Origin of the sequence: Candidatus Nitrosopumilus sp. (assembly GCF_965262695.1) — an archaeon.
Taxonomy (GTDB): Archaea; Thermoproteota; Nitrososphaeria; order Nitrososphaerales; family Nitrosopumilaceae; genus Nitrosopumilus.
This window is the reverse complement of the sequence record NZ_OZ253550.1, coordinates 1,061,574-1,116,837: the sequence shown is the minus strand read 5'-3', so window position 1 is coordinate 1,116,837 and position 55,264 is coordinate 1,061,574. Positions and strand designations below refer to the sequence as shown.

71 protein-coding genes and 1 tRNA gene (2 of these 72 only partly in view) are annotated in these 55,264 nt (G+C 33.0%); 48 read left to right on the top strand and 24 right to left on the bottom strand.

Features of this window, described 5'->3' with window-relative positions:
• Positions 1-684: the 3' portion of a zinc-binding dehydrogenase gene (locus ACQY2P_RS06840; protein WP_428325270.1), read on the top strand. It extends 393 nt beyond the left edge of the window; only the last 684 of its 1,077 coding nucleotides appear in the window; its start codon lies off the left edge, out of view; it ends in the stop codon at positions 682-684.
• A 7-nt stretch (positions 685-691) separates the two neighbouring features.
• Positions 692-1,546, top strand: coding sequence for an HpcH/HpaI aldolase/citrate lyase family protein (locus ACQY2P_RS06835; protein WP_428325915.1), 855 nt, complete (start codon positions 692-694; stop codon positions 1,544-1,546).
• A 1-nt stretch (position 1,547) separates the two neighbouring features.
• On the opposite strand, the gene ACQY2P_RS06830 is transcribed toward ACQY2P_RS06835, so the two are convergent.
• Entirely contained in the window at positions 1,548-2,159 is a 612-nt protein-coding gene (locus ACQY2P_RS06830; protein WP_428325914.1) for a transcriptional regulator, read from the bottom strand.
• 52 nt (positions 2,160-2,211) lie between these two features.
• Between ACQY2P_RS06830 and ACQY2P_RS06825 the strand changes: the two genes are divergently transcribed.
• From ACQY2P_RS06825 to ACQY2P_RS06770, 12 genes are all read left to right on the top strand, one after another.
• Positions 2,212-2,562 (top strand): response regulator, encoded by a 351-nt coding sequence (locus ACQY2P_RS06825; protein ID WP_428325913.1) that lies wholly within the window; start codon positions 2,212-2,214, stop codon positions 2,560-2,562.
• Positions 2,563-2,619: 57 nt separating this feature from the next.
• Positions 2,620-2,763 carry a hypothetical protein gene (locus ACQY2P_RS06820; RefSeq protein ID WP_428325912.1) on the top strand — a complete coding sequence of 48 codons (144 nt, stop codon included), beginning with the start codon at positions 2,620-2,622 and terminating at the stop codon, positions 2,761-2,763.
• A gap of 61 nt (positions 2,764-2,824) precedes the next feature.
• Entirely contained in the window at positions 2,825-3,529 is a 705-nt protein-coding gene (locus ACQY2P_RS06815) for a tetratricopeptide repeat protein (protein ID WP_428325911.1), read from the top strand.
• Between the two features lie 52 nt (positions 3,530-3,581).
• On the top strand, positions 3,582-4,166 hold the full coding sequence (locus ACQY2P_RS06810) for a riboflavin synthase (RefSeq protein WP_428325910.1): 585 nt from the start codon (positions 3,582-3,584) through the stop codon (positions 4,164-4,166).
• 78 nt (positions 4,167-4,244) lie between these two features.
• Positions 4,245-4,910, top strand: coding sequence for a 3,4-dihydroxy-2-butanone-4-phosphate synthase (gene ribB / locus ACQY2P_RS06805; RefSeq protein WP_428325909.1), 666 nt, complete (start codon positions 4,245-4,247; stop codon positions 4,908-4,910).
• 2 nt (positions 4,911-4,912) lie between these two features.
• The gene (gene ribH, locus ACQY2P_RS06800; RefSeq protein ID WP_428325908.1) at positions 4,913-5,329 is read left to right on the top strand and encodes a 6,7-dimethyl-8-ribityllumazine synthase; all 417 of its coding nucleotides are present in this window, start codon (positions 4,913-4,915) and stop codon (positions 5,327-5,329) included.
• Positions 5,326-6,078 (top strand): GTP cyclohydrolase IIa, encoded by a 753-nt coding sequence (locus tag ACQY2P_RS06795; RefSeq protein WP_428325907.1) that lies wholly within the window; start codon positions 5,326-5,328, stop codon positions 6,076-6,078. The genes ribH and ACQY2P_RS06795 overlap by 4 nt, the downstream gene beginning before the upstream one ends.
• Entirely contained in the window at positions 6,072-7,262 is a 1,191-nt protein-coding gene (locus ACQY2P_RS06790) for an amidohydrolase family protein (protein WP_428325906.1), read from the top strand. Before ACQY2P_RS06795 ends, ACQY2P_RS06790 begins: the two co-directional genes overlap by 7 nt.
• Positions 7,249-7,905, top strand: a complete 657-nt coding sequence (locus tag ACQY2P_RS06785) for a 2,5-diamino-6-(ribosylamino)-4(3H)-pyrimidinone 5'-phosphate reductase (RefSeq protein WP_428325905.1) — start codon at positions 7,249-7,251, stop codon at positions 7,903-7,905. Before ACQY2P_RS06790 ends, ACQY2P_RS06785 begins: the two co-directional genes overlap by 14 nt.
• Before the next feature lie 36 nt (positions 7,906-7,941).
• Complete coding sequence (locus ACQY2P_RS06780) at positions 7,942-8,196, top strand: hypothetical protein (RefSeq protein WP_428325904.1); 255 nt, start codon at positions 7,942-7,944, stop codon at positions 8,194-8,196.
• 92 nt (positions 8,197-8,288) lie between these two features.
• On the top strand, positions 8,289-8,846 hold the full coding sequence (locus tag ACQY2P_RS06775; protein ID WP_428325903.1) for a hemerythrin domain-containing protein: 558 nt from the start codon (positions 8,289-8,291) through the stop codon (positions 8,844-8,846).
• Between the two features lie 2 nt (positions 8,847-8,848).
• Positions 8,849-9,151, top strand: coding sequence for a hypothetical protein (locus ACQY2P_RS06770; RefSeq protein ID WP_428325902.1), 303 nt, complete (start codon positions 8,849-8,851; stop codon positions 9,149-9,151).
• Between the two features lie 143 nt (positions 9,152-9,294).
• Here the strand turns inward: ACQY2P_RS06770 and ACQY2P_RS06765 are convergent, their stop codons facing one another.
• From ACQY2P_RS06765 to ACQY2P_RS06745, 5 genes are read right to left on the bottom strand one after another with little or no spacing between them, the layout of a single operon-like run.
• Positions 9,295-10,686 carry an NAD-dependent succinate-semialdehyde dehydrogenase gene (locus ACQY2P_RS06765; RefSeq protein ID WP_428325901.1) on the bottom strand — a complete coding sequence of 464 codons (1,392 nt, stop codon included), beginning with the start codon at positions 10,684-10,686 and terminating at the stop codon, positions 9,295-9,297.
• Positions 10,687-10,742: 56 nt separating this feature from the next.
• Positions 10,743-11,258: a transcription factor gene (locus ACQY2P_RS06760; RefSeq protein ID WP_016939412.1), complete on the bottom strand. Its 516-nt coding sequence runs from the start codon at positions 11,256-11,258 to the stop codon at positions 10,743-10,745.
• Between the two features lie 26 nt (positions 11,259-11,284).
• A complete protein-coding gene (locus ACQY2P_RS06755) occupies positions 11,285-11,818 on the bottom strand; it encodes a tRNA (cytidine(56)-2'-O)-methyltransferase (RefSeq protein ID WP_428325900.1) in 534 nt (177 codons plus the stop codon).
• Positions 11,808-12,923: a GTPase HflX gene (hflX, locus tag ACQY2P_RS06750; protein ID WP_428325899.1), complete on the bottom strand. Its 1,116-nt coding sequence runs from the start codon at positions 12,921-12,923 to the stop codon at positions 11,808-11,810. The genes ACQY2P_RS06755 and hflX overlap by 11 nt, the downstream gene beginning before the upstream one ends.
• A 55-nt stretch (positions 12,924-12,978) precedes the next feature.
• Positions 12,979-14,025 carry a PhoU domain-containing protein gene (locus ACQY2P_RS06745; RefSeq protein ID WP_428325898.1) on the bottom strand — a complete coding sequence of 349 codons (1,047 nt, stop codon included), beginning with the start codon at positions 14,023-14,025 and terminating at the stop codon, positions 12,979-12,981.
• Between the two features lie 91 nt (positions 14,026-14,116).
• Between ACQY2P_RS06745 and ACQY2P_RS06740 the strand changes: the two genes are divergently transcribed.
• The 10 genes from ACQY2P_RS06740 (at position 14,117) to ACQY2P_RS06695 (ending at position 20,162) form a co-directional block, all read left to right on the top strand.
• The gene (locus ACQY2P_RS06740) at positions 14,117-14,590 is read left to right on the top strand and encodes a PUA domain-containing protein (RefSeq protein WP_428325897.1); all 474 of its coding nucleotides are present in this window, start codon (positions 14,117-14,119) and stop codon (positions 14,588-14,590) included.
• Positions 14,587-14,928 (top strand): nascent polypeptide-associated complex protein, encoded by a 342-nt coding sequence (locus ACQY2P_RS06735; protein WP_014963974.1) that lies wholly within the window; start codon positions 14,587-14,589, stop codon positions 14,926-14,928. Before ACQY2P_RS06740 ends, ACQY2P_RS06735 begins: the two co-directional genes overlap by 4 nt.
• Positions 14,929-15,006: 78 nt before the next feature.
• Positions 15,007-15,333, top strand: a complete 327-nt coding sequence (locus ACQY2P_RS06730; RefSeq protein ID WP_428325896.1) for a hypothetical protein — start codon at positions 15,007-15,009, stop codon at positions 15,331-15,333.
• Positions 15,334-15,438: 105 nt separating this feature from the next.
• Positions 15,439-16,017, top strand: a complete 579-nt coding sequence (locus tag ACQY2P_RS06725) for a hypothetical protein (protein WP_428327277.1) — start codon at positions 15,439-15,441, stop codon at positions 16,015-16,017.
• Positions 16,018-16,327: 310 nt separating this feature from the next.
• Complete coding sequence (locus ACQY2P_RS06720) at positions 16,328-16,768, top strand: hypothetical protein (RefSeq protein ID WP_428325895.1); 441 nt, start codon at positions 16,328-16,330, stop codon at positions 16,766-16,768.
• A gap of 17 nt (positions 16,769-16,785) precedes the next feature.
• Entirely contained in the window at positions 16,786-17,127 is a 342-nt protein-coding gene (locus ACQY2P_RS06715; protein ID WP_428325894.1) for a proteasome assembly chaperone 4, read from the top strand.
• Positions 17,120-18,451 (top strand): UbiD family decarboxylase, encoded by a 1,332-nt coding sequence (locus ACQY2P_RS06710; RefSeq protein ID WP_428325893.1) that lies wholly within the window; start codon positions 17,120-17,122, stop codon positions 18,449-18,451. Before ACQY2P_RS06715 ends, ACQY2P_RS06710 begins: the two co-directional genes overlap by 8 nt.
• Positions 18,452-18,505: 54 nt before the next feature.
• Positions 18,506-18,991 carry an acyl-CoA thioesterase gene (locus tag ACQY2P_RS06705; protein WP_428325892.1) on the top strand — a complete coding sequence of 162 codons (486 nt, stop codon included), beginning with the start codon at positions 18,506-18,508 and terminating at the stop codon, positions 18,989-18,991.
• Between the two features lie 51 nt (positions 18,992-19,042).
• Positions 19,043-19,456 carry a hypothetical protein gene (locus tag ACQY2P_RS06700; protein WP_428325891.1) on the top strand — a complete coding sequence of 138 codons (414 nt, stop codon included), beginning with the start codon at positions 19,043-19,045 and terminating at the stop codon, positions 19,454-19,456.
• A gap of 40 nt (positions 19,457-19,496) precedes the next feature.
• Positions 19,497-20,162 carry a hypothetical protein gene (locus ACQY2P_RS06695; protein WP_428325890.1) on the top strand — a complete coding sequence of 222 codons (666 nt, stop codon included), beginning with the start codon at positions 19,497-19,499 and terminating at the stop codon, positions 20,160-20,162.
• A gap of 1 nt (position 20,163) precedes the next feature.
• Here ACQY2P_RS06695 and ACQY2P_RS06690 read toward each other — a convergent pair whose 3' ends face one another.
• Together ACQY2P_RS06690 and ACQY2P_RS06685 are read right to left on the bottom strand one after the other, a co-directional pair.
• Complete coding sequence (locus ACQY2P_RS06690) at positions 20,164-20,847, bottom strand: hypothetical protein (protein WP_428325889.1); 684 nt, start codon at positions 20,845-20,847, stop codon at positions 20,164-20,166.
• Positions 20,844-21,227, bottom strand: coding sequence for a hypothetical protein (locus ACQY2P_RS06685; RefSeq protein WP_428325888.1), 384 nt, complete (start codon positions 21,225-21,227; stop codon positions 20,844-20,846). Before ACQY2P_RS06685 ends, ACQY2P_RS06690 begins: the two co-directional genes overlap by 4 nt.
• A 1,484-nt stretch (positions 21,228-22,711) precedes the next feature.
• Here ACQY2P_RS06685 and ACQY2P_RS06680 point away from each other — a divergent pair.
• On the top strand, positions 22,712-22,858 hold the full coding sequence (locus ACQY2P_RS06680; protein WP_428327276.1) for a DUF5679 domain-containing protein: 147 nt from the start codon (positions 22,712-22,714) through the stop codon (positions 22,856-22,858).
• 12 nt (positions 22,859-22,870) lie between these two features.
• Here the strand turns inward: ACQY2P_RS06680 and ACQY2P_RS06675 are convergent, their stop codons facing one another.
• On the bottom strand, positions 22,871-23,374 hold the full coding sequence (locus ACQY2P_RS06675; RefSeq protein WP_428325887.1) for a hypothetical protein: 504 nt from the start codon (positions 23,372-23,374) through the stop codon (positions 22,871-22,873).
• Positions 23,375-23,444: 70 nt separating this feature from the next.
• Positions 23,445-23,603: a hypothetical protein gene (locus ACQY2P_RS06670; RefSeq protein WP_428325886.1), complete on the bottom strand. Its 159-nt coding sequence runs from the start codon at positions 23,601-23,603 to the stop codon at positions 23,445-23,447.
• A gap of 91 nt (positions 23,604-23,694) precedes the next feature.
• Here ACQY2P_RS06670 and ACQY2P_RS06665 point away from each other — a divergent pair, with 91 nt between their 5' ends.
• The gene (locus tag ACQY2P_RS06665) at positions 23,695-23,904 is read left to right on the top strand and encodes a hypothetical protein (RefSeq protein ID WP_428325885.1); all 210 of its coding nucleotides are present in this window, start codon (positions 23,695-23,697) and stop codon (positions 23,902-23,904) included.
• On the opposite strand, the gene cyoE is transcribed toward ACQY2P_RS06665, so the two are convergent.
• From cyoE to asd, 3 genes are all read right to left on the bottom strand, one after another.
• On the bottom strand, positions 23,899-24,828 hold the full coding sequence (gene cyoE, locus ACQY2P_RS06660; protein ID WP_428325884.1) for a heme o synthase: 930 nt from the start codon (positions 24,826-24,828) through the stop codon (positions 23,899-23,901). The two genes, ACQY2P_RS06665 and cyoE, sit on opposite strands and share 6 nt — an antisense overlap.
• A 2-nt stretch (positions 24,829-24,830) precedes the next feature.
• The gene (locus ACQY2P_RS06655; RefSeq protein ID WP_428325883.1) at positions 24,831-25,190 is read right to left on the bottom strand and encodes an Lrp/AsnC family transcriptional regulator; all 360 of its coding nucleotides are present in this window, start codon (positions 25,188-25,190) and stop codon (positions 24,831-24,833) included.
• Between the two features lie 178 nt (positions 25,191-25,368).
• Positions 25,369-26,445: an aspartate-semialdehyde dehydrogenase gene (gene asd, locus ACQY2P_RS06650; protein ID WP_428325882.1), complete on the bottom strand. Its 1,077-nt coding sequence runs from the start codon at positions 26,443-26,445 to the stop codon at positions 25,369-25,371.
• Positions 26,446-26,528: 83 nt separating this feature from the next.
• Between asd and cobD the strand changes: the two genes are divergently transcribed.
• The 5 genes from cobD to ACQY2P_RS06625 are packed head-to-tail and all read left to right on the top strand — an operon-like array spanning position 26,529 to position 30,711.
• Complete coding sequence (gene cobD / locus ACQY2P_RS06645; protein WP_428325881.1) at positions 26,529-27,608, top strand: threonine-phosphate decarboxylase CobD; 1,080 nt, start codon at positions 26,529-26,531, stop codon at positions 27,606-27,608.
• Complete coding sequence (locus ACQY2P_RS06640) at positions 27,605-28,444, top strand: cobyric acid synthase (RefSeq protein ID WP_428325880.1); 840 nt, start codon at positions 27,605-27,607, stop codon at positions 28,442-28,444. The genes cobD and ACQY2P_RS06640 overlap by 4 nt, the downstream gene beginning before the upstream one ends.
• Positions 28,441-29,412: a cobalamin biosynthesis protein gene (locus ACQY2P_RS06635; protein ID WP_428325879.1), complete on the top strand. Its 972-nt coding sequence runs from the start codon at positions 28,441-28,443 to the stop codon at positions 29,410-29,412. Before ACQY2P_RS06640 ends, ACQY2P_RS06635 begins: the two co-directional genes overlap by 4 nt.
• Positions 29,405-30,130, top strand: coding sequence for an adenosylcobinamide-GDP ribazoletransferase (gene cobS, locus ACQY2P_RS06630; RefSeq protein WP_428325878.1), 726 nt, complete (start codon positions 29,405-29,407; stop codon positions 30,128-30,130). Before ACQY2P_RS06635 ends, cobS begins: the two co-directional genes overlap by 8 nt.
• Positions 30,127-30,711 (top strand): NTP transferase domain-containing protein, encoded by a 585-nt coding sequence (locus tag ACQY2P_RS06625; RefSeq protein ID WP_428325877.1) that lies wholly within the window; start codon positions 30,127-30,129, stop codon positions 30,709-30,711. The genes cobS and ACQY2P_RS06625 overlap by 4 nt, the downstream gene beginning before the upstream one ends.
• On the opposite strand, the gene ACQY2P_RS06620 is transcribed toward ACQY2P_RS06625, so the two are convergent.
• Positions 30,694-30,891 carry a 30S ribosomal protein S27e gene (locus ACQY2P_RS06620; RefSeq protein WP_012215963.1) on the bottom strand — a complete coding sequence of 66 codons (198 nt, stop codon included), beginning with the start codon at positions 30,889-30,891 and terminating at the stop codon, positions 30,694-30,696. The two genes, ACQY2P_RS06625 and ACQY2P_RS06620, sit on opposite strands and share 18 nt — an antisense overlap.
• Positions 30,888-31,169, bottom strand: coding sequence for a 50S ribosomal protein L44e (locus ACQY2P_RS06615; RefSeq protein ID WP_012215962.1), 282 nt, complete (start codon positions 31,167-31,169; stop codon positions 30,888-30,890). Before ACQY2P_RS06615 ends, ACQY2P_RS06620 begins: the two co-directional genes overlap by 4 nt.
• 118 nt (positions 31,170-31,287) lie before the next feature.
• Here ACQY2P_RS06615 and ACQY2P_RS06610 point away from each other — a divergent pair, with 118 nt between their 5' ends.
• Genes ACQY2P_RS06610 through ACQY2P_RS06600 form a run of 3 tightly spaced genes read left to right on the top strand, consistent with a single transcriptional unit; the run spans position 31,288 to position 35,577 of the window.
• Positions 31,288-33,003: an adenine deaminase gene (locus ACQY2P_RS06610; RefSeq protein ID WP_428325876.1), complete on the top strand. Its 1,716-nt coding sequence runs from the start codon at positions 31,288-31,290 to the stop codon at positions 33,001-33,003.
• A 44-nt stretch (positions 33,004-33,047) separates the two neighbouring features.
• A complete protein-coding gene (gene thsB / locus ACQY2P_RS06605; RefSeq protein ID WP_428325875.1) occupies positions 33,048-34,670 on the top strand; it encodes a thermosome subunit beta in 1,623 nt (540 codons plus the stop codon).
• A gap of 37 nt (positions 34,671-34,707) precedes the next feature.
• Positions 34,708-35,577, top strand: coding sequence for an ROK family protein (locus ACQY2P_RS06600; protein WP_428325874.1), 870 nt, complete (start codon positions 34,708-34,710; stop codon positions 35,575-35,577).
• Here ACQY2P_RS06600 and ACQY2P_RS06595 read toward each other — a convergent pair whose 3' ends face one another.
• From ACQY2P_RS06595 to ACQY2P_RS06575, 5 genes are read right to left on the bottom strand one after another with little or no spacing between them, the layout of a single operon-like run.
• Entirely contained in the window at positions 35,578-35,838 is a 261-nt protein-coding gene (locus tag ACQY2P_RS06595; protein ID WP_428325873.1) for a DUF2024 family protein, read from the bottom strand.
• A gap of 12 nt (positions 35,839-35,850) precedes the next feature.
• Positions 35,851-36,216, bottom strand: coding sequence for a hypothetical protein (locus ACQY2P_RS06590; RefSeq protein WP_428325872.1), 366 nt, complete (start codon positions 36,214-36,216; stop codon positions 35,851-35,853).
• Positions 36,217-37,740 (bottom strand): glutamine-hydrolyzing GMP synthase, encoded by a 1,524-nt coding sequence (gene guaA, locus ACQY2P_RS06585; protein ID WP_428325871.1) that lies wholly within the window; start codon positions 37,738-37,740, stop codon positions 36,217-36,219. It abuts the gene before it with no gap.
• A 4-nt stretch (positions 37,741-37,744) separates the two neighbouring features.
• Positions 37,745-38,317, bottom strand: a complete 573-nt coding sequence (locus ACQY2P_RS06580) for a hypothetical protein (RefSeq protein WP_428325870.1) — start codon at positions 38,315-38,317, stop codon at positions 37,745-37,747.
• Positions 38,318-38,352: 35 nt separating this feature from the next.
• Positions 38,353-39,087, bottom strand: coding sequence for a 6-hydroxymethylpterin diphosphokinase MptE-like protein (locus tag ACQY2P_RS06575; RefSeq protein WP_428325869.1), 735 nt, complete (start codon positions 39,085-39,087; stop codon positions 38,353-38,355).
• Between the two features lie 34 nt (positions 39,088-39,121).
• Between ACQY2P_RS06575 and folP the strand changes: the two genes are divergently transcribed.
• From folP to ACQY2P_RS06560, 3 genes are read left to right on the top strand one after another with little or no spacing between them, the layout of a single operon-like run.
• A complete protein-coding gene (gene folP, locus ACQY2P_RS06570) occupies positions 39,122-39,970 on the top strand; it encodes a dihydropteroate synthase (protein ID WP_428325868.1) in 849 nt (282 codons plus the stop codon).
• A gap of 45 nt (positions 39,971-40,015) precedes the next feature.
• Positions 40,016-41,446 carry an IMP dehydrogenase gene (gene guaB, locus ACQY2P_RS06565; protein WP_428325867.1) on the top strand — a complete coding sequence of 477 codons (1,431 nt, stop codon included), beginning with the start codon at positions 40,016-40,018 and terminating at the stop codon, positions 41,444-41,446.
• A gap of 35 nt (positions 41,447-41,481) precedes the next feature.
• Positions 41,482-41,949, top strand: coding sequence for a hypothetical protein (locus ACQY2P_RS06560; RefSeq protein ID WP_428325866.1), 468 nt, complete (start codon positions 41,482-41,484; stop codon positions 41,947-41,949).
• Here ACQY2P_RS06560 and pheA read toward each other — a convergent pair.
• Both pheA and ACQY2P_RS06550 read right to left on the bottom strand, forming a co-directional pair.
• Complete coding sequence (pheA, locus tag ACQY2P_RS06555; RefSeq protein WP_428325865.1) at positions 41,946-42,761, bottom strand: prephenate dehydratase; 816 nt, start codon at positions 42,759-42,761, stop codon at positions 41,946-41,948. The two genes, ACQY2P_RS06560 and pheA, sit on opposite strands and share 4 nt — an antisense overlap.
• Positions 42,762-42,765: 4 nt before the next feature.
• On the bottom strand, positions 42,766-43,317 hold the full coding sequence (locus ACQY2P_RS06550; protein WP_428325864.1) for an exosome complex RNA-binding protein Csl4: 552 nt from the start codon (positions 43,315-43,317) through the stop codon (positions 42,766-42,768).
• Between the two features lie 87 nt (positions 43,318-43,404).
• On the opposite strand from ACQY2P_RS06550, the gene ACQY2P_RS06545 reads away from it, so the two are divergent.
• Together ACQY2P_RS06545 and ACQY2P_RS06540 are read left to right on the top strand one after the other, a co-directional pair.
• Entirely contained in the window at positions 43,405-44,478 is a 1,074-nt protein-coding gene (locus tag ACQY2P_RS06545; protein WP_428327275.1) for a zinc-binding dehydrogenase, read from the top strand.
• Positions 44,479-44,484: 6 nt separating this feature from the next.
• Positions 44,485-45,084: a tetratricopeptide repeat protein gene (locus ACQY2P_RS06540; protein WP_428325863.1), complete on the top strand. Its 600-nt coding sequence runs from the start codon at positions 44,485-44,487 to the stop codon at positions 45,082-45,084.
• On the opposite strand, the gene dph2 is transcribed toward ACQY2P_RS06540, so the two are convergent.
• Positions 45,079-46,074 (bottom strand): diphthamide biosynthesis enzyme Dph2, encoded by a 996-nt coding sequence (gene dph2, locus ACQY2P_RS06535; protein WP_428325862.1) that lies wholly within the window; start codon positions 46,072-46,074, stop codon positions 45,079-45,081. The two genes, ACQY2P_RS06540 and dph2, sit on opposite strands and share 6 nt — an antisense overlap.
• Positions 46,075-46,132: 58 nt before the next feature.
• Between dph2 and ACQY2P_RS06530 the strand changes: the two genes are divergently transcribed.
• Positions 46,133-47,488: a TiaS agmantine-binding domain-containing protein gene (locus ACQY2P_RS06530; RefSeq protein ID WP_428325861.1), complete on the top strand. Its 1,356-nt coding sequence runs from the start codon at positions 46,133-46,135 to the stop codon at positions 47,486-47,488.
• Here ACQY2P_RS06530 and ACQY2P_RS06525 read toward each other — a convergent pair.
• Positions 47,486-47,560 (bottom strand) — tRNA-Met (locus tag ACQY2P_RS06525). The genes ACQY2P_RS06530 and ACQY2P_RS06525 overlap by 3 nt on opposite strands.
• An 83-nt stretch (positions 47,561-47,643) precedes the next feature.
• Between ACQY2P_RS06525 and ACQY2P_RS06520 the strand changes: the two genes are divergently transcribed.
• The 8 genes in view from ACQY2P_RS06520 to hisH are tightly spaced (at most 36 nt apart) and all read left to right on the top strand, a layout consistent with a single transcriptional unit that may run on beyond the window.
• Positions 47,644-48,735 (top strand): PQQ-dependent sugar dehydrogenase, encoded by a 1,092-nt coding sequence (locus tag ACQY2P_RS06520; protein ID WP_428325860.1) that lies wholly within the window; start codon positions 47,644-47,646, stop codon positions 48,733-48,735.
• A gap of 1 nt (position 48,736) precedes the next feature.
• A complete protein-coding gene (locus ACQY2P_RS06515; RefSeq protein ID WP_428325859.1) occupies positions 48,737-49,993 on the top strand; it encodes a hydroxymethylglutaryl-CoA reductase, degradative in 1,257 nt (418 codons plus the stop codon).
• 36 nt (positions 49,994-50,029) lie between these two features.
• On the top strand, positions 50,030-51,007 hold the full coding sequence (hisG, locus tag ACQY2P_RS06510) for an ATP phosphoribosyltransferase (RefSeq protein WP_428325858.1): 978 nt from the start codon (positions 50,030-50,032) through the stop codon (positions 51,005-51,007).
• Positions 51,007-52,269 (top strand): histidinol dehydrogenase, encoded by a 1,263-nt coding sequence (gene hisD, locus ACQY2P_RS06505; protein WP_428325857.1) that lies wholly within the window; start codon positions 51,007-51,009, stop codon positions 52,267-52,269. The genes hisG and hisD overlap by 1 nt, the downstream gene beginning before the upstream one ends.
• On the top strand, positions 52,266-53,336 hold the full coding sequence (gene hisC / locus ACQY2P_RS06500) for a histidinol-phosphate transaminase (protein ID WP_428325856.1): 1,071 nt from the start codon (positions 52,266-52,268) through the stop codon (positions 53,334-53,336). Before hisD ends, hisC begins: the two co-directional genes overlap by 4 nt.
• 4 nt (positions 53,337-53,340) lie before the next feature.
• A complete protein-coding gene (locus ACQY2P_RS06495) occupies positions 53,341-54,264 on the top strand; it encodes an HAD family hydrolase (RefSeq protein ID WP_428325855.1) in 924 nt (307 codons plus the stop codon).
• 25 nt (positions 54,265-54,289) lie between these two features.
• Positions 54,290-54,877 carry an imidazoleglycerol-phosphate dehydratase gene (locus ACQY2P_RS06490; RefSeq protein ID WP_428325854.1) on the top strand — a complete coding sequence of 196 codons (588 nt, stop codon included), beginning with the start codon at positions 54,290-54,292 and terminating at the stop codon, positions 54,875-54,877.
• A protein-coding gene (hisH, locus tag ACQY2P_RS06485; RefSeq protein ID WP_428325853.1) for an imidazole glycerol phosphate synthase subunit HisH crosses the window boundary here: on the top strand, positions 54,877-55,264 show its 5' portion. 215 nt of this gene lie beyond the right edge of the window; 388 of the gene's 603 nt are visible here — the first part of the coding sequence; its start codon is at positions 54,877-54,879; its stop codon lies beyond the right edge, outside the window. Before ACQY2P_RS06490 ends, hisH begins: the two co-directional genes overlap by 1 nt.

Below are 55,264 nucleotides of genomic sequence, written 5' to 3'. Positions count from 1 at the left end.
CATTTACCAGAAGTAAATGTTTCAAAAATTCCTGATAGTGTTTCATATGAAGATGCAGCAGCAGCTTCAATGACTCTTCTAACTTCATGGCACATGTTAGTTGGTAGAGCTAACATCACTCCCGGACAAACAGTACTCGTAATGGGTGGTGGTTCTGGCGTTGGAAGCTTTGCAATTCAAATTGCAAAATTATACAACTGTGATGTAATTGCAACTGCAAGTCCAGACAAATTAGATAAATGTCTAGAACTTGGAGCAGATCATGCAGTAGACCACAGAAAAGACGATTGGCAAAAAGAAGTCTTTAAAATTTCAAAAGAAATAGCAAAAACAAAAGGTGAAGCACCTGGAATTGATATTGCATTTGATCATATTGGTCAAACTCACTTCAACAAGCAACTAACCTTACTCAAGTATGGTGCATCTCTTGTTTCATGTGGTGCAACAACAGGTTATGATGCACAAATAGATCTTAGACACATATTCTTCAAAGGAATTAACGTCTTAGGTTCAACACAAGGAACAAAAGCTGAACTTGATCAAGGTCTTTACTGGATGGGTCAAGGAAAACTAAAGTCCATTGTTGACTCTGTCTATACATTTGAACAAGCCGCAGAGGCTCACACAAAAATGTTAGATGGTAAATTCTTTGGCAAAATCTTAATGAAGCCTGAAGGCGCTTAGTCATTTAATGACTCAGCTCTTCAGAAATCTCATTTTTGTTCCTGGGAATAATCCTAGATTTCTAGAAAAAGCAAAAAGACTAGAGGCTGACATTGTATGTTTTGATTTAGAGGATTCTGTTCCAGATAATGAAAAAACAAATGCAAGAAAACTAATCAAATCTGCTCTTAAATCTAGAAAATCATACAAATCTTCAATTTTTGTTCGCACAAATTCTCCTGTATCTGGAAAAATCCCATCTGATCTTAAAGAAATCGTTCAAAAGGGAATTGATGGAATTGTTATTCCTAAAGTTAACAATACCCAAGAACTAAAAAAAATTGAAAAAATTATTTCAGGATTAGAGAAAACACGAAAACTAAAACCAATCCAACTAATTCCTTCAATAGAGTCTGCAGAAGGTGTTGTTAATACATATCAAATTGCTTCTAGCAGTAAAAGAGTAGTTGCAGTAGTATTTGGCGTATTTGATCTTCTAAATGATATTGGTGTAGAATATACCAAAGATGCTGAAGGCTCAAAATATTCTAGAAGAAAAATTCCTATAGATGCACGCGCCGCTGGTGTATCTGCCATAGATGCTATTTGGCAAGATCTAAAAGATTCAAAGGGATTGGAAAAAGATTGCAAAATTGGAAAAAGTTTGGGTTATTCAGGAAAAAGCATCATCCACCCAGATCATATTTCTATAACTCACAAATTATTTCATCCAAACAAAGGTGAAATTGAATGGGCTGAAAAAGTCTGTAAAACTTACCTTGAATCAACAAAGAAAGGAAAAGGTGCTACTACTGTTGATGGAAAAATGATTGATGAAGTTCACTATAAACAGGCAAAAGCACTACTTGAGCTTGTAAAATAGTTCATTCTAAATTTTTAATTATATTTTTCATTGTTGTGCTTTTTTCAAATATCTGTTTAGGCACAATTCCACTGACTATGAGCTTTTCTTTTTTGGCATCTATCAAAATTTCTTGAAAAACACATTGAATTTTTGATATTTTTTTACTTTCACTTAGAACTTTTCCTGTCTCTATAAAAAATCCATTGATTAGAAGATTTTCTATTTTTCTATATCCTGTGGTTTTAGGTATTCCTGATTCTCTTAGAATTTCTGGTATGGTGTGTTCACTTTTTAGAATTGATATGATCATCTCCCTAGTCTCATCATCCCCAAACATGTCTAAAATAATGTGAACTAGTTTTGAATCAAGTATAGTTAGATTATAATTTTCTTTCACTTTTTTTACTTGAATAATTTCTTTTAGACATTCATTTTCAAATTCATTAATGTCTAATTCAGAATTTTTTTTAATAATTTTTAATAATGTTTGAAAATGTTCAGTTGCAAGTTTGATTGACATTCCATGTTCTAAAAATAATTCACGTTCAATTTTTTTTAGTGTATCTGCATCAATTTTTTTCTTGATTTTGGTGGGTAATGATATTGAAATTAATTTGTCTAATCCTGGCATATATGGTGTCTGGAGATCTAAAATATAAAGAACACATTTGTTTTATTAATTCATGAGCAAATCTGTTATTATTATTGATGATGATGAGGATACTGTTCGACTATTTTCTGAATTTCTTGAGGAAAAGGGAATCAATATTGTAGGAAATGGATTTGATGGTGTTACTGCAGTGAAACTGTATAAAAAATTGAAACCTGATGTTACTCTTATTGATATTAACATGCCTAATGGTTCAGGGTTTTATGCAATCAAGAAAATACAAGAAATCCAACCCAAAGCACGTATAATTGCAGTTACAGCTGATACTACAACGGCAACTGAAGAAAAATTACAAAAACTGAATGTAATTGTAGTTCAAAAACCCTTCAATATTGAGCACGTTATTTCAAGCATAAACACCTAATTCCCAGTTTTGGGACTCCTCACATAATGTTATATTATAATTCTCATACTTTTTCACATGGCAAAACGAGTAACAATAATGATCGATGATGACATTGATAAAAAACTTAGACTTCGTCAAGCAAAATTAATTCAACAAGAACAAGCCTCCTATAGTTATTCTAAAGTACTAAACGAAACCATTCGTAAAGTCCTAAAATAACTGAAGGATTACCTCTTTTCAGAATAGATTAAAGATAATGAAATTATTCTAATTATTAGAAATGGTTAATCTTCTAGATCCTAACAATGTCATAACTAGAATGTTTAATGCAGGAAAATATGAAGAGATGTATAATTACTGCAAGGGACTACTCGAAAAAATTCCTAATGATATGGTTGCACTTCAAAATATTTGCCTGTCTCTGATTTATCTGAAAAAATATCAAGAAGCTATATCTTACTGTGATAAGGTTCTTGAAATAAAGAAATCAGATACTTATGCATTAAAAAATAAAATCTATGCACTAGAAAGTTTGGGTGATTATCACCTAGTTTTAAAATTATGCAAAGAAATCCTTTCTTCTAATCCTAATGACTCTTGGGCATTAAACAGTATGGGTTTGTCATTAAATGAATTAAATCAACACAAGGAGGCACTTGAATACTATGAAAAATCACTTGCAATAGATCAAAATGATGTTACGGCTTTGATGAACAAGGCTATATCTCATAGTCACTTGGGAAATTATGAAATTGCAATAGAATTTTACGACAAGGCCCAATCAGTTGATTCTAGCCTCAAAGAGATACCTCTTGCAAAATCCAAACTATTTGAAAAATTAGGTGATAGTGATAACGCATTTCTGGCAGCTCAGGGAATTCTTAACAAAGATATGGAAAAAATCAAACTGGCAGCAAAAGAAAACAAATGTTCTCTCTTTCATCAAGTTTGTGAAAATGAATTTGAACAATTAGATTCAAAGTAATCTTATGAAAATTAACTAAATCATTTTATACGTGAATTTGTAGATGATTTTGATGTTTACAGGAATTGTTGAAGGAATAGGAAAAGTAGAAAAAATTTCTAAAAATACAAAAAATCGTAGTGCAGTACAAATGACTGTAAACTTGGGAAAGCATGCAAAAGGATTGAAAATCGGACAAAGTGTAGCACTAAATGGTGTTTGTCTTACTGCAACAAAACTCACAAAATCTAATTGTCTATTTGAAATGATTGAAGAAACAACAAAGAAAACAGATCTTGGAAATCTTGAAGTTGGTGGAATTGTAAACATTGAACGAAGCCTAAAGGCTGGAGATCGACTAGAAGGCCATTTTGTTTTAGGACATGTAGATGGTGTAGGAATAATCAAAAAAATTCTAAAAAAGCCCAAAGAAGTTCAAGTTTGGTTTGAAGTACCTAAAAAACTAGCAAAATATGTGGTCAAAAAAGGTTCTATTGCAGTTGATGGAATCAGTCTAACTGTCACTGATATTAAAAAAAATCTTGCGTCTGTTTCATTAATTCCTCATACAATTGAAGTTACAAATTTTCAAACAAAAAAAGTAGGCGACAAAGTTAATATTGAAACTGACATTCTTGGAAAATACATTCTAAAATAAACCTAATAACCTACCACTTTATTGGTAATTACCAATTTTTAAGTAAACTTTATAATCAGTTTGAGGATTTTCTGGTTTATGTCTCTTGAAACTGCATTACAATCTCTAAAAAGAGGAGAGTTTGTACTCTTGTTTGACTCTGCTGGGCGAGAAAATGAGATTGATATGGTAGTAGCAGCAGAATTTGTAACTCCAGAACATGTTGCTAGAATGCGTCAACATGCAGGTGGATTACTCTGCATTGCAATAGATAATCAATTTGCAAATTCACTTGAACTAAAATACATGCATGAAATTTTATCTGATTCTTCTATCTCAAATAAAGAAATGATTATGGGATTGGCCCCTTATGGTGATCATCCAACATTCTCCTTATCTGTAAATCATTATCAAACTTATACTGGAATTACTGACAATGATAGATCTTTGACAATACGTGAAATGGCAAATATCTACAATGTCGAAAACAAACAAAAAAAGTTTGTATCATCTTTTAAAACTCCAGGACACGTTCCCTTGTTGATTGCCTCAAAAGGTTTGTTAGCAGCACGTCAAGGCCATACAGAAATGTCTGTTTATCTTACACAACTTGCTGGTTTGACTCCTGTCACTGCAATATGTGAAATGATGGATGCTGAAACATATACTGCATTATCTGTTGATAAAGCAGAAAAATTTGCAAAACAAAATGGAATTCCATTGATTGATGGAAAAGAGCTATTAGAATACGCCAAGGTGCATTAATTTTGAACATTGCTTTAGTAGTTTCGGAATTCAATGACGAAGTGACATCTAGAATGCACTCAGTTGCACAAGAAAAAGCTGATTCTCTGAAATTGAAAATAACTCATACGTGTTCTGTTCCTGGTGCGTATGATATGCCCATAATTGTTGATGCTTTATTGCAAAAAAATGATGTTGATGCTGTAGTTACTTTAGGTGCCATTATCAAAGGACAAACTAAACACGATGAAGTTATTTCTCATGCTGCTGCTCAAGCTCTGACTGATTTATCTATAAAATATCAAAAACCTGTATCTCTAGGCATATCTGGTCCTGGAATGCAAGAAAGACACGCTCATGCTCGAATTAGACCTGTAGCTGAACGTGCTGTAGAGGCAGTAGTAAAAATTTCATCAGAACTAAAAAGGATTCAAAAATGATTCAGCTAAGTATTTTGAAAATAACAGGTTATGGTCCATGGACTTTAACTTTAGGCAGTGACAGAGAACATGAACTACAAATGCTTCAGGCCTCCTTGTACAAACAACTACAACAATTATTTTCCGAGAAAAATTGTCTTGTTTTTCTAAATAGATCTGACGAATTTTTTGTTGTTTCAAATGGTATTAGTTTAGAAGAACATATTCAAATTCAAAAAACACTTGAAAAATCATTTGAAGTACACCTTACAATTTCAATTGGTTTTGCTGAATCTCCATTTGAAGCAAATTTGAAAGCATATGAAGGAAAGAAAAATGAAATTGTTCTAGATAAACAATACAATATTTTTGGTTTTGTTAATGACACATCTAAATCCAAAGTTACTATCATGCATTTGGATGTTGATGATCTTACATCTCAAAGAACAACAAACTCTCCATATGAAATTTCATCAATAATTTTTCATTTATATTCAAAAATGTCAAAATATTTTCTAGAAAAAAACTCATTGACATTCTTTATGGGTGGTGATAACTTTATGGTAGTAGCAAGTGACGAAGGAAAAAATTCTGTACAGGATTTCATTAATATGATAAAAAACGATGATAAAATTTTTCTGAATTGTGGTATTGGTAATGCTCCTACATGTAGAGATGCTGTAAAATTAGCCACAAAATCACTTGATACAATTCGTGAAATTCGAGATTCAGGAAAAGAAAAACCTGAAGTTTATGAATTATCATGTTAATCAAAAATATTAGTCTCCTTTTAGGAAAAGAACTGGAATTTGTTTCAAAAACAAATGTACAAATTCAAAATGGTAGATTCAAACGAATTCAATCTAACATCAAACCTAGTGGCAAGGAAGATTCCATTGATTGCGAAGGTCTCTTAATGATTCCAGGATTCATCAACGCACATACTCACATTGGTGACTCGATTGGAAAAGATGTCACTTTAGATAGTTCGGTAGATAAAAAAATACATCCTGTTTTTGGTGCAAAATCAAAAATTCTAAAAAATACTCCTCCTGAGAATTTGTCAAATTTTATGAAAAATACGTGTCACTCAATGATTAGAAAAGGAATTACCACTTTTGTTGATTTTAGAGAAGGGGGACTAGATGGTGTTATTTTATTGAAAAAAACATTATCTGAAATTCCTATACGATCAATTATCTTAGGCAGAGTAGATTTTTACCAAAATTCTGTTGAAATTCTAAAAAATCTACCCCTCCCAAAAGAAAAAGCTCAGGAATTACCTTTGATTATTCAAAAATGTGACGGTATTGGTGTTAGTGGCGCAAATGAGAACAGTACTTCAGTTTTGAATCATTACTCAAAAACATCAAAGATTAGGGCAATTCATTCTGCTGAAACAAAACAAAGCGTTGCAAAATCTAAAAAAATGACTGGAAAATCTGAAACGATTAGAGCATTATCTCTAAAACCTCATTTCCTTGTTCATATGACTCATGCATCAAAAAGTGATCTTCATGTGGCAGCAAAAAAAATCCGAGGAATAGTAATTTGTCCAAGAGCTAATGCCTCCTTGGCTGAAGGAATTCCTGACATTACTTTGATGCAAAAATCTGGATGTATGCTGGCATTAGGCACAGATAATGTCATGATAAACTCGCCTGATATGTTCAGAGAAATGGACTATCTTTGGAAAGTTACGATGGGCATTCAAAAGAAAAGAATCAATCCTAAAGAAATCTTGAAAATGGCTACTGTAAATGGTGGAAAAATATTGAAAAAAGATATCGGAGTAATTGAAACTAAAAAAATTGCTGATTGTGTATTTCTCAACAAACATGCATTAGATTTAGAACCAATGCATGAGCCTTATGCATCAATTGTTCATAGAGCATCAGAATCTGTAATACAAGCAGTAATGATTGGAGGTAAAATTGTTCATGGAAAAATCTAGACCTCGTGTTATTCTGAGTGGAGCAATATCTGTTGATGGAAAAATTGCAACCAAAACAAATGACTCAAAACTTTCATCCAAAAATGATATTCAAAGACTTCATAAATTACGTTCAAATGTTGATGCAATTCTTATTGGCAAAAATACTGTGTCACGTGATGATCCTCAACTAACGGTTCGTTATGTTAAAGGAAAAAATCCCATTAGAATTGTTTTAGATTCTAAAGGAACTATTTCTAAAACATCAAAAATTTTAAAATCAAGTAGTAAAATTCCAACTATAATTGCAGTATCTAAACAGATTACCAAAAAAAATCTCGATAAACTACAGAAATTCCCTGTTGAGATAATTAATGTAGGTAATGATTCTGTCAATCTAAAATTATTATTGAAAAAACTCTCAGAAAAGAAAATCAAGACTATACTAGTTGAAGGAGGGGGAACCGTAAACTGGGAATTTGTCAAACAAGATCTTTTTGATGAAATGATACTAACTTTATCTCCGTTCTTGATTGGTGGTGATGATTCAATTTCTTATTTGCGTGGTACTGGATTTTCCAAAATTTCCAATTCGCCTAATCTTAGACTCAAATCTGTAAAGAGGCTCAAAAACCATCTAGTTTTACATTATGAAAAGCTCTAAGTTCTTATACTTTATTTCGAATACAACTACAAGAAATTGGCAGTAAAAAAGAAAACAACTAAAAGAAAAACTACCACAAAAAAGAAGGCTGTACCAAAAAAGAAAGCTGCACCAAAAAAGAAAGCAACTAAATCAAAAGCAAAAAAACCCGCATTTGGTGGATATGCTATTAGTTTTGCAGGTCGTACAGAAACTGCTGAACAAATATTTGGTAAAAAACCAATTGCTCCAAGTGAAATGACTAAAAAGATTTGGGCATTTGTAAAATCAAAAAGCCTTTCTAATCGTTAAACCCACTTGTTAACGATAAATCGTTAACACTTTCTATCTTTTAATTATTTTAAAAAATAAGATATAGATACTGGAAAAAATCTCAACTCAACATGTCAACTGCATCATTAAGACGTGATCATGAGTTAATTGAAAAAGTTGTCAAAGCAATGGATGCAACTATTCAATTATTAAATGAAAATAAAAAAATTCCTGAATCAATCTTACTACCTGTTATTGATTTTTCAAAAAACTTTACAGATGTTTGTCATCACAGTAAAGAAGAAAATTCTTTGTTCCCTGCATTAGAACAAGCTGGGCTGCCAAAAAATATGGGTCCTATCGCAATGATGTTAATTGATCATGAGCGTTCTAGAGAGATTGCAGCAAACATGGAATCTTCTGCAAAAGAATATCTTTCTTCAGGTGATTCTGAGAAATTAATTTCTGATATGAAACAGTATGTAGAACATATCACGGAACATCTTTGGAAAGAAAATAATCGACTGTTTATGATGGCAGAAGCTCGATTACAATATGTTGCACAGAAGGTAGATGGAGAATTAAATGAAATTGAAGCAGCAAAACTCAAGGATTTAGGGAAATCTCGACAACATTATGAAGATCTTGCCGAAAATCTCACACGAGATGTTGCTGAGCAAGGAAATTAGGCTTGGCTGACAGTCTATTTGGTCAAGTGGTTTCTGTACGAAAATTTGCAAATGGTGACATTGAATTAGATTTCTATCATGATGATATAGTCACTGAATATCGATATTCATCTGATCCAAGTAGATTGGGAAACTTTCCAAAAGAATTGGCCGAAACTTTAGCATCTACATTATCTACTGACATTTGTATTGAAATTTTCTTTGGAGATGATGGAACTCCGACACATGTAGAATTAGAAGAATGTGATGAAGACGACGAAGATGATGAAGAATTTGACGAGGACTTTGTCGCAGAGGAATCATGAACTCTGAATGTACCTCAAAGCTCAAGGCGTTCCCAAGATCTCTTTGATCTTCACTCAACAATACATGTCATCGAGTGTCCTCGTCACTGTATAATACGCTAAAATTATACTTAAAGGATGCTCATAATTTCAACTGTAAAAAATTATTCTACGTAATGATGATGTGTTAGGTTATCATAGAATCTGACTGATTTTAGATTTACAAATTCTAACATTCCATATCTTGATAATTCCCTCCCAAATCCACTGTGTTTTATTCCACCAAAAGGAATTCTTGGATCTGAAATTACCACGTTGTTTACACTAACAATTCCTGATTCAATTCTTCTTGACATCTTGTCTGCTTTGGCAAGATCTTTTGTCCAAATACTTGCTCCTAATCCAAACTCACTATCATTTGCCATTTTGACTGCTTCACTTTCATTATCAACAATTGTTATTGGTGCTACTGGTCCAAATGTTTCTTCTTTTGCAATTCTCATGTCTGGTGTAATGTTTGTTAGAATTGTTGGTTTGTAGAAATATCCATTTCCATCCATCTCTTCTCCTCCTAAAAGTACTTCAGCACCTTTTGCCTTTGCGTCCTCAACAATTCCTGAAATTGTTTCTAATCCGTCCTTGCTTGATAGTGGTCCGACATCTGTATCAATTGACATTGGATCTCCAACTTTGAGTTGAGAAGCTTTTTTGATGAATAATTCGATAAAGTCTTTAGCAATATTCTTACCTACAAAGAATCTTTTTGAGGCTACACAACTTTGTCCACAATTGATAAATCTGCCTTTTACTGCTCCTTCAGCTGCCTTTTCTATAATGGCATCATCTAAAACAATGAAAGGATCACTTCCTCCTAATTCTAAAACACATTTTTTTAGATTCATTGCAGCTCTCTCCCCAACTTTTGCTCCTGCATTGGTACTTCCAGTAAATGTCACAGCATTAACTTCTGAATCAATAAGATGATTTGCAGAATCTACACTTCCAACTACGGTTGAAAATATCCCTTCAGGTATTCCTGCATCTGCAAATGCTTTTTCAATTTCAATTCCTGATTGCATGGTGACTCTAGATGGCTTCATCACAATTACATTTCCTGCCATCAAACATGGAGCTGCAAATCTTAGAGCTTGCCAATATGGAAAGTTCCATGGCATAATAGAACCAATTACTCCTAGTGGCTCAAATGTAAGAAAACTCTTTCTTGCATCTGTATTTAGGACTTCATCTGTAAGGAAACTATCTCCGTGGTCTGCATAAAATTCTAAAGCCCATGCACATTTTTCAACTTCTCCAATTGATTCTTTTAGTGCCTTTCCCATTTCACTGGTTGCAATTTTTGCTAACTCTGTCTTGTTTTTCTTTAAATGTTCAACTAAATTGTAAATGTAACTTCTACGTTTTTCATAATCTTTTTTCCATTCGGGAAATGCTCTTTTTGCTTTTCTGACTAACTCAAATACCTGATCTTTATCCATTGCCGAAAATGTTGTGATATCTTCACCTGTTGTAGGATTAACTGTAGTAATCTGACTCAAGGATTTTTTGGAACTGTATCTCCTATTTAATTTAGTAACTTTATACTCAAATCTAATTAGAAAATTTGTTGCATATCCTTTTTGATTTCATCAATTTTCTTTTGATATGCTTTTTTTGATTTATCGTTCTTTTTTAGATTAAGGACATTTCCACATGATGGACATTTGAACATCCCTTCAAGTGCATCCTCAAATGTTACTCTTGGACAGTCTTCATTTCCACAATGGTAAAAGTCTGATGCATTTTCATAGTCTAGTCTTTGTTGTAATCTCTCTTCGATTTTCTTTTTTTGATTTTCAATAAAGTGCTCTACTTCTTCTCTTCGAGTTCTCCATCTGTAAACAAACCATCCTTTTCTTTCATCTTTTACTCTAATTCCTGTGATGAGTGATTTTCCAAAAAGATCATACAATACTTTTCTTACCATGTTGATTCTAAGTCCTGTAGAACTGGCAATTTCTTCATCAGTTGCATCTTCTGCTTTCAATAATGAACGAGCTACTTTGAGATATTCGTCTCCTCCAATCATTGAAGCGATTCTGACAAAAGGATCTTCGTATTTGTCTACCAACTCTAATTTCTCCTGATGATCTATTATTAATCCCTTGTTTCTTTTACCTGTACATTTTTGCCTGTTTTTGTGGGTATGATCTTCCTCTTTGCATCTGGAAACTCTTTCTCAAACTGTTGACCTTCTTGAATACGATCTAAAAGTATGGCAAGTGCACTTATCTCAGAATGAGGCTGACTACCTATTCCAACATTGTAATCTGCCAATTCATAAATTTCACGAGGAACCTTTTCAGCACCAACAACTATTAACAATTTTTCTTCTCCTCGAATTTTTTCTTGAATATCATTAATTTTTTCACCATACATTGAGAGATGTACTATTTTGAATCCATCTGTTCTTTTCTTTTTGATAATTGGTTTCCAATTTTCAATAAACTCAATTGTAAAATTACCGCCCCATGTTTCGTTAATTTTTCCTAACGTATTTTTAATTTCTGGATTGACTTCTGTCATGAAAATTGTTTCTGCACCAAATGCTCTTGAAACTAATGCTACATGAGTTGTAACTCTGTCATCTCTGACTAATCTTTGTCCTATTCGTACTACTTCAATTACCAAATGTCTTTTCAACTCCTACCTTTTTTTCAAATTTGTGTGAATTGTAACTTTCCAAAATATCTTTTATCAATTCTTTGAGTTGTTTTACATTTTTCCCTGTTTTTGCAGAAACCGGAATCCATTTTTTATTATCTACCAAGTTTAATGTCTCTATTTTTTCTTCAATTTCATTATTTTCTAGCAAATCTGATTTATTTAGTGCATATACCATTCTGTCTTTTTCCACTCCTAATTCACTAAGTGTTCTCATACAGCTTGAAAATTTCTTTTTTAACTCAAAAATTGAGTCACTAATGTCTATTATCACAATAATGATGTCTGTATGACCTAATTCTTCCAAAGTTGATTTGAATGCATCAATCATGTATGCAGGTAATTTGCTGATAAAACCTACTGTATCCGAGATCAAAAACGGTTCTTGATTAATGGTAACTCTTCTTGTAGTGGTTGAAAGTGTTGTAAACAATTCACTGCTCTGGTCTCTTGTTTCTCCTGTCATCATGTTAAACAAAGTAGTTTTTCCAGCTGACGTGTATCCTGCAAGTGAAATTGTTTTGAATCCCATTCTTTTCCTTCCTTGTCTATGTAGTTCTCTTTGTTTTCCAGCTTTTTCTAATTTTGATCTAACGGTATTCATTCTATGTTTGATATCATTATAGTAAACATCGACTTCGAATTTTCCTATTCCCATAAACCCTGGTTGTTCACCCATACTTGAAAGTCGAACCTTTTCTTTTGCTCTTGCCATTTCATATCTTAATTGGGCTAACTTTACTTGTAATTTTGATTCTGAGCTTGATGCTCTGCTTTCAAAAATTTCAAGAATCAATGCTTCTCTATCTAATACCTCTCTATGTAATACTGATGCCAAATTGTAATTTTGACTTGGTTTTAACACCTCATCAAACACGATAACATCAGGTCTAATTTTTCCAGCAATCTCTTCAAGATTTTCTAAAATTCCACCACTTATTCCATACTTTGGTTTTTTCAAGAATTTCTGTTTCATTGTATGAACTACTTGAAAACCAGCCGCATCACAAAGTCCCTTGGCCTCATTAACCACATCTTCCTTATCATACGTGATTAAAATTGCTGATTTCATTTTGATTCCATGTTTTTACTATAATTCGAGTTAAAGATTCTAACTGTTTTGAAATCTATGATGTTTTTTTGATTGCTTTTTCTATGTTCATATTTAGAACAATTTCTGCAATATCACTGGCATATTCAGAAATTCTTCTAATGTTTTCTGTCATTCTTCTGACCCTATAGATCTCCTCGTCATCTTTTAGTGATTTTGAGGCTTCTCTTACTTTTTTCTCAAATTTTACAATTTCACTAGTCTTTTCAATGGTTTTTTCAGCCTGTGAGTAGTCTTCCTTGAACAAAGCTAGGCATGCATCATCTAATACAGATAAACAGAATTCATTCATATCTTGCAATTTTTCCAAAATTTCTTTTTTCACTGATTTTTTGAATTCCAAAAGATCTTTGGCAATAAACGCTGCATGGTCTCCTGTTCTTTCTATATTTTTTACAACTAATCTGTATCCTAGACAATTCCTTGGGTTTCTAAAGCCCATCTCTTTTAACATGTGCTCGTTTTGGATTGCTATCTTTAGCTGACGAATAATATAAAATCCAAATCTGTCTACTTCATCATCTGTGTTGATTACCTCTTGTGCCAAATCCAAATTATTTTCTTTGACAGCTAGTATGGCATCACTGGACATTGATTTTGCCAAATGAATCATTCTTTTGAATGCCCCATCAACTGATAATTCCAATAAATTTACCAGAACTTGTACTGTTATTCCACCACTAGAATCTGAAATTATTTCGGAACCCATCAACATTCTCTTTACTGCTTCTTTTACCGTGTTTCTCTGAATAGGACTTAATCTTCCATCTTTTGGTTTTACATTAATTGTCTTAAAACCCAAAAAATAAAGTGAAATTAGTTTTCTGACAATGGAAGATGCTTTTTCTTCAGAATTGATTTCAATTATTGCTTCTTCTTTCTTTTGACTACGCGATTCAAATTTTGGAGGATAAAGTTCTAAAGTTGATGAACCTTTTCTTACCATTCTAATCTGATCACCTTGTTTTAATCCTAAATCCATAATCCATTGTTTTGGTAATGAAACTATATACGATGATTTCCCTGTAAACTGGATTTTCCTTGTTTCCTCTCTTTCTTCCATAAACTAGAGGAAAAATTCCATTCTATATAGTTTTTTATTTTTACCATATATCATCATTGAACTAATATTTAGAGGATATCCAGGTTTGGATATGGACCACATTCTAAAACTCCAGTCTTCTATTGATTCTCTATTTGGAAATGGTACCTCAAAATATCTTCCAAAAGACATCGAGATGACCTTCTCAAGAAAGACTGGCAGAATTAGAACAGTCATGCATAAAGGAAATCTGTTGTGCACATTAAGAATTGATGGTGGTTTGGCAATCAGTCCTTACTTTGCTCAAATGCTAATGAAGAGTAAAACATTCAAAGAAAATTGTGTAGAGATAAACCAAGATGCTGCACCTTTTGTTCAAGAAGGCAGGTCAGTGTTTTGTAAACATGTTATAAAATGTGGAAAAAATGTTAGAATTTCTGCTGACACTCCGATTCTATTCAAAAACAAAGTTATTGCAGTAGGCAGGGCTGTTTTGTCTTATGAGATGATTTCTGATTTTGATAGAGGTGTGGCCGTTAAAGTTAGAGATAGTTTAAAAAGTCGTAAGGAGAAAAAAGAACTATGATGCGCGGAGGAAATCGCGAAATGCGAAGAATGATGGACAAGATGGGCTTGGACATGAATGAGATGTCAAATGTTCAGGAAGTCATCATAAAGACTGACAAAAAAGAGATCATTATTTCAAAACCATCTGTTACTGAAATGAAAGCTAAAGATAATTCCATTTTCACTGTCACTGCTGACAGCTATGAAGAAAGGGAATTAGAGGTTCCAATCTTCTCTGAAGAGGATATTCAACTTGTTAGCCAACAAGCAGGTGTTGATGAGGAAAAGGCCAAAAGTGCATTAGAAGAGGCCAAAGGCGATCTTGCTAGAGCCATTTTATTACTAACCACTGGATGATCCATATTTTACGCCTAAAAATACACTAAAAATGAATGATTTAAGTAATGGAATTATTGAAATTTGGGTGTAATGAGTATGGCTGAATCTAAAGTCACTGGAATCATCAAATCTCTAAATGTACTTGAAGATGATATTGACTCTTTAAACAGCAAAGTTGGAGATATGAAAAAACAACTTTCAGTAAAGGCCCAAAATGAAATAGATGCTCTTATGGAAAAAACTAGAGAAATGGCTACAAAAGAAGCTGAAGTTATGATAAATGCTTCCAAGGAAAAGGCAACTGCAGAATCTGCAAAAATTGCCCAAGATGGTGAGAGTAAATTATCAGAAATTCAATCAAAAATTGATGCTAATTTTGATGAAGCAGTGAAACATGTCGTGTCAACTGTTTTGAAGGCATAACCCTAAATCCTATATTCCGTTTTGTCAAATATCGATCCCTTACTTAATTCACGTATTGGAATTGCGACTTCCTATGGTAAACCATACTATAGATTTTCGACATATTTGAAAGCCCTCAAATTATCCTTTGATTCAATTTTACCTGAAGAAATTCAAAATTATTCTGGCCATCTTATTCTTACAACTCGTAAAGAATCTCCAAAAATCTGTGAAACCCCATTACTTCATGAGGATATTTTTGAGCATCCTCCAACAGTCATCCGAGGAATTATGATGCAAAAACTAAATCTTGATTTTGAAGAAAACGATCTTATTTTGGGAATCGATCCTGGAGAAAGAACTGGTTTATCTGTATTTTATTATGGAAAAGAAATTGAGAGCTCATTTCATTCATCTGTTGAAGAATTAGTTGTTCATATTATTCGAGTCCTTGGTGGTCTTAGAGCAAAAAGAAAAATTGTAAAAATTGGAAATGGGAATATGGGAATTGCAAAACAAATTGTCACCATGCTAAATCTGAAATTCTGTTCATCTTTTGAATTGGAATTTGTCGATGAAAGAAAGACAAGTATGAAAATTAAGAATTTCAATCAGAGAGGAAAACGAGACATGTTATCTGCAAAATACATCTCTCAAAGAGATGGATATAGACATTCTATATTACCACTGTCTATGACAGGTTAGTTTTTCATATTTTGAGAACAAACTTTCCATTTCTTCAGATCATACTGTATGAAATTCTTCTATTTTCTACATTCTTTTCAGAAAAACCTGAAATTTTTTGTCAAACAACTATATTGACACATATCATTTTTTCAAAAAAAACGAAATTCAAACAAGCTATACATATTTATTGAAGATTTATCGTTTTTCGTTGAAACAAATTATAGTGATCGTAAAATTAATTAAAATTTTTACAACTTTTTCTTATTTTTTATGCATATTTCATCGATCCATCCTTATATACTTATGAATTCTATACAATACTACCAAGATGACTTGTAAAGGAATTTGTGTAAGATACAAGGCTCAAAAGCCTGTTGGAACCGGAAGATATGCTTCTGGACAACGTCGATGTCAAATTTGTGAAATATTCATCAAATGGGAAGGACTATGGTGTCCATGCTGTGGCTATAGATTAAGAACTAAACCACGTAATTTGAAATACAAAGCCAAATTACGAGCAAGAGTTGAGGCTGATTCTATTGAAGCAAAATCAGCAGAAGTTCAACCAGAAGTTGAAGAAATTGCAGTAAAAGCAAAATCTAAAGCAAAAACTGCAAAATCAAAAACAACAAAGTCTAAGGAAAAAACTCCATGCAAATATTGTGAGAAATTATTTGTCTATCCAGACAAACACGAAAAAAATTGCAAGAAGAATCCTAATCTAGTTGATGCTTCCCAAGAGAATGAATCAATAGCAATAAAAGCATAAGACTTGTTCATAGCTTATTGAACTCTCCAAATGGATTTTTCCAAAAATTGGTAAATTTGGAGGGCCGTAACTTTTCTTTATCTATTCAAAAATTTGATAATGGTTATTTCATTTCTGTATCTGAAGGTTCCAATAAAATAGGCTCCATGGTGGCATCGATGGCAACTGGTCCTACTCCAATCACTACTACAATTATTCCATCTAGATCCGAATCACTTTTTCTCAAACTTGTTGCTGAACGAATTAGCACCCGAATGAGAGGTATTGTGTTGGTTTCTGCATTTATTCAAAAAGAATTAGAACCAAATACTGCAAAAGACTTAATGTCTGAGATTATGGAGATGATTGAGAATGAGTGATTTAAGAAATTATATCTCAAAAATTAAGAAAAACAAAGAACTCAAAACCATAAAAACAAAAGTTTCAACAAAATATGAAATAGCAGGAATCACAGCTAAAGTTGACGGTTCACATGCTGTATTATTTGAAAACATCAAAGAAAGTGATTTTAATCTAGTTGCTAATCTAGTTGGTACTCGAAAAAGATTTGCTCTTGCAGTTGGAGGAACTGAAGATAATATTCATGAAAAGGTTATTTCTGCCATAAAAAAGGCAAAGGCTCCTAAAGTCATCCCATCTGGAAAATTTCAAGAAAACAAGTCCAAAAACCTCTTTTCCATGCCTATTGTTACTCATTTTGAAAAAGAATCTGGCCCTTTTATCACCTCATCAATTGCATATGTTAAGAATCCTGAAACTGGAAAACAAAATTCATCTTTTCATAGAATGATGCCCGTTGACAAAACTCATTTTTCAATAAGAATGGTTGAAGGCCGTCATTTACATCGATGTTTTGTAGATGCAAAAGAACATGGTGAAGATCTAAAAATTGCAATAACTGTTGGTGTTCATCCTGCAATTTCTATTGCTGGAGCTTATCAGGAACAGTGGGGTAAAGATGAGATTAATATCGCAAACTCTTTGTTAGGTGGAAAATTAACTTTGACAAAACTTCCATTTACTGGATTGAATGTCCCATCAGGTTCAGAAATTGTTATGGAAGGAAAAATCCTTCAGGATAAGACTCATCCTGAATGGATGGTAGAAATGCTTCAAACATATGATCATGAAAGATCCCAACCTGTTTTTGAACTTGAAAATCTGTATTTTAGAAACAACCCAATTTTTCATGATGTTTTGTCTGGTTATTCAGAACACAGATTGCTTATGGGAATGCCAATTGAATCAAAACTAAATGGTGATTTGAAAAAGGTATTTAGGCAAACACAACAGGTATCCATGACAAACGGTGGATGTAATTGGTTACATGCAGTAGTACAAATAAAAAAGAAAAGTGATTCTGATGCAAAAAAAATAATCAAAAAAACATTTGAATCACATCGTTCACTAAAACAAGTTACTGTGGTAGATGAGGATATTGATCCTAACAATGCTGAGGCAGTGGAATATGCTATGGCAACACGATTCCAGGCAGATAAAGATCTTGTAATCTTAAAAAATGTGCGTGGTTCTAGCCTTGATCCGTCAAGTAATCAAAAGAAATTACAAACTGCAAAAATGGGTATTGATGCAACTAGATCACTTTCAAAACGTCCTGAAGGATTTGAATTGGCCAAAATCCCAAAAATTAACAAAATTAAACTCGAAAAATATTTCAAATAATCAAAATCAACTGATTAAATTAAATTTGGATAAATTAGAATCATTTTAGATAAAATGTCGTCTGAATCAAATACACGAGAAAAGAGTCCTGCTGAATCACATGCTGAGGTAATTGTTAGGATGTTCCCATCTGATGCAAATCCAGCTGGAAATGTGTTTGGTGGTGAAATTTTAAAACATATTGACATGGTTGCTGGAATTGTTGCTCAGAGACATTCTCAATCAAATGCTGTTACTGTCTCTATGGATAGTGTTAATTTCCTAAAACCTGTATTTGTTGGAAACGTTCTTTCATTAAATGCTCGAATAAATTATGTTCATAACTCTTCTATGGAAATAGAAGTTAGGGCAGATGCTGAAGATATTGTTACTGGAATTAGAACAGTAACTGGAACTGCTTTTGTAACATTTGTTGCACTAGATAAAAATGGCAAACCAATGCATGTTCCAAAACTCTCTTTAAAAACAGATGAAGACCGAACCAAATTTGAAGAAGGAAAAATCCGAATGGAAAAAAGATTGAAAAATCGCCAAAAATAATTTCTGATTTTCAGGGATCCCTTTAAGAACAACGAACCCTATCTTTAGTTAATGTCTGACCAAGAAAAAAATAATGAATGGGATTCATTGTGGCAAGAATATACCAAATCACTTGAAAATTGGAAATCTCTTTTTGAGCAGATTCAAAATGCCAGTAATGAAATGCAATCTAAATTCAATGACGTTTGGGAAAAAGCTACTGTTGAATCTAGTAATGAAACCATGAAATTATTTGGAGAAAATTGGCAAAAAGCAATGACTGATGCTGGAATGAATTCTTTTAAAGAATTTAGTGAGAACTGGCAAAAAGCTCTCAATGATAGTAACATGTCTACTTTCAAACAATTTGTTGAAAATTGGCAAAAGAGTCTTAGCACATCTGGATTAGAACAGATGAATGCATATGGTGAAATGATGAAAAAATTCACTGAAACATGGGGCTCAATGTGGCCAAAATCCAAATAAATTTTGAAAGAATAAAAACATCCTTTGTTCTAAATTTTTTATGTCTGTATCTCAGAATGAGTGTTTTGTTGAATTATCTAGTTTTGATGATTTAGCAAGATATGCATGTGCATTTAGAGAATATCCTCAACGAGTCTATTCCCAGGAATTTAATGGAGAACGAGTTGTCTCAAGTAGTTTGATGCTAACAAATACATTATTGATTTTCTATACGCCTCTGAAAAAATCAGGTCGATACATTTCTTATCAAGTAACTGGAGGAAAAGAAATTTGTGACATTGTAGAATCTACACAAAATATTTCTCATTATGCCCCTGTCATACATATGGAATCAGAAATTTCCCCCTTGCCTGAAAATGAAAAAGATATTCCAGATCAATTTCACCCAATACAAGTAAAAGATCTAGGCAGTTTAGCCAGATTAACATATGATCCTGAATTTCCAGATGAACAAAATTTAACATTGTTTGCTTTGCCTAGAAAAAAATCTTGGGTACTTGGCTATATTACCTCCTTAGAAATGGATGATGTGTATTATAATTTCAATTATGTTGAATTAAATTTTGAACCAACAAAAAATTTCTTAAAATATCAAGGCAATCATGGTAAAAATCCTGAATTCGCTGATACTATTGATCATGGTTTTTCATATTTTCCAATAATAAAAATAAAAAATGAACATTCTGTATTTGGATTTACAGATTAATTTAATCCCAAGATGTTAATTCTTTAATTTTCATTCTTGATTCTTCCATCAGCCTTATTAATACGGGAATGTAAATTTCAGATGCATACGCAATTTCAATCTCAAAAATATCTTCAATATCAATAAATGCTGATGTAGTTATTTGATTCTCGTTCACACTAGGCTCATTATTTTTAGTTCTTTTGTGATTGATTACTTCTAAAAATACTGGTAATTGTCTGTTGATCTCAATTTGTAACTCATCTTTTGAACGTAATTTTTCATTGCTTAAACCAACCATGATTTGTTGATTAATGTCATTTTCATATCTATCTTGAGCTCTTATCATAATTTTTATTTCAGGCAAAGTATTCTGCTTGTTTTTTAATTCACATATCTTTTTAATTACTTTTGGAAATCTACTTTTGTGTTCTTGATTAATTTTATCTATGTACCATTCTGAAAATTTAATCGCCTTTTCATCATTTTTTTCTTTTGCTCTTTCAAGAAATTTTTCATATGATATTTTTTCTGCTACGAATAATCCAAAATCTCTGTTAGCTTCATCAAAAATACTTTCTAATGCTTTATTTACAGAATCTATGAATTTAGAAAAAAAATGATTCACGTAGAAAGGATCAGGATCGTATTGCTTTATCTGCTTTAGATAAATTTTACAATCATCGATGATTTTTTCAATATTCATTGGCCATTGCCAGATTCAGAATTTGTAAATTTTGATTGTGCTTTCAAACTAATTGCTAATTCTTTGAAAATTTCATTTACACTTACATCTACTAGATTTATGGTGGCATTTTCCTTGACTATTTGTTTTTCAAACTTTTCTTTTATCGCAAATGATACTGATGACCAATGCAAAATTCCTTTTAGTTGTTCTTCAACTGTTGCATTTGTTGTTGGGAAATTTGCTGGCGAAAAAACAATGCCATTTGTCCATTGCATTGTAGGAATTGCTCCTCCTGAAGATCTAGTACTAAATGCTATTTGCTTCACCCAATCCTCAAATTTGTACTCAATTACTTCATGAATTACTAGTTTTTTCCATGGTTCTACAGAAATTTCCATCTGAACAAGGTTTTCTAAAAACCAATTATAATCTTATTTTTCAAGCACAATCCCAGAATCTTTGGTTTTAGACTCGCTTATTTAGTAGAAAATAATCACTATTTTTTATAATGGATAAATGGGCTGACTATTTGATTTCTGAAGTCAGTTATGATGCTAAACATTTGATTTCTGTTGCTATTAGACATCAAGATACTGTAAAAGGGATTACCACAGGTACTCCTGTAGATCGTCTAACTATTTCATCGGATATCAAAAACGGAATTTCTTACATTACAATTTACAGTGGAAAAAACTCTTGGAAAAAAGGACACAAAATTCAGACTTTTTCGATTGATGGTGAACCATTTTTACGAATTGATGGAAACAAAGTGGAATTAGATTCCTTGGGAGATATACCTGCCGTATCAAATCTTGAGTTAGAAGAACTTGATTTAGCTCCAGAACCAGTTACAGAAGAACCAGAACCAGCTCCGCCAAGTCCTAGAGGTTCATTACCAAAAGAATCCACAGAAGAACTTCCACAAGAACTTGATTTAGCTCCAGAACCTGTTACAGAAGAACCAGAAGAGGAAGAAGCTACTCCTGAACAATTAGCAAGATTAGAACAATTAGAGAAACAAATCCAAGAGTTAGAATCTATGCCCGAACCAGTTACAGAAGAACCAGAACCAGCTCCGCCAAATCCTAGAGGTTCATTACCAAAAGAATCCGCAGAAGAACTTCCACAAGAACTTGATTTAGCTCCAGAACCAGTTACAGAAGAACCAGAACCAGCTCCGCCAAGTCCTAGAGGTTCATTACCAAAAGAATCCGCAGAAGAACTTCCACAAGAACTTGATTTAGCTCCAGAACCTGTTACAGAAGAACCAGAAGAGGAAGAAGCTACTCCTGAACAATTAGCAAGATTAGAACAATTAGAGAAACAAATCCAAGAGTTAGAATCTATGCCCGAACCAGTTACAGAAGAACCAGAACCAGCTCCGCCAAATCCTAGAGGTTCATTACCAAAAGAATCCGCAGAAGAACTTCTACAAGAGATTGATCTGTCTGTAGAACCTGTTACAGAAGAACCATCCCCAGAACCCGAAGAAGCAACTCCTGAACAATTTGAACAATTAGGTGAATTACAAAAACAAATTGATGAATTAGAATCAAAATTATCTGCCAAACCTGTCCCAAAAATTCAATCCGAGCCTGAGATTGAACCTGTAATTGAAGAATATGCAGAGTTTAATGATTTAGAAGATCAAATTGATGAATTGGAAGATGAATTAGTTTCAAAATTACATCCTTCTTCTGATGAACCTACAGAAGAACAGATTTCAAAAGTACATGAATTAGAAAAAGAAATTGAAAAATTAGAATCTGCTGATATTGAACATGAAATCATTCAAACATTGCAAAAACAAAATAAAAAATTAGATGATATTGAGAAAAAACTCAAAGAACCTTCTCATGAAACTTCTTCGGAATCTTATTCCATAGAGGCTTATTGTGTTAAATGTAAAACAAAACGAAAAATCAACGATCCTGAGGAGACAATTATGAAAAATGGACGACTTGCAGTAAGGGGTACATGTTCAACATGTAGCTGTAAGGTATTTCGTATTGGAAAAATGAAAAAATAATTGTTGTAAAAATTACATTTGGCCTGATTGCCAGGCTTGGTTGAACTTCTTTATTGCTTCTTGATATGCCATGATTGAATCATCTCCTGATGTTTTAAGGAATTTTTCCCACTGTTCATTAAATTTCTTAATTGATTCGATATTGGTTTCTTTGAAAATATTTTCAATCATCTTTGTTTGTTGTTTGATATATTCAGGACCAATTTCTTCCCAAGTGTTTTCCCAACTAGAACTGACTTTCTTTAATAATTCTGCATCTGATTCTACAGCTTTTTGACATGCGTCATGATATGTCATTAAAGTTTCATTTGTAGCCTTTTGCCACTGTGCTAAAGACTCCTTCCATCCATTTAATGCAGCATTGTATTCTCTCCAAGCCTTCTCAAATTCTGGCTTTTTTGCGGATGATTTTGCCGCTGATTTTGGTTTTGTTGTTTTAGATTTTGTGGATTTTGGCTTTGAAGTTGTTTTTTTAACTGGTTTCTTTTTTGCTGTGATTTTTTTCTTGGCAGCCATATGGTAGTTTAAAATCAGTAGATGTTAAATCTTTCAATAATTCTGAAGTTTGAAAATATCTGAATTGACTTCATTTGAAATTTGATGCTTTTGTAAAATTGGTTGTGTGTTTCTTGTCCTTGTTTTGGAATAATTCAAAGTGTTCTTTGCAAAGATTTCTTGTCTCTCTAAAGCTTATCTGCACTGTTTGAATTGCTTTTGATTTACACTCTGAAATACTACATTGCATTATGTGAGATATTGATAATTTCTTAATAAAACTTTGAAATTATATTATTACCTGCTACAGATTTTTATCACTGAACTATATCATTTTAGTCATGAATGACGATGAAAAAGGAAAACGATTCTTAGAATTAATTGATGAGCAAAATAATGTTCAATGGAGCATTGTTGCAAAACTAACTTCTTTGATTTCATCAAACTGGAATTCTGTTGACATTCAAAAAGAACTAGAAGAATTAGTTGAAAATCATACTACAATTACAAAAGAGCTTAACAGTCTAGATGAAAATAGCAGTATCTTATAATGCAGAGTCTACCATTAATGCAATAAACAATACTGCCAAATACGGACTAGAAAATTTAAACAAAGTCCATGATGCTTTTTCCATGGGTTTTACTATTACCCAGATTGACAATGCAACCATCAAAGCCCCTGATGCAATTGCAGTCCATAAGTAAACTCCACCAACCATCTCTTCTCCAGATTCTGTTGTTATGAAAAATGGTGCTATTGAAAACAATACCATCACTACAGTTGAGCCTGCAATTGCCCTTGCAGATGTTTTTTCAGATTGAACTGCTGTTAGCATTGGAACGTTTACTTTGTTGTAATCATCTTTGAAGTGTAATGTTAATGCCCAAATATGCATTGGAATCCAAATGAATACTAATCCGGCCATTGCTAATCCCATGGTCCACAAGTCTGACATTGTAACTGCGACCCAACCAATCATTGGTGGTGAACCTCCGCACAATCCTCCTAAAATTATGTTAGTTCTTGAATTTCGTTTTAATGCATAAGAGTATACTAGAATATTGTTTAGTAATCCAAATGCTATGAATGCAGTAGCCCATAGACCTTGTTCTAATGTAGTAGTAAATGAAATTCCAAATGCTAATGCCAATGAAATTCCAGCTAATACTAATCCAAAATTACGTGCTTTAACTGCTGGATAGATTCTCTTTGATGGAAGTGGCCTGCCCTTTGTTCTCTCCATTATTGCATCGATATCTCTATCGTGATAATTTGTCAAAGTGTTTGCTGCAGCAGAACCTGCGGCAACCGAAAATAACATGAGTGCCCAAGTAGAAGGTGCAATTTCAATCCCATAGATGTTAGATGCTGTTAGAGCAGCTCCGAATGCGGTAAATACTAACAAATACCAAATTTTGGGCTTTGTTAACTCATAATATACTGCAACTCTAGATTCTGTTTTTTGTTTTTGCAATACTAGTCACTATCCTTTGATGGCATATATGGCATTGCTTTGGCACGTGATTTCATCTCAATAAATGACTCTGAAGACTGAATACCTTCAATCCTTCCAATTCTTTCTGAAACCATTTTGTGCATCTGATCTAATGATTTTGAATACATTGTAACAAGAATATCAAATCTGCCAGTAACTTCTGCTACTTCTCTTACTCCGTCAATTTTGAATAATTCTGTAATTATATGATCGCGTTTTTTTGTATCCATATTGATTCCAGTTAAAGCCTTAACATTGTATCCTAACTCTGCATCATTTACATCAATTGTGAACCGTTCAATTAATTTTCTTTTGACTAGTCTCTTAATTCTTGAATACACTACTGATGAATTTACATTAATTTTTTTTGATAAACGTGGAACCGAGATAGATGCATCATTTGATAATTCTGATAAAATTTGAAGATCTAGATCGTCTACTTTTGCCGTCTAAAACACCTGAGTCGTTCTAGATTTCTGGTTCTTATAAAGTTATTATTGAAAAAATTGCAAGAAAAATCTAGATCTTACCTTTTTTGTATAACATTTCAGCCAAGAGCACTGCGCCTTTAGCTGAACCCATTTTCTTGTTATGGGAGAATAACATGTATTTGAGTCCTTTATCAAACAATTCTTCTTTTTCAACTCTGCCAATTGTTGTAGTCATTCCGCCACCAACTTCTCTTTCCATTCTTGGTTGAGGTCTTGTTGGATCTTCATGGAATGCATAATATTCTTTAGGAGCTGATGGCAATCCTTCAACTGAAATTTTTTTATTGTAATTATTGTAAAGTTCTTTTGCTTTTGCTGGATCAATGTCTTCAGAAGTTTCAACAAAGACTGATTCAGTATGTCCATCAATTACTGGAACTCTGGTACATGTACAACTGACTTTAATATCTGCATCCTGGATTTTACCATCTACAAGTTTTCCAAGAATCTTTCTTGTTTCTAGTCTTACTTTACCTTCCTCTTTTGGAATGTAAGGCAAGATGTTATCTGTAATTCCCATTGCTGAGACGCCAGATTTTCCACCACCTGAAATTGCTTGCATTGAGGTCATCATGACCTTTTTTGCACCATATTTTTCAAGTAATGGTTTTAGTGTAATTGCTAAACCTGTAGTTGTACAGTTTGGTAGTGGTGCTACAAATCCCTTCCAATTACGGTTCTTCTTTTGAGTTTCAATTAGTTCAGATTGCTCATCATTTACTCCTGGAATGAGAATTGGGACATCATCTTCGTATCTATATGCAGAACTAGTTGAAACTACTGGTAGTTCTGCTGCCATTTTGGTTTCAATGTCTCTTGCAGCTTGTGATTCAACTGCTGAAAATATTAGGTCTAATTGTGATGTGTCAAGTTCGTCAATGCTCTTAACTGTCATTTCTTTGATATAGTCTGGGATCTCGCCACCAACATCCCACATGATAATTCCGCCTTCATTTCTAATGGCGTCAAGATAATTTTTACCTGCAGAGCGTTCTGAAGCTGCAATTTGAGTTACCTCAAACCATGGGTGGTTATTCAAAGATTGTACAAATTCTTGTCCAACAGAACCTGTTACTCCTATAATTGCAACTCTTTTCTTCTCCATGAATTAACTATTGATCGGTTTCAATTAATAATCGTTATTCAAATTACCAAAAGATACTATATCGCCTATTCCTATTTTGTAATGTGAAAATAAGGACAAAATCAAGCATTGTCAAGTATCATCCTGTATCTCACGGGGGTAAATTTTCTGGTGGAAACCGTCAAATCAATGTATTAGATTTTAGCTCAAACACAAGTCCTGCAGGGATGCCCTCCTCTGTAAAATCTGCTATGAAGAAAAAGATAGATGAAATGGAGTACTATCCTGATGCAGATTCTCTAACTTTAGTATCTAGCCTCAAAAAATATACTGGATTACCTGATTCACACATAGTTGTTGGAAACGGTGCAATTGAAATTCTCTATAATTTTTGTACTACATTTTTATCAAAAAAACGTGTTTTAATCCCCACTCCAACTTTTAGTGAATATGAATCTGCATCAAAATTAGCTGATTGTAAATTTACTTTTTTTAAAACAATGAACCTTTCTGAAAATATAGATTCATTTATCTCAAAAATCCCTGCAAACGGATGTGTCTTTGTATGTAATCCAAATAACCCTACTGGAACAATTTTATCAAAAAAACAAATAACAAAAATAATTTCTGTTGCAAAAAGTAAATCTAGTTTTGTATTTGTTGATGAATGTTTTATTGAATTAGTACCTGAATCAAATCAATCTATACTAAATTTAGTGAAAAAATATGATAATCTCTTTGTTTTAAGATCATTGACAAAATCGTATGGATTAGCAGGAATAAGAATTGGATATGGTATAGGATCAAAAAAAATCATTGAAATTTTAAAAAAAATAAAAATTCCTTGGAGTGTTAATGCATTGGCTCAACAAGCAGGAATGTTGGCAATTAAAAATAAATCCCATCTCACAAAATCAAAATCAATTATTAAAAAAGAATCAAATTTTCTAAAAAAGAAAATTGCTCAAATTCCAGGTTTTGAATGTCATGACTCTTCAACTAATTTTATTTTGATAAAAACAAAACAAGATTCAACAAAAATACAAAAAAAATTACTCAAACACAAAATATTGATTCGTGATTGCAAAAATTTTCGTGGATTGAATAATCATTACATTCGCATTGCAATAAAATCTCACAAAGATAATCTAAAACTTGTAAATGCAATGGAGGCAATTGCATGAAATCATTGATGATTCAAGGTACCTCTTCTGGTGCAGGAAAATCAACGCTGGTTGCAGCACTTTGTAGAATTTTTGAGAAAAAGGGATACCTTGTGGCTCCATTCAAATCACAAAACATGTCAAATTTTGGTTATGCCACGCCTGATTTTGAGATTTCTCGTGCTCAGGCAATTCAGGCAATTGCTGCTAAATGCCCAATTGAGCCTGATTTGAATCCCATCATGCTCAAACCTCTGGGAAATTACTATAGTGCAGTTTACCTTAATGGGAAATATTACAAGAAAATGCACGCAAAAGACTACTATGCAAAATTTGTAAAATCTAAAGGACTCAAAGCAGCTACTGCTTCATTATTAAAACTCAAAAAAAATTATGATTTAGTAATTTTAGAAGGTGCAGGTTCTCCAGCTGAAATTAACTTGCAAAAATACGATATTGCAAATATGCAAATTGCCCAAAAGGCAAATGCCTCTGTACTTTTAGTTTCAGATATTGACAGAGGTGGCTCATTTGCAAGTTTGGTGGGTACTATGGACTTGATTGAAAATAAATATAAAAAATTGGTAAAGGGATTTGTGTTAAATAAGTTCAGAGGAGATGTTGATGTTCTAAAGCCAGGATTTAGAAAAATAAAACAACTTACTAAAATCCCTGTAATTGGAACTATCCCAATGTCAAAAATTGATCTTCCTGAAGAAGATTCACTTAATGTCAAAGCAAAACAAATTAGATGGACAAAAAATAATCTTTCAAAAATTGATAAAGAACTAGATAGACTAGCAAAAATTGTAACAAATAATCTAGACATAAAAGCAATTGAGAGGATGATAAAATGATTTTAGAATCTATAATAATTGTTGGATTTGCATTGATTATTGATTTTATTTTTGGAGATCCAAAGAACAGATATCATCCAACTGCTTGGATTGGAGGATTGATTGCAAAATTAACCCCACTTGGACAAAATCAAAATCAAAAACTTGAAAAGATTGGTGGCATATTTGTAGTTACAATTCCAGTCGGAATTACTGTTTCATTGCTATTGCTGTTGGACTTTGGTATTTCATTTCTTTCAACTGACTGGATAACATTGGTAGTTTCAGTTGTGGTAGGTGCTTTGCTGTTAAAAACTACTATTGCAATCAAAGGAATGGAACGTTACGCAATGGCAGTGGTAGAATCACTTGAGATGGATAATCTAGATTCTGCTAGAGTAAATCTCTCTATGATTGTTAAGAGAAATACCTCTGATTTAGACAAAAATCATGTGATTTCAGGCGTGCTTGAGAGCGTGAGTGAAAATACCGTGGATGGAATAACTGGACCCTTGTTTTATTATGCAATTTTTGGATTGCCTGGAGCATTTGTGTATAGAATAGTTAACACTGCTGATTCTATGATAGGCTACAAAAATAATATCTTCAAAAATTTGGGATGGTTTGCAGCAACATGTGATACTGTATTGAATTACATTCCATCAAGACTCACTGGACTTGTAATGATAATTTCTGCTGCTTTATTGCAAAATAACTGGAAAGAATCCTATCAGATAATGATTCGTGATGGGAAAAAAACTGAAAGCCCAAATGCTGGATATCCTATGGCTGCATTAGCAGGTGCACTTGGCACAAAATTTGAAAAAGTAAATCATTACAAACTAGGCAGTGGTGAAATAACTCTTACAAAAGAACACGTTCGTTCTGCAATATCTATTATGAAATTGACTTCTCTTTTATTCTTTGGAATTGTAACTATTCCAATCATTACTGTTTTATCATTAATTGGATGGTGGATACATGCTTAAGGAAATTGGTTCTGTCTTTTCTTTTCTGACAATATTCCCATCATCAAATGCAACTCTAGAAAACATTGCAAAATACATGTATGTTTTTCCTATTGTCGGAATTGCAATTGGACTTTTAGTTGGCTCATTTGGTTTTGGATTATCTTTCTTTTTAGATCCATTACTTGTTAGTTTGTTAGTTGTTGCATCTATTGCAATTGTTACTGGTATACATCATGCTGATGGATTAGCTGATTTTGCAGACGGACTTATGGTAAAAGGAACAAAAGAGAAAAAAATCAATGCAATGAAAGATCTTTCTACTGGCTCATCTGGTATTGTTGGACTTGTTTTGTATCTTGTTGGGTTGATAATCACAATATCCCTTACTAGTGGCTTTGATTTGTTTAAAGCAATTTTGATTAGTGAAATTTTAGCCAAGTTTTCAATGGTACTTTTAGCAAGTTTGGGAAATTCAGCTGCATCAGGCTCAAATTCACCTTTTGTACATCTAATGAAAGACAAGAAAAAATTGGCAGCTGCCTTTGTCATCATGCTTATTCCTGTAGCCTTGATTGGTGAGACTACTGGATTAATCATGCTTGGAGTTACTGTCGCATTGACATTATTCCTGCTTGGTATATCTACTCGTAGTTTTGGTGGAATCACTGGGGATGTAATTGGTGCTACGAATGAACTTACAAGATTAGCTTCTCTGATGGTGTTTGTATCTATATGATTGGCATTGTCATGGCCGGTGGTAAAGGCACTCGTATGAATTTGGATAATGAAAAACTACTCTTACATTACAAAAAACCAATTATTCTTCATGTTGTTGATTCATTAAAAAATTCAAACTGTTTTTCTAAAGTTATTGCAGTAACTAGTCCAAATTCACCTAAGACAAAAAAATTACTTGAAGAAAATAATGTTGAAACATTTGATACTTCTGGACTAGGCTATGTTGAAGACCTAAATTCAGTATTACAAAAATTCAATGATTTGGTTCTAGTTACCTCTGGTGATATGCCATTATTGGATGCAGAAATTATTCAAACAATTGTAAATCAACATGACTCTAAAAAAACTTGGATAAGTATTCTTGTTACTGATGAATTATTGACATCTATTGGAACTCATTCTGAATATTCTATTACTCATAATAACAAAAAATGTCACTTTACTGGAATTTCTTTAATTGATTCTCAAAAAATCAATTCACTTGAAAATTTGGAAGAAAATTTTGTTATACTTGATGACAAAAGAATTGGACTTAATCTAAACACTAAACAAGATTATGATTTACTCAGCACTGCCTGAGACTTTGCCATTAATTTTTGCTTTAGAACCTGTTGCCTCTGCAATTGCGTTTCCACATGAATTACATGCGACTTGTGTTGATGCATGTGAATAAACAATTTGTAGTTCACCACATTCATTGCAGTTGACTTTTTGAAATTTACTTGATGGTTTTGGAATTTCGACGTGATCTTTCTTCATGCTGCCACCAACTCAAATTTCTTAATTCTAACACCTAGTTTATTGTACTTCTTTTTACATACGGTACATGTCATAATTGGAGTAACTTTCTTTGTAACTTTGGCTGGTTTTGCTAATTTTGGGAATTTCTGTCCACCATACCCATGTTTACGTTCAGCGTGTCTACGTTCGCCTCTTGCAGAACCACGTCTCTTTCCAGCCTTGTAAATGGAGACCTTTTGTTCAGTATGTGTCTTACATTTTGCACAATACTTTCGGATCACCTTTGGTATGTTCATATCAACAAAACCTCCTCAACCGTAATTTAAGCATTGAATCTATAATAGGCGCAAAATCTAATCAAGAATCGTGACTTCGAGCCTAGCAAATTCGATCTCTGCTCTAAATTCAGTGGCTATGGGCGACAAGAAAGCAGATCTGATTTTGAAAAATTGTAATTTACTATCTGTCTATACAAAAGAAATTATTCCAAAAACCCAGATTGCAATAACTGGTGATAGAATTGCATATGTTGGTCCAGATGCAACACATGCACAAGGTCCTAAAACAAAAACCATTGATGTCAAAAACAAGTATGTTGGTCCTGGCTTTGCTGATCCTCATCTTCATATTGATCAATTTGTACTTCCCTCAGAATTTGCAAAACAAGCACTACTTTGTGGTGTAACTTCACTTTTCTCTGATCCAATTGATGTTGTCAGTGTAGGTGGATACAAAGGATTTCAAGAATTTTTAAAATTAGGAGAGGATCTCCCTGTGAGAATTTTTCAAGTTGTACCTGGTGGATTACCTGTTGATGCAAAGTTTAGCAATAGCAATACTCTTACTTTATCACAAGAAAAATCTGCAGTAAACCATCCACATGTACTTGGATTGGGTGAAGTTTTTTCTTGGACAAAAGTTACTCTTCGCGAACCAAAAACAATGAAATCTCTTTCAGCAATGTTAGAATGTGATTGTATTATCAATGGACATACTGCTGGTGCAAGTGACAAAAAACTCAATGCATATGTCTCTTCAGGAGTTCTTTCCTGTCATGAACCCATCAATTTTGATCAAGTATTAGAGAGATTGCGTCTTGGAATGTGGATAATGATTAGAGAAGGTTCTATTAGACGTGATTTGAAAGAAATCATTCCCAGAGTTTTGTCTCATGGGACATATCTTGACAGATTGATGTTTTGTTCAGATGGTCTTGATCCAAGTGATATTTCAAAATTTGGTCATATTGATCATTGCATTCGTGAATCAATCAAACTTGGTTTAGATCCAATTGATGCAGTAACTATGGCATCAAAAAATAATTTTGATTATTATAATATGGGAAAAGATCTTGGTGGAATTGCACCCGGTAAGTTAGCTGATATTTTGATTTTCAATGATTTGAAATCCTTTAAACCTAAAACTGTGTTTGTAGGTGGAAAACTTGCAGTATCTAACGGAAAAATTGTTTTCCCTATAAAGAAAAAAACAATTTCTCCTTGGGCAAAAAATACTGTAAAATTAAAAAAATTCTCAAAAAATGATTTTCAAATAAAATCTACGAAAAAAGATGTTACAGCAAACACCATTTTCATGCAGACTGAGATTATCACAAAGATAGGTTCTGCTCAACTTCAATCAAAAAATAATCTTGTTTCTGCATCTTTAGACTCTGATATTTGGAAAGTTGCAGCTTTTGACAGAACTCATGGAACAAAAAAACACTCCATAGGTTTTCTTGAAAATTTTGGTGCAGATATTGGTGCATTTGCATCTACCTGGAGTTTTCATGAAAATGATATGATCGTTATTGGTTCAAATGATTCTGATATGGCAGTAGCTTCTAACCATCTAATCAAAAATCAAGGTGGACTAGTTGTGGTAAAATCTGGAAAAATCCTATCTTCTTTACCTTTACAATTTGCAGGAATCGTTTCCACAGATTCTTTTGAAAAAGTTTCATCTAATTTTGAAAAAATCAACAGTTCTATTGTTGATTCTGGTTGTAAATTTTCTAGACCTCATCTGATTCCTCTGTTCTTACCTTTCTTGGCTTTACCGTCAGTTCGAATTCTTTCAGGCGGTATAGTTGATGTGAAAAAACGGAGTTACATATCACCGATCTACTAAGTAATGTTAAAAAGGGGGATTCGGGGGATTGAAGCTGAATCTAAATGGCATCAATTCAACAAGGACCAAATGGACCTGTTTTAGTGCTCAAAGAGAGCGCATTACAACAAAAAGGTAAAGACGCTCAACAAAACAACATTGCAGCAGCAAAGTTAGTTACAGAATTAGTAAAAAGTAGTCTTGGACCCCGCGGTCTCGATAAAATGTTAGTTGATTCCTTAGGTGATGTTACTATTACAAATGATGGTGCAACAATTCTCAAAGAAATTGATGTCCAACATCCTGCAGCCAAAATGATGGTTGAAATTTCAAAAACTGTTGATAATGAGGTTGGCGATGGTACTACTTCTTCTGTAGTTTTTGGAGGTACACTTTTAGCTAAAGCAGAAGAACTTCTCAAAAAAGACGTTCATTCTTCAACAATTATTGACGGTTATCAAACTGCTGCAGAAAAAACTCTTGAAATCTATTCTGAATTATCAAAGAAAATCAAACCTGATGATAAAGAATCACTCATTAAAATTGCTACAACAAGCATGCAATCAAAATTAATTTCAGAAGACAGTGATATCTTATCAAAAATTGTAGTTGATGCTATTCTTAGCATAGTTACAAAGAAAGGTGAAGATTATTTTGTTGACCTTGAAAACATTAAAGTTGAAAAGAAATCTGGTGGTTCAATCCAAGACACTCAAATTGTAAAAGGAATTGTTTTAGATAAAGAAATTGTTCACAGTGGAATGCCTACAAAAGTTGACAAGGCACACATTGCTTTGCTTAACTCTGCACTTGAAATTGAAAAAACTGAAATGAGTTCTGAAATTAGAATTTCAGATCCAACTCAGATGCAAATGTTCTTAGAAGAAGAAAATAGAATGCTCAAAACAATGGTTGACAAATTACATGACATTGGAGTCAATGTATTGATTTGTCAAAAAGGAATTGATGACATTGCACAACACTATCTTGCCAAAAACGGAATCATGGCAGTACGCCGAGTAAAAGAAAGCGATATGATTAAACTAGCAAAAGCAACTGGCGGTCGTGTAATTAGTAACATTGATGATCTTTCAGAAAAAGATCTAGGTTCTGCTAATTTGGTTCACCAAAAGAAAGTTGAATCTGATAAATGGGTATTCATTGAAGGATGTAAACATCCACAGTCTGTTACCATGTTGATTCGTGGTGGCTCTCAAAGAGTAATTGATGAGGTTGACCGCTCTATTCATGATTCTCTCATGGTAGTAAAAGATGTAATTGAAAAACCAGAAATTGTAGCAGGTGGAGGTGCACCAGAATCATTTGCAGCCTCTCAACTCAAAGATTGGGCTGATAATTTTGATGGACGAGAACAACTTGCAATTAAAAAATACGCTGAAGCACTAGAAGTAATTCCATTAACCATAGCTGAGAATGCAGGAATGGATCCAATTGACACAATGGCAAACTTGAGAGCAAAACAAAACCAAGGTCGCAAGTGGACTGGTATTGATGCTAAAAACACAAAGATTGCAGATATGCTTTCTATTGATGTTGTAGAACCAATTGCTGTTAAAGAACAGATTATCAAATCTGCCACAGAAGCTGCATGTATGATTCTTAGAATTGATGATGTAATTGCAGTATCTGGTGGCCCAGGTGGCGGCGGCATGCCCCCAATGGGATAATTGATTAAAACTTAAGCATTCTAATTTTCATAAGTTATTGTTGTACAAATTAGGTGTTGACTTAGGTGGAACAAAAATTGAAGCAATTCTATTGGATGATTCACTAAATGTGTTGGAAAGAAAAAGAGTCTCTACTCCAAAAGAAAACTATTCTGAAATAATTAATACCATTTCAAATTTAGTTTCAGAAATATCAAGTAATGTTTCAGATTTTTCTTTAGGGATATGTACTCCTGGTGCAATTTCCAAAAAAACTGGCTTGATAAAAAACAGTAACACCCAATGTTTAATTGGAAAACCACTCAAAGAAGATCTTGAAGAAAAATTAAACAAAAAAGTCTCTATGGAAAATGATGCTAATTGTTTTGTTATGGCAGAAACAAAAATGGGCGTTGCAAAAAATTTTGATTCTGTTTTTGGTGTAATTATGGGAACTGGTGTTGGTGGAGGGATTGTTGTTAATAAAAAACTACACTCCGGAAGAACCAACATTGCTGGAGAATGGGGGCACCACACATTACATCGTAATGGAAATTCTTGTTATTGTGGAAAAACTGGATGTGTGGAGACCTACATCAGCGGTCCTGCATTGGAAAAAAATTGGAAATTACTCTCAGGACAAACAAAATCTATGCCTGAAATCCTCTCAAACCTTGATAATGATTTAGGAAAAATGTGGAAAGATGAATTCTTAGAAAACTTTGGTTTTGGTCTTGCAAATGTGATTGATATTTTGGATCCTGATGTGATTGTTCTTGGAGGTGGTTTATCAAATATTGATTTTTTGTATACTGAAGGAAAAAATTCAGTTTATGAAAAAGTTTTTTCAGATTTAGTTGATACTCCTATTTTGAAAAATGAATTAGGAGATTCTGCTGGTGTTTTTGGTGCTGCTTTATTAAATTAATTATTCAGGACATCCTTCCATTTTTGAAATAAAATAACCATTAGTCATTATTTCAATTTCAATATCTTCTGGAACTGATTGTGTGTGGCAAAATTTACATTCTTCAGTTGTTACTTTGGAATTTTCTTCTCCAATTGTATTGAGCCATTCTTTTGCATAAGAAATTGCCTTTTCTACATTATTGTTGTCTGTTACAACATCAAAATGCATTGTATGGCCATCTTTTGCCTTGACATATGTATCAAAAACATGAAAATCCATATTCATCACAAATTATTCCGAGTATTTATTTTTGATTTCTAGAACCTTGTCTACTATTTCATTTACGTTTGCATCTAATTCCGTACTAATCAAAATTAGTCCTGCACCTCCAACTGGAATTGTTACTCTGTAGATTTTTTCGTATTTTGCCAGTGCAAATATTGGTTTTCCAATCTTATCTGATGTTTTTTTACGTGTAGACCAACGATAAACTGCTTGAGACAATGATAACTCTGTTTCTTCTCTTGAAAGAAAACTTTCTACCCCTTGACGCATCTTGTCATGTAGTTCCCCATAGTCATAGACTCCTACATATCTAATTTTTTTGTCAGATTTTAAAACATCGTCACAAATTTTTTCGTATTCCAACTTCTTCACCTATTGAGGCTCAATTGTTGCAGGAGGCTTGCTTGAAATAGTATATGTCACCCAAGTAACATCTTCGATTTCATTTGTTATTCTATTACTCATCTTTTCTAATAGTCCATGTGGCAGTCTTGTCCAGTCTGCAGTCATTGCATCAATTGAATCCACAACTCTAATCATTACAATGTTTCCATATTTTCTTTCATCTCCAACAACACCTACTGCTCTGTCATCTCCAACTGCTGCATAAGCTTGCCAAACTTTACCATACATACCAGCTTCTACTAACTCATCTTCCACAATTTTACTTGCAACTTTTGAAATTTGCAACTTGGTTGGTGTAACTTCTCCTATGATTCTTACAGCTAAACCTGGACCTGGGAAAGGATGTCTCATGAAAAGCTTTTCTGGAACTTCAAGAATTTTTGCAATCATTCTTACTTCATCTTTGTATAGTTCTCTTAGTGGTTCTAAAATTTCTAAATTAAGCCAATCAGGTAATCCTCCCACATTATGATGTGATTTTATTACATCAGCTGGTCCTTTTGAAACCCCACTTTCAATTACATCTGGATAAAGAGTTCCTTGTGCTAACCATTTGAATGGACCATTTTTTTCAGCAAATTCTGTAAACACATTAACGAATTCTTCACCTACAATCATTCTCTTTTTCTCAGGATCTTCAACACCTTTGAGCTTGTCAAGAAACTTGTCTACTGCATTAATTGATGTAAAATTCACATTGAAATTGTCTTTGAACATTTCTTCAATCTCTTTTTCCTCGTTTAGTCTTAACAATCCATTATTGACAAAAACACATTTGAGTCTGTCTCCTATGGCTTTGTGAATCAACAATGCTGCTACTGTGGAATCTATTCCTCCACTAACTCCACAAAGCACATTTCCTTCAATTTTTGAGATTTTTTCAACTGCAGAATCAATAAAACCTTCCATCGTCCAGTCTTGTTTTGCTCCACAAACCTTCAAAACAAAATTTTTGAGAATTTCTGTTCCTTGTTCTGTGTGAACAACTTCTGGATGGAATTGAATACCATAAACTAATTTTTCGTCTGATGCTATTGCAGCAGCTTTTGCACTTTCTGTGTGGCCTATAACTTGAAAGCCAGGAGGAATCTCTTCTGCCTCATCACCGTGACTCATCCATGCTCTTACTGATTCGCCAACCCCATTTAGCAAATCTTTATCATTATCAATTGTAAGTAGTGATGAACCATATTCTTTGTTTGCTCTTTTCACTTTCCCTCCATACTTGTTTACAATTAATTGATGACCATAACAAATTCCAAGTAATGGTAGATTCATATCAAAAATTTTACTTTCTGGAACTGGTGCATCTGAACTATACACACTAGATGGTCCTCCAGAAAAAATTATTCCTTTTGGATTATGTTTTTGTAATTCCTCATAACTGATATCAAAAGGAACTAGCTCTGCATATACTGAAAATTCCCTGATTCTTCTACAAATCAAATGACTGTACTGTGACCCAAAATCTAAAACTACAATCTTATCCATACAATCACTTGTTGATATTCTCTAGCATTCTTGATAATGACCATCCTGCTGTATTGATTAGTTCGTTTACTCTTTCTTTTTGTCTGTAATTTTTGATAATTATTTCTCTAATGTCTGAGCCATTTTTGTTAATTATATAATCAATTATTGATTCTTGTTGGATTTTCCCATTTTCTACATCTGCTGAATCTTTCTTTTTCATTTCTCCAATTATTCTATCTAGGAAAAATGATTTGAAAGGAGGTGTATCTGCACTAATCTCTACATTGTCATCTAATACTATTGAGACTTGTTCAGGCGTAACAAATGCATTGGCAATAACTTTTCCATCTTTTCCCTGCGTAATTGGGATTGAATTTTGTACCTCTCTGACTGACTCTTTGATTTTTTGAGGCTCAACTTTTTCTGTGGATGTTAATTGTGATGCTTTGGTAAAACTAGATTCTTTTAAGAACAGATCTAAAATTGTAATATTTTTTTCTAAAGCCTCTATGGCTTCATGATGTTTGTCGACTTGCTCGATCAAACTTTCCTTCAAAGTAACAATTCCTTTCATTTGTTCCTCTGAAAATTTCATAATTTGATAAATGAGGAATGGGTATTAAATGCATTCTAGGTAATTATAATATCCAGGCTTTTGTATGGTATTTTCTCAAATCCTTGAATCCTAGTTGAAGTGGTAAATAGTTCTGCTTTTGTCTTCGTAGATAACCATTCTAAGAGCGATTTTCCTTTCTTTAATTTCTTTAATTTTATTTTTCTTTCAGATTTTTTTGTATTTGAAAACTTGCCTATCCTATTTCCAAAATCCATTCCAAATAAAATGATCTTTTTTGCTTCAAAGTGATTTGCTAGAAACACACATCTGTCCCCATCTGTAAATCCTCCAAAATTTTGTATTTTTTTAAATGGTTTTGTTTGTGTAGTTCCAATACAATTTTTGAATTTTTTCACAAACTCTAATTTCTCAATGTTGTCTCCATGTGCATGAACAACAAAAATTGTTTTTTTTGCAATTTTTTTTAACGAACTCTCGTCCCCATCTAGATCTGTTACAACAATATCTGGAATAATACCATTTTCTAATAATGGCTTTAGTGAACTATCTGCTGCAATTTTGATTTCTTTCTTTAGTTTCTTTAATTTTGGAATTGCAGATGATAATGATGGACCAGAACCTATGACAAATACAGTATTTCCTTGTATCAAATCATGAATCTTTTCATCTGTTTTTGATTTCTTTAGAATTGTATTCAATACCGTGGCTGATTTTTTGTCTTTTTGCTCATCATAATTGAATTCTCTTAAAATATCTGAATACTTTGTTTTCCAACCTGAAATCATCATATGACTCAAATTGCATTAGTTTTTGATAAACCATGTGACTAGAATTGCAAATGTGGGTGTTGGAGGCAAAAATCCAGTTCGAATAATGGGTATTTTGAATACTAGTCCCGAGTCATTTTACAAAAAATCTATCCACATTACTAAAACTCATATAAAAAATTCCATTCAAGAGATGGAAAATGACGGTGTTGATTTCATTGATGTCGGTGGAATGTCTACTGCACCATATCTATCTACTATTGTGTCTGAAAAAACTGAATCCAAAAGAATTCTTGATGCTGTAAAAATCATTCAAAATGTATCTAACATTCCAATTTCTGTTGATACGTGTAGGGCAAAACCTGCAAGGGATGCCTTAGAGCATGGTGTCGAAATTATCAATGATATTTCTGGTTTAAAGTATGATAAAAAAATGAAAGACGTTATTTCAGACTTTTCTCCATCTTTGATTTTATGTGCGTTTGATTCAAAAACTGTAACTGGAAATGCTGTGTCTGTTACAACAAAACTACTTCAAGAAAGTTTGAAAATTGCAAAGAAATCTCATGTATCTTCAAATAAAATTGTCTTAGATCCTTCTATTGGATTTTTTAGAAAAGAAGGAAAAGGCCCATTTTTTACAAAAATTAAATCTGATTGGGTAAAAAGAGATCTAACTATAATTCAAAATTTGAATTCTATAAAGGGAAGATACCCTATTTTGATCTCAGTTTCAAACAAATCTTTTCTTGGAAAAATTCTGAACAAAAATCCATCTGATCGGTTGTTTGGTTCTATTGCTGCTGAATCAATATCTGTCACTAACGGCGCAGACATTGTACGTACACATAACGTAAAAGCAACAAAAGATGCAATAACCATTGGATCAAACCTGAAAAAATAACACAAAGGCTTATAATCAATATTCAACTTTCTTAACAAGGTTTCATTGGAATTCAAAGAAGGATTAACTTTTGATGACGTTCTTCTTGTACCCAAATATTCAGATATCACAAGTAGAAGTCAGACCGATCTAAGCACAAAATTATCTCGAAATATCACAATTAACATTCCCTTTGTAAGTGCAAATATGGATACAGTCACAGAATCTTCTATGGCTGCAACCATGGCTCGTGCTGGTGGAATAGGAATTATTCATAGATTTTTGACCATTCAAGAGCAGGCAAATGAGGTGCTTAAGGTAAAGCGTTCAGGTAGTGTTATGATTGAAAATCCATATTCTATATCATCAGACAAATCTATTCAGGATGCATTGGATTATGCTGAAGACAAAGAAATTTCTGGATTATTAGTTGTTGACTCTAATTCTAAACTAGTTGGAATTGTTACTGAAAGAGATTTACTTTTTGCTGGTTCAAATGGAACAATTGCTGAAGTTATGACAAAAGATGTTGTTACTGCAAAACCTGGTGTGTCTTTGGATGAAGCTAAAGATATTTTGCATAAACATAGGATTGAAAAACTTCCAATTGTTGATGACTCTGGTATCATCAAGGGATTGATTACAAGTAAGGATATCACAAATAATACTGATTATCCAAATGCCTCCAAAGATAAGAAAGGAAGACCTTTGGTTGGAGCTGCAGTTGGTGTCAAAGGTGACTTTTTAGAAAGAAGTGAATCTCTATTGGATGCCGGAGCAGATGTTTTAGTTGTTGACATTGCACATGGTCATAGTGAGAACGCAATTAGTACAGTTAGAAATATCAAAAAAGCATTTCCTAATTGTGAATTAATTGCAGGAAATATTGCAACTGCTCAAGGTGCTGAAGACTTGATTAAAGCTGGTGTTGATGCAGTAAAAGTTGGTGTAGGTTCTGGTTCAATTTGTATTACTAGAGTAATTACTGGTTCAGGTGTCCCACAATTAACTGCAGTAATGGATTGTGCAAAAATTGGAAATGATCATGGAATTCCAATTATATCTGATGGTGGTACTAGAACATCCGGTGATGCAACAAAAGCATTAGCTGCGGGAGCCTCATCTGTAATGGTTGGAAGTATGCTTGGTGGAACTGATGAATCACCTGGTACAGTTTTAACTAAAAATGGAAAACGTTTCAAAGTTTATCGTGGAATGGCATCTCTTGCAGCCTCAATTGGAAGAAAATCAAAAGAAACAGGCTCAATTTCACTTGATGATGACTTGAATGATTATGTCGCAGAAGGAGTCGAGGCTATGGTTCCATACAAAGGAACAGTAACTGACATTCTAAAACAACTTGCAGGTGGTGTTCGTTCAGGCTTGAGTTATTGTGGTGCACACACAATCCCACAAATGCAAGAAAATGCAGAATTTATCAAAATGTCAAGAGCTGGATTTGCAGAAAGTCAGCCTCATGATGTTTCTTTAATGTAGATAATTTTTTAAGCAGTATTGAGATTGGTTGAATCATGTTATCAAAACGAACTATAATTGGACTGGTTGTTGGTAGCATAATTATTGGAATTGGTGGATATTCCTTAATCACACATATTGGAACAATCACAATTCATGAAAATTATATTGTTGGTACTGGTGATTCAACAGTTTACACAATTCCTGCTCCTGCTGGAACTCCACAAACAATGACAATTGTGGGTGATTCTTTTGATTTAAAGTTACAAAGTCCTGGTGAAGGATTACAAATTCCAAAGACATCATACAAAAAAGAGACAACACTAGAGTGGGTTCATAATGAAGATGGTGCAACAGGAATACAAATTCAGAATACTGGAAATACTGAACTAGAGATTACAGGAACTTTGATTAGAAGCTCTGATCCAATTTGGTTCACTTTTGATCTCATGGTCATTATCTCTGGAATGGTAATCATTGGATTTAGTATGGGATTTACATTAAGAAAGCCTAAAGGCTTTTAGCTTAGTTTTGCTGAAGGATACGAACCCAAAACTTTCAAAAATAACGTGTCTTGTTTGATTTTTTCTAACATTTCAGATATTTTAGAATCCTTTTGATGTCCTTCAAAATCTACATAGAAATTATATTCCCAAGTGTTTGTTCTAGTTGGTCTTGATTCTATCTTTGTTAGGTTTACATTATTTTTATGAAAATTCTCAATTATTCTAAATAACGAGCCTGGTTCGTGTTTTATTGAGAAAATTATTGAAGTCTTGTCATTTCCTGAAACTTCTGATTCTTTCTTTGATAATATCAAAAATCGTGTGTAATTGTTCAAGTTATTTGCAATATTTTCTGCAATAATTGGAACCTCATAGATTGCTGATGCTGTCTTACTTGCTATACCGGCACAATTCTCTTTGTTTAACTCTTTGACTATTTTTACACTACCTGCAGTGTCATATGCTGGAATTGTCTTCATTTTATGGTCTTCGATAAATTTTCTACATTGACCTAAAGCTTGTGGATGTGAATAAACAGTATCAACTTGATCTTTATTACCAATTCCAATTAGACAATGTTCAATTCTATGATAAATCTCACCTGTTGCATTTAGTGGTGTGGAATATAACAAATCATAACTTTCTCCAACACTTCCTTCTAAGGAATTCTCTACAGGTAGAACTGAATATTCTGTTTTATCTTTGGATGTATTTTCTAAAACTTCCGCAAAGGTTGCAAATGGAACTGTTTCAATATCTTCATCAAAGAACGATCGTGCTGCAGCTTCACTATATGCACCCCGTTCACCTTGGAACGACACACTAATCATTTTATTATTCTCTCAGTTTAACGAAATCGCTTTTACTAAAGTCTGTAGAAAGTTTTCTTTCATCAATCCATGAACATTCTGTACATTTTATTGCATCTCTCATAGGTACTACTTTTCCACCACATTTGCGACATTTTGTAAAGAGTATTCCCAAACTTGGCTCATCAATAGTTGCATGAATTGTACCATTCAGATGATTTAAAATTTTTAATTTTGCTATATCATTTACTAATGCAACATTTCTTTTTCTAATGTTTCTTGTTGAACAAACACATTCCACTTTTGATGTAGTTGGATTTCCATTAATGTAATCAATTGAAACTGCAATCATAGATGACATTACTGCTGCAATTGTTCCAATAACAATATCTCCTACTTTTGGTATTGATAGGTTCTTTGGATGTTTGATATTTGCAGTTCTAGTAGTTTTATCGATGTTTTTTTGTCCAATGGTTGCTGCTCTTACCATATCTCCATCATCAAAAGCATTGTATCCGGCCTCATATTCTTCAATAGATGCTATTTTCTCGCCTGGAAACGTTGCATTTTCTGACATGCTCAAATTCTTGTTTTTATGATTATAATTGTTTGTGGCTCAAATGATCCTGATAAATCATATATTTACACAAATATGAAAAAAATCATGAAGGCTCTGGTTTATGATGAATATACTACAGATGATGATTTTACTAAAATTTTAAAAATTAAAGATCTTCCAATTCCTGAACCGAAATCAAATGAAGTCGTTTTCAAAGTAAAGGCAGCTGCCCTAAATTATGATGATATTTGGGGAATGAGAGGAAAACCTTTAACCATTCCATTACCTCATATTTCTGGAACTGATGCTGCAGGTGAAGTAACTGCAGTAGGTGAAGATGTAAAAAATTTCAAAGTAGGTGATAGAGTAGTTTCACATGGAAACATGTCTTGCAGAGTTTGTAAAAGATGTACTGCAGGACGAGAATATGATTGTAAAAAACGAACTATTTGGGGATTTGAAACAGGTCCTCTTTGGGGTGGATATTGTGAATACACACATCTTCCAGAAGTAAATGTTGTAAAAATTCCTGAAGGTGTATCCTATGAAGAAGCAGCAGCTGCTTCAATGACTATGTTGACTTCTTGGCATATGTTAGTTGGTAGAGCAAAGATTCAACCTGGCCAATTAGTTTTGATTATGGGTGGCGGTTCTGGAGTTGGAAATTATGGAATTCAAATTGCAAAACTTTTTGGTTGTACGGTAATTGCAACTGCTAGTCCTGATAAACTAGATAAATTACTCGAACTTGGTGCTGATTATGCAATTGATCATAGAAAAGATGATTGGCATAAAGAGGTAAGGGCAATTGCAAAAAAAATTCCGAAATCATATGGAGATGTTCCTGGCGTAGATGTAATTTTTGAACACATTGGAGGTTCTCATTGGAACAAGGAACTAACTCTCCTAAACTATGGAGGTACTGTAATTACTACTGGTGCTACTACTGGCTATATGGCCAAAACTGATCTTAGACATATTTTCTTTAAAGGACTCAACATTCTAGGCTCAACTCAAGGAACAAGAGCTGAACTAGAACAAGGATTCTATTGGATGTCTAAAGGCAAAATAAAATCTATAATTGATTCAACATTCCCTCTTGAGAGAGCTGTTGAAGCTCACACCAAGATGTTAAAGGGTAAAGGGCTTTTTGGAAAAATCATAATGAAACCAAGCTGATTGTTGATGGATGATCCAAAAACAAATTCTATTTTAGATGAAGGAAACAGGTTATTTTTAAAAGGAAAATATGGTGAAGCAATTTCATATTATGATAAAATTCTAGATGAAAATCCAAATCATTTGAGTTCTCTAAACAATAAAGGATATGCCCTAAGTAAACTCAAAGACTATGATAATGCTATGAAATGCTATGACCTTGCCCTTGAAAACTATCCTGATGATCTTTCTGTCTTGGTAAACAAAATCTCTTCATTTAGAAAACAAGGAAATCTTTCTGAAGGATTATCTCTATGTGATAAAATTCTAGAATCTAATCCAAAATACAATATTGCACTATATCACAAAGAAAGAATTCTATTTTCTATGGCTCGATATGATGATTCTATTTCCTGTTGTAACGTTATTTTGAATGACTATCCCAAAAATGGTGATGTGTTATTTGACAAGTCTTGTAGTCTGGCAATGCTTTCAAAAATAGATGATTCATTATCATTACTTGAAAAATCTATTTTACAAGGAAAACAATACAAAATTAAAGCAAAAAAATCAAAATCCTTTGAAAAATTGTCTGATAATCCTAAATTTCAAAAATTAGTATCATAACCAATGTGGAATTTCTAAATATCCATCAATACTTTCATTTCTGAGAATTTTTAACAATGCATTAGCTTGAGGTGATGATAAAACAGGCTTGTCAAACTGATTATCTGTGGAAATTCTGGGACATGCAACTTGAATAAATGCGTCAATTCCTTTTAGATTTCTTAATCTGTCATTTGTAATGTCTGTTAATGCAAATAACTGAACTTCCTTTCCTTCTGCTTCTAACTCTTCTTTGATTTTTAATGCAAAAACCTTTGACAATTGCCCTTCTTTCAATCCTACAATTACTCCAAAAGTTTTTGCTTCAGCTGCTTTGTATATGGCAAGAGTTGCTTTCTTTTTTAATTTCTGTGCAAAGTCTGTAACTTCTCTCACTTCATTAAAGTAAGGATCTAAAACATATGTCGGTAGATTTGTAGATAATGCAATTCCCGATGCATGAAAATTACTTTGTCCTAGGAAAACATATGCGTCAACTTCTTTTTTCAAGTCAGTTGCAGGATAAAATTCACATCCAAATACTTGTCCATCATTTAGTTGCCCTTTACCCTTTCCAATTTTTACTGTAATTCCATTTTCTGTTAAAATTTTTTCAACTTTGTCTACCTGATGCAAATGCTGACTATCTGTTACTAGAGAAATTACTTTGCCTTTCAAAATCTCTGCACATTTTTTTGCCACACTGTCAAACTCTACATCATCATAGGCATCAATTAGAATCAAGTTTTTTTCATATGTTTCAGTGTTTATTGTATGTCCTATGTTGAATTGAATTTCTGCACCAAGAACTTTGGAGCCATTTGAGTTCAAATCACAAGTTCCCCATGTAGTATCAGCTAAAACATATGCAGGAATGCCAAATTTTTTTGTTATATTTTTTGCAGTATCTTGTACCTGTGGTAAAATCCCATCTGGACCATTTAATGAAACTGATGCAGGATTTTTTTCTTCTATTTCCTGAAAAATCCTCTTTTCATCTATGACGATCAATTTAGCTTGAAATGTTATTTTATTAATTTAAACCAACTGCATCTTACAACAACTAAAAATGTCTGAATCAATTAAACACAATATGGTAAAAAAGACTGTTTTGAATATTGGATTTGATGACACTGATTCTCCAAAGGGCATGTGTACAACTTTTTTAGCATACAAAGTAGTTGATTTATTAAAAAAACAAAAAACAGAATTTCTTGATTTTCCAAAATTAATCCGATTTAATCCAAATATCCCATGGAAAACACGTGGAAATGGAGCAGTTTCTATTAAAATTAAAACTAGTAATCCTTCAAAAATAAAAAATCAAATAAAAAATCTTGTTTCAAAATATTCTGATACAAAAAATGGAGCTAACCCTGGACTAGTTTTCTTTGAAAGCGAATCTATCCCTTCTGAATTTACAAAATTTAGTGACTTAGCTTTGTGGCAATTAATTAATAGAAATAATGCAAAAAAATTTGTCAAAAAAAATAATCTTGAATATTTTTACAAAGGAAATGGCCAAGGACTTGTTGGTGCAATAGGCGCAATAGGATATAGTTTTCATGATCATACCCTGGAATTACTAAGTTATCGTAAAAAACAAAAATTTGGAAAAGAAAGAAAAATTTCAATAGACAGCGTTAAAAAAATGCAAGAAAAAACATATCCTGATACTTTCAATAGTTTTGATACAAAAAAAGGACGAGTTTTAATTACTCCACACGGTCCGGATCCTGTGTTTTTTGGCGTCCGTGGTGAAAATGTTGATGCATTAGTTTCTGCAACTAGAATTCTAAAAAGTGAAGAAAAATTAGATGGTTACATGATTTTCAAATCTAATCAGGGAACTGGTGATCATTTGAAAAACGAGTTTACATATGAAACAATGAAACCATATGCTTCTGGAAAATTGACTGGTATAGTATCAAATTCACCTAAAATTACAAAAGGAGGTCATGTATTTTTCAAAATTCTATCAAACAATAATGAATTTTGGTGTGCTGTTTACAAACCAACAGGCATGTCTATTGTTGCCTCAAATCTAGTAAAAGGTGATAAAATATCCGTTGGCGGTGGAGTCCGAAAGGCTTCAAAAAACTTTCCTCGAATTATTAATTTAGAATTCATTGATATTATTTCTCTTGAAAAACAAATCAAAACATCAAACCCAATTTGTAAAAAGTGTAACAAAAAAATGAAATCTAAAGGTAAAGAACAAGGATTTCAATGTGTTCGATGCGGAAAAAAATCCTCAAAAAAAATAACTGAAACCATTACTAGAAAAATTAACAAACAACTGTATTTACCAAAAATTTCTGCTCATAGACATCTTACTCGTCCTCAACAAAGATATGGCATCATCAATAAATCAAATAATTTTAAAAACTCACTATCTTGGTTTTGTGTTTATCAAAATAAGTAGCGGGGAGTAGATTTGAACTACTGAACTGCGGGTTATGAGCCCGCCGGGATGACCTGGCTTCCCCACCCCGCTGATTCAGAAATTAACACGAGCCGTATATACGCTTTATTGAATTCTTGAAAGTAATTAATATGATTTGAATAACTTGATTTTTCATGGATAAAAAAATCTCAATTGCAGTTGTTGTTATTGCAGTTGCTTTTTCTGTATACACTTTAACACTTCCATCAGATCCTATTCCATTACCAGAACCTAACTTTAATTCTAATAATGATTCAGTAGAAATTTTAGCAAAAAATCTAGATAAACCTCGTTCAATTGCAGTATCTGATAATCGAATTTTTGTAACCGAAAAAGACGGTTCTATTATAATTGTAGAAAATGATGTTCAAATAGAATCCCCACTTGCTACTTTACGTGCTGCCGATGTTTTTGATGGTGGATTGTTAGGAATTGCATTACATCCTAATTTTTCAGAAAATCATCATATCTATGTATTTTTGACTTATGAAGAAGATGACACTTTGTGGAATAAAATATTACGAATTACTGAATCTGAAAACAAATTACAAGATGCAGAAACTATTTTTGATAAAATTCCTGGTTCTTCTTTTACAAATGGTGGATTTATCAAATTTGGACCTGATGAAAAATTGTATGTAGGTACTGGTGCAACATCTGATTCATCTCACTTACCACAAGATCTTGATTCATTATCAGGTAAAATTTTGAGAATAAATGATGATGGTTCAATCCCTGAAGATAATCCATTTGCAAATTCCCCTGTTTACTCTTTAGGACATAGAAATCCTCAAGGAATGACTTGGGATGATGATGGGAATCTGTATGTTGCAGAATTTGGACCTGAAAAAAATGATGAAATTAATGTAATTTTATCTGGTAAGAATTATGGTTGGCCAGAACAAGAATGCTCTGGAAATGAAAATTTTGAAAATGCGGTTTTATGTTATGATCCAAGTATAGAACCTGGAGGAATTTTATTTTATACTGGCGACAAGTTTGATTTTGAATTCCCATTCATTATGGCCTCAATGAGGGCATCAAACGTGTATCAGGTAGATTTTGAAGAGGGACTAAGTTCTCAAAAATCTATCCTTAGTGGAATTGGACGTGTTCGTGATGTGGTTCAGGGACCTGATGGATATCTATATGTGATAACTTCTAACACCGATGGAAAAGGTTTTCCAGATGCTAATGATGATAAATTATTGAGGATACTGAAATAAAATGCCTGATTCATCAATTTCAAAATTTTTTGAAAAATCAAGAAAAGAACGATTAGATGTTATCAAAAATTTTGCAAATCTTTCAGAAGATGACATAAAATCATTAGAATTACCTGATGGTGGAATTACATTTGATAAAGCAGACAAAATGGTAGAAAATGCATTTGGAACCTTTTCACTTCCATTAGGAGTAGCAACTAACTTCAAAATTAACAATAAAGATTATCTTGTTCCTATGGTAATTGAAGAACCATCTGTAATTGCAGCCGCATCAAAAGCTGCCAAACTTGCAAGATCTAAAGGTGGATTCAATGTGGTGGCTGATGAATCCTATAGTATTGGACAAATTCAGGTTTTAGATACAGATATTGATGATTCAATTTCTAAAATTAAAGAAAATACACAAGAAATTCTGGAATTGGCAAACTCAAAAAGTAATACTCTTTCTAAGATGGGAAAAGGCGCAAAAGAGATTACTTGTAAAAAACTAGATACAGACTTCGAACCAATGTTGATAGTTGAATTACTAATTGATGTAGGAGACGCAATGGGCGCAAATGTTACTAATACAATGTGTGAAGGTGTAGCACCTTTAATTGAAAAATTAACTAGAGGTAAAACACTTCTTAGAATACTATCTAACTATTCTACAAGACGGATGGTAAAGGCAACGGCTATTTTTGATAAAGAATCAGTTGGTGGAGAAGAAGTTGTAGATAATATGATTCATGCATATCAATTTGCAAAACATGATGTGTATAGAGCAGTGACTCACAACAAGGGAATTATGAATGGAATTATTGCAGTAGCTAATGCTACTGGACAAGATAGTCGTGCAATTGAAGCTGCAGCAAATGCTTATGCATCACGTTCTGGTCAATACAGATCATTGTCTGAATGGAATAAAGATTCAGATGGAAATCTTGTTGGAACTTTGGAAATCCCTCTATCTGTTGGAATTGTAGGTGGAATAATCAATGTTCATCCTGTTGCAAAAATTTGTACCAAAATTTTGTCTGCTGAATCTGCAAAAGAGATGTCATGTATAATTACTGCAACAGGATTGGCTCAAAATTTTAGTGCAATGAGGGCACTTGCAACTGATGGAATTCAGAAAGGACACATGAGGCTGCATGCAAGAAATTTGGCATCTGCTGCAGGCGCTTCTACTGAGCAAATTGATAAGATAGTTTCTCAGATGATTGAAGAGAATAACATTTCAGTAAATAGAGCAAAAGAATTACTTGAACAAAATTAATGACGTTATTATATAGACAGATTGAAAGGAGATACCATGTCCGAAATAAGATTTGCAATTCCAAAAGGAAGCCTAGAGGATGCTACCTTCAAACTCTTAGAGAGATCTTGGACTAAGGTAAATCGTAAGAGTAGAACCTATCGTGTGTACCTTGATGATCCAAAAATTACTGTAAAAATGCTAAGACCTCAAGAAATTCCAACTCTAGTCAATGAAGGATTGTATGATGTTGGAATCACTGGCAAGGATTGGGTAGGTGAAACAAAATCTGACGTGGAGCCAATTTTGGACTTGGAATATGGAAAAATTAGACTTGTTATTGCATTTCCAGATAATTATCGATACAAGAATCTTGATGCAATGATTGCAGATTATGCTAAAAAGAAAAAGACTTTGAGACTCTCTTCTGAATATCTCACAACTGCATCTCGTTTTATCAAGAGCTGCAAATCTTACAAAAAATATTTTGGAAACAAAGATCCCCAAATTGTTACTCCTTGGTTACGTATTGGAACTAACAAATCTGTTCAGATTCATCTATCATTTGGTGCTACAGAAGCAAAACCTCCAGAAGATGTAGATGCAATAATGGATGTAACTGAAACTGGAACTACTCTCAAACAAAATAAACTAAAAATTGTAGATGAAGTTCTTACTTCAACTGCACATTTGATAGTAAACAAAAAATCTCTCAAAGACAAAGCAAAACGAGAAAAGATTTTTGATATTGTTACTTTGATGCGAGGGGCAGTACATGGCAAAAAATATCTACACATTTACCTAAATGTAGAAGAGAAAAATTTGCCAAAACTGCTAAAACAGATACCATCTTTGAAAAAACCTACAACTAGTCCCCTAAGTGAAGCTGGTTGGTACGGAGTTAATACTATCATCAAAAAATCAGATTTCCACAAAATAATTCCAAAACTGCGAAAAATTGCACAAGGATTAGTAGTGCATGAACCACGACAAATTCTGGAGCTTGAGGAGATCAAACGTGACGAAGAAAATTGATGAAAATCATTTCGATAAATAATACAGAGCAATTTCTAAAGAAAATAGGCACAAAAAACTCTTCTAAGAACCAAAAAATTGTAGAATCTATTCTCAAAGATGTAAAGAAGAATGGTGATGCTGCAGTCAAAAAATATGAAAAAAAGTTTGGCACAAAAATTTCATCATTAAGAGTATCACAACGTGATATTGCTAGTGCATACTCTAAAATTTCAAAAGAAGACATCTCTGCAATCAAACTTGCAAAATCAAGACTGTCAAAAGCAGAATCTGCAGTACGACGCCAATTCAAAGACATTACTATCAAATCTAGTGGAACAAAACTCTCAAAGTTATTTGTACCAATTGATAGTGTGGGATGTTATGTACCAGGAGGTGCAGCAAGATATCCAAGTTCAGCAATAATGTCAGTGATACCTGCAAAGATTGCAGGTGTAAAAAGAATTGTTGTAGTGTCTCCTCCTAACTCTTCAGGAAACATTGATCCTTTAACAATTGTAGCAGCTGATCTTTGTGGTGCAACTGAAATCTACAAAACAGGTGGCGTACAATCAATTGCCGCATTAACCTATGGCACTCGTTCTATCAAAAAAGTAAACAAAATAGTTGGACCAGGCGGTGCCTTTGTTACTTTGGCAAAATATCTTGTTAGCAACACTGTATCAATAGATATGATGGCAGGTCCCACTGAATTAGGAGTTGTGATTGATTCGGCAACAGATGCTGAAATTGCAGCACTAGATCTTATTTCTCAAGCAGAACATTCTTCTGATACATTTTGTTATGCGTTAACTCCGTCAAATTCTATTGCAAAGAAAATTCAATCTAGTGTAAACTCTAAACTTAAAAATATCCAACGTGCAAAGATTGTAAAATCAAGTCTTGAATCAAATGGATTCATTGGAGTCTGCAAACCTTCTGGTATTATCGATATTGCAAATAATTTAGCACCTGAACACTTGGAGATTATTAGTAAAAATCCTAAAAAATGGGGCAAAATCAAAAATCCAGGCTTGATTTTATCAGGAAAAAACAGTCCGTCTTCAGCTAGTGATTACCTGTTAGGCTCAAACCACATTTTGCCTACAAATGGATTTGGAAAAACTAGAGGTTCTTTGTCTGTACTAGACTTTGTCAAGCTTCTGACTAAGGTGGAAACAACCAAAAAAGATTTAGAGAAAATATCAAAATCTATGAAGAATCTAACTTTAGCAGAAGGATTACCCAATCACTATGAAGCAGTACGAGGTAGATTAGAATGAAAAACTCTTGGTATTCAAAAAAATTAGAAGAATATGCCAAATTAGGTGGTTATAAAAAACCTGAAAAATTTGATGATGTTTTAAAATTAGATTCCAATGAGAATTTTGTAATAAATAAAAAATTCCAACAAGACATTATTTCTTATGCAAAATCAAATTCTGATGTTAGAGAATATCCATTAGGAGGAGTTGAAAAATTAGTATCAAAACTATCAAAATATCTAAAAGTTCCTGAAAATATGATTGGTGTTGGAAACGGATCTGATCAAATTTTAGATCTATTTTTAGCAAATTTGGCATCAAAGAAAACTAGAATTTTGACATCAGATCCAACATTTGGATTCTTTGAAGAAAGATGTAAACTGTATTCAATTCCATGTACCAAAATTCCTTTTTCATCTGATATGAAACTAGACATTAAAAAATTCGATACTAATTTAAAAAAATGCCAAATACTTTACTTGGATTCACCAAACAATCCCACCGGATTCCAATTCTCAAAAACACAACTAGAATCTTTGATCAAAAAATTTGATGGCCTAATAATTATTGATGAAGCCTATGGAGAATTTGGCGATTCATCAACTGTTTCATTAACTAAAAAATATGAAAACCTAATTGTTGTTAAAACATTTTCAAAAGCCTTTGGTCTTGCGGGTCTTCGTTTAGGATACTTTGTTGCAAACAAGAAAATAGTTGAAGTATTCAATCAGGTATTGCAATACCCATATCCTCTCAATACTCTTGCAATTGAGGCTGGAATTGCTTCTCTAGATAAGGTAGACCAGATGAAGGATGCATCTGAAATTATCAAGTCTGAGAGAAAGAAAATCATAGAGAATTTACGTAAATATGATGCTTTTACAGTATTTGACTCCAAGGCTAATTTTGTACTATTTGATGCTAAAGGTGCAGATAAACGCGTATTTTCTGCACTAGTTGAACAAGGAATATCTATCCGTAAACTTGGAAAGATTGGTTCTCATCCAGGATGTTTGCGTGTTACTGTTGGAACTAAAGAAATGAACTCTAAATTCCTTTTAGCAATACGTGATCTTTTAGGATAAAAAATTGAGTAATCAAAAATTTGATTCTATAATATTTGATTGTGATGGAGTTCTAGTTGATATCACACAATCTTATGACAAAACAATTGACAAAACATGTAGATATGTACTCAAAGAATTTGCAGGAATTGATTCTATTGTTATTGATCACAAGATAATTGATGGCTTTAAAGCATCAGGAGGATTCAATGATGAAGTTGATTTGACATATGCTGCAGTATTATCTCTGTATGCAGCTAACAAACTAAACAAAGAGCCATCTGAGTTTATCTATAAAGTAATTTCAAATGCAGACAAAACTGGAATACGTTCTGTTCAATCTTATCTTGAATCTCTTTGCGATATATCTAAATTTTTATCTAAACTGGGATCATTAAGTGATAGACACAACAATCCTGTTTATTCCATATTTGACCAACTTTTTTTTGGACCAGAACTATATGAAAAATTATTTGGAAAACAATCACTGTTTTCTGATAAAGGAATGATTTCAAATGATAAAGTAATCTTATCTGTATTTCTATTACAAACACTACAAAAAGAATTTGGAACAAAACTTGCAGTTGTTACTGGCAGAGGAATTGAATCTATTCGTTATTCACTAAAAGATATGTTGAATTATTTTGATATTAAAAGCTCGGCTTTTCTAGAGGATGAGCCTAGAGAATTAGCAAAACCAAACCCTGCAACACTAATTCGTGCTGTCCAATCTATGAAATCAAAAAACTGTCTGTATGTTGGTGATTCTGTGGAAGATTACCTGATGGCAAAAGATGCAACACAAGGAGGACATCCTACAACATTTTGTGCAATTGTAGGCACAAGTACAAATCCTGAAGCCAGGCGTAAACTATTTGCAGACTATGGTGTAGAGATGATTCTAGAATCAATTAACGATATTCCGAAGGTATTAAATTTAGTTTCATAAACTATCAGTATTCTCTGGTGATAAGATGAAAAAACGTTCAAGCAAAATTAAACGTGAAACAAAAGAAACTGATGTTTCAGTAACTGTCAACATTGACGGTACTGGAAAGACTAGCGTATCTACTGGTGTAAACTTTGTTGATCACTTGATTACTGCATTTGGAAAACATGCAATGTTGGATTTAACAGTAAAAGCAAAATCAAAAGACAATATCATACACCACTTAATTGAAGATACTGCAATTACAATTGGAAATGCAATAGATAACGCACTTGGAAATAGATCTGGTGTTACTAGATTTAGTTATGCGTCTGTCCCAATGGATGAATCATTGGCAGAGGCTTCTGTAGATCTGGTAAAAAGACCATTTTACAAATTAACTTTGTCTATAAAGAGAACAAAGATTGAAGATGTGTCAAAAGAAGATCTTGAACACTTTTTCCAATCTTTACTACAGAACCTAAACAGCTGTATTCACCTTACTGTAAAGTATGGCGACAATGATCACCACAAAGTAGAATCTGCAATGAAATCTCTAGCGGTAGCATTTAGAATTGCATGTTCAAAAGATTCAAAACAAAAAGGAATTCCAAGTACAAAAGGCGCAATGTGATGACAAAGATTGCAATATTTGATTATGGAGCTGGAAATATTTTCAGTCTTAAGAATGCATTAGAAAAACAAAATGCTACTGTAGAAGTTCAAACTCAAGTTGACAAGTTAAAAGGATATGATGGAATATTTCTACCTGGAGTAGGAAATTTTGATCCTGCAATACAAAGTATTAATCGTGATTCAGTTGACTTTTGTCAAATTGTAGATAGTACACCTGTATTTGGAATATGTTTGGGAATGGAGATGTTCTTTGATAAAAGTCAAGAAGGAAAAGAGAAAGGCCTTGGAGTCATTACTGGTGATGTTGTTGTTTTACCTAATACACTAAAGGTCCCACATATGGGGTGGAATGCACTTGAAATAAAACAAGAAAACAAAATTCTTG

Coding starts and splice junctions, on each gene's coding strand:
- ACQY2P_RS06835 (WP_428325915.1), top strand. CDS start 692: ATGACTCAGCTCTTCAGAAATCTCATTTTTGTTCCTGGGAATAATCCT.
- ACQY2P_RS06830 (WP_428325914.1), bottom strand. CDS start 2,159: ATGCCAGGATTAGACAAATTAATTTCAATATCATTACCCACCAAAATC.
- ACQY2P_RS06825 (WP_428325913.1), top strand. CDS start 2,212: ATGAGCAAATCTGTTATTATTATTGATGATGATGAGGATACTGTTCGA.
- ACQY2P_RS06820 (WP_428325912.1), top strand. CDS start 2,620: ATGGCAAAACGAGTAACAATAATGATCGATGATGACATTGATAAAAAA.
- ACQY2P_RS06815 (WP_428325911.1), top strand. CDS start 2,825: ATGGTTAATCTTCTAGATCCTAACAATGTCATAACTAGAATGTTTAAT.
- ACQY2P_RS06810 (WP_428325910.1), top strand. CDS start 3,582: ATGTTTACAGGAATTGTTGAAGGAATAGGAAAAGTAGAAAAAATTTCT.
- ribB (WP_428325909.1), top strand. CDS start 4,245: ATGTCTCTTGAAACTGCATTACAATCTCTAAAAAGAGGAGAGTTTGTA.
- ACQY2P_RS06795 (WP_428325907.1), top strand. CDS start 5,326: ATGATTCAGCTAAGTATTTTGAAAATAACAGGTTATGGTCCATGGACT.
- ACQY2P_RS06790 (WP_428325906.1), top strand. CDS start 6,072: ATGTTAATCAAAAATATTAGTCTCCTTTTAGGAAAAGAACTGGAATTT.
- ACQY2P_RS06785 (WP_428325905.1), top strand. CDS start 7,249: ATGGAAAAATCTAGACCTCGTGTTATTCTGAGTGGAGCAATATCTGTT.
- ACQY2P_RS06775 (WP_428325903.1), top strand. CDS start 8,289: ATGTCAACTGCATCATTAAGACGTGATCATGAGTTAATTGAAAAAGTT.
- hflX (WP_428325899.1), bottom strand. CDS start 12,923: ATGAAATCAGCAATTTTAATCACGTATGATAAGGAAGATGTGGTTAAT.
- ACQY2P_RS06745 (WP_428325898.1), bottom strand. CDS start 14,025: ATGGAAGAAAGAGAGGAAACAAGGAAAATCCAGTTTACAGGGAAATCA.
- ACQY2P_RS06740 (WP_428325897.1), top strand. CDS start 14,117: ATGGACCACATTCTAAAACTCCAGTCTTCTATTGATTCTCTATTTGGA.
- ACQY2P_RS06735 (WP_014963974.1), top strand. CDS start 14,587: ATGATGCGCGGAGGAAATCGCGAAATGCGAAGAATGATGGACAAGATG.
- ACQY2P_RS06730 (WP_428325896.1), top strand. CDS start 15,007: ATGGCTGAATCTAAAGTCACTGGAATCATCAAATCTCTAAATGTACTT.
- ACQY2P_RS06720 (WP_428325895.1), top strand. CDS start 16,328: ATGACTTGTAAAGGAATTTGTGTAAGATACAAGGCTCAAAAGCCTGTT.
- ACQY2P_RS06710 (WP_428325893.1), top strand. CDS start 17,120: ATGAGTGATTTAAGAAATTATATCTCAAAAATTAAGAAAAACAAAGAA.
- ACQY2P_RS06705 (WP_428325892.1), top strand. CDS start 18,506: ATGTCGTCTGAATCAAATACACGAGAAAAGAGTCCTGCTGAATCACAT.
- ACQY2P_RS06700 (WP_428325891.1), top strand. CDS start 19,043: ATGTCTGACCAAGAAAAAAATAATGAATGGGATTCATTGTGGCAAGAA.
- ACQY2P_RS06695 (WP_428325890.1), top strand. CDS start 19,497: ATGTCTGTATCTCAGAATGAGTGTTTTGTTGAATTATCTAGTTTTGAT.
- ACQY2P_RS06690 (WP_428325889.1), bottom strand. CDS start 20,847: ATGAATATTGAAAAAATCATCGATGATTGTAAAATTTATCTAAAGCAG.
- ACQY2P_RS06685 (WP_428325888.1), bottom strand. CDS start 21,227: ATGGAAATTTCTGTAGAACCATGGAAAAAACTAGTAATTCATGAAGTA.
- ACQY2P_RS06675 (WP_428325887.1), bottom strand. CDS start 23,374: ATGGCTGCCAAGAAAAAAATCACAGCAAAAAAGAAACCAGTTAAAAAA.
- ACQY2P_RS06670 (WP_428325886.1), bottom strand. CDS start 23,603: ATGCAATGTAGTATTTCAGAGTGTAAATCAAAAGCAATTCAAACAGTG.
- ACQY2P_RS06665 (WP_428325885.1), top strand. CDS start 23,695: ATGAATGACGATGAAAAAGGAAAACGATTCTTAGAATTAATTGATGAG.
- asd (WP_428325882.1), bottom strand. CDS start 26,445: ATGGAGAAGAAAAGAGTTGCAATTATAGGAGTAACAGGTTCTGTTGGA.
- ACQY2P_RS06640 (WP_428325880.1), top strand. CDS start 27,605: ATGAAATCATTGATGATTCAAGGTACCTCTTCTGGTGCAGGAAAATCA.
- ACQY2P_RS06635 (WP_428325879.1), top strand. CDS start 28,441: ATGATTTTAGAATCTATAATAATTGTTGGATTTGCATTGATTATTGAT.
- cobS (WP_428325878.1), top strand. CDS start 29,405: ATGCTTAAGGAAATTGGTTCTGTCTTTTCTTTTCTGACAATATTCCCA.
- ACQY2P_RS06625 (WP_428325877.1), top strand. CDS start 30,127: ATGATTGGCATTGTCATGGCCGGTGGTAAAGGCACTCGTATGAATTTG.
- ACQY2P_RS06620 (WP_012215963.1), bottom strand. CDS start 30,891: ATGAAGAAAGATCACGTCGAAATTCCAAAACCATCAAGTAAATTTCAA.
- ACQY2P_RS06615 (WP_012215962.1), bottom strand. CDS start 31,169: ATGAACATACCAAAGGTGATCCGAAAGTATTGTGCAAAATGTAAGACA.
- ACQY2P_RS06610 (WP_428325876.1), top strand. CDS start 31,288: ATGGGCGACAAGAAAGCAGATCTGATTTTGAAAAATTGTAATTTACTA.
- thsB (WP_428325875.1), top strand. CDS start 33,048: ATGGCATCAATTCAACAAGGACCAAATGGACCTGTTTTAGTGCTCAAA.
- ACQY2P_RS06595 (WP_428325873.1), bottom strand. CDS start 35,838: ATGGATTTTCATGTTTTTGATACATATGTCAAGGCAAAAGATGGCCAT.
- guaA (WP_428325871.1), bottom strand. CDS start 37,740: ATGGATAAGATTGTAGTTTTAGATTTTGGGTCACAGTACAGTCATTTG.
- ACQY2P_RS06580 (WP_428325870.1), bottom strand. CDS start 38,317: ATGAAATTTTCAGAGGAACAAATGAAAGGAATTGTTACTTTGAAGGAA.
- ACQY2P_RS06575 (WP_428325869.1), bottom strand. CDS start 39,087: ATGATGATTTCAGGTTGGAAAACAAAGTATTCAGATATTTTAAGAGAA.
- ACQY2P_RS06560 (WP_428325866.1), top strand. CDS start 41,482: ATGTTATCAAAACGAACTATAATTGGACTGGTTGTTGGTAGCATAATT.
- pheA (WP_428325865.1), bottom strand. CDS start 42,761: ATGATTAGTGTGTCGTTCCAAGGTGAACGGGGTGCATATAGTGAAGCT.
- ACQY2P_RS06550 (WP_428325864.1), bottom strand. CDS start 43,317: ATGTCAGAAAATGCAACGTTTCCAGGCGAGAAAATAGCATCTATTGAA.
- ACQY2P_RS06545 (WP_428327275.1), top strand. CDS start 43,405: ATGAAGGCTCTGGTTTATGATGAATATACTACAGATGATGATTTTACT.
- ACQY2P_RS06540 (WP_428325863.1), top strand. CDS start 44,485: ATGGATGATCCAAAAACAAATTCTATTTTAGATGAAGGAAACAGGTTA.
- ACQY2P_RS06530 (WP_428325861.1), top strand. CDS start 46,133: ATGTCTGAATCAATTAAACACAATATGGTAAAAAAGACTGTTTTGAAT.
- ACQY2P_RS06520 (WP_428325860.1), top strand. CDS start 47,644: ATGGATAAAAAAATCTCAATTGCAGTTGTTGTTATTGCAGTTGCTTTT.
- ACQY2P_RS06515 (WP_428325859.1), top strand. CDS start 48,737: ATGCCTGATTCATCAATTTCAAAATTTTTTGAAAAATCAAGAAAAGAA.
- hisG (WP_428325858.1), top strand. CDS start 50,030: ATGTCCGAAATAAGATTTGCAATTCCAAAAGGAAGCCTAGAGGATGCT.
- hisD (WP_428325857.1), top strand. CDS start 51,007: ATGAAAATCATTTCGATAAATAATACAGAGCAATTTCTAAAGAAAATA.
- hisC (WP_428325856.1), top strand. CDS start 52,266: ATGAAAAACTCTTGGTATTCAAAAAAATTAGAAGAATATGCCAAATTA.
- ACQY2P_RS06490 (WP_428325854.1), top strand. CDS start 54,290: ATGAAAAAACGTTCAAGCAAAATTAAACGTGAAACAAAAGAAACTGAT.